Here is a 50936-nt window from a genome sequence, read left to right on the forward strand (position 1 = left end):
GGCTTCAGGGATGCCGGACTTCTGCAGCAGCTTGAGGGCCCCGCCACCGGCGCCGATGAAAACGAAACGCGCCTTCACTGCCGCTTCGCGCCCTGCATTGGCCAGATCCGCCACCACCACGTTCCAACTGCCATCGTCGTTGCGCTTGATATCACGCACTTCTTGACCCAGGTGCAGCTTGACGTTGGGATTGCGGGTCATCGAGGCAAACAGCTGGCGGGTGATCTCACCAAAATTGACATCGGTACCTATGGCCATCCGCGTAGCCGCGACCCGCTGCCCTGGATCACGGCCTTCGATCAGCAGCGCTGCCCACTTGCGGATCTGCTCGTGGTCCTCGGTGATTTCCATGCCGCGAAACAGCGCACTGTGCTGTAGCGCCGCGACGCGCTTGTGCAGGAAGGCGATGTTCTCATCACCCCAGACAAAGCTCATGTGCGGCACATTGTTGATGAACGAAGGCGGGTTGCTCAGCACACCCTGCTCGACCTGATAGGCCCAGAACTGCTTGGACAGCTCGAACTGTTCATTGATCTCGACGGCCTTGCCGATATCGATGCTGCCGTCCTCGGCGAGCCTGGTGTAGTTCAGCTCGCAGAAGGCTGAATGACCGGTGCCGGCGTTGTTCCAGGCGTTGGAGCTTTCCTCGGCGACCTGATCCAGGCGCTCGTAGACGGCGATTTTCCACGCAGGTTCCAGCTCGGCGAGGTAGGTGCCGAGGCTGGCGCTCATGATACCGCCGCCGATCAGCAGGACATCAACGGTCTTTTCTGGGACGGCGGGCTTGGAGCAACCGATGACGCCCAGGCACAGGAGCGTCAGCAGGAACTTCTTCATTGGATCTTTCCGGTTGTAGGTGTTCACGCGGGGGCGATAGCGAAGAACGTGCCAACCGGTTTGCGCCCCTGTTGCGGGGGTCGAAGCGCTGGGGAGATGGCGACAAACCGCCACTCAAGAGCTGGATGCCAGAGCCTGGCTGGCGGGTTTCCCCCGTTTCTTGCGCGAGCTTGAGTATCGCGCACCTAGCCGCAGGAAGGGGTACTCGAACGAGTATCAAGGCTTTTCGTACAGAGCTTGGGACTTGCCGGGGCTGCGCTGCAGCCCCGGTAATCTCGCATTCAAGTGGCCCTTGATCGCACACGCCTGGCAACGCTGCGCGCGGGTGCCAGGACTCAGCGCGCCGGCGCGAGCTTGCCCTTGTCGTCGGAGAAAACAATCTCGACCCGCCGGTTCTGCGCCCTGCCCCGCTCCGAAGCATTGGCCTCCACCGGGTACTGGTCGCCATAACCCTCGACCTGGATACGCTTTTCATCGACCCCCAGGTCGACCAGCATATCGGCTACCGACTGGGCGCGATCGCGCGACAGCTTGAGGTTGTCCTCGGATGCACCGGTGCTATCGGTGTAGCCCTCGATCCGCACCACGCGCCGCGGATTGAGCTGAAGGAACTGCACCAGCTTGAGGACCGTGCGGCTTGCCGAGCTCTTCAGCTCCGCCTGGCCTGTATCGAACAGCACATCGCCCAAGGTCATCACCAGGCCACGATCGGTCTGCTCGGACGCCAGCGCGGCGATCTGCGCCTCGACGAACTTGCCCTGCTGCTGCACGCTGGCCAACTTGGCCTCGCGCAGCGCCAGTTGCAGACGCTGGCGCTCCAGGTCGAGCTTGCTCAGGCGCTCCTGGCTTAGCGCCAGGTTGGCGTGCTCGCGGGCGATCTCGCTGTAGCGCTGGCTCAGGTAGGCGTAGTGGCGCACGTCGCTGCCAGTCCCCACGTAGCCGGCCAGGCGTTCGGCACGCCCCAGGGACTCGCCCGCACGGATCACGTCGCGCGGCGCGCTGCGCAACACATCGGAATCGTCCTTGACCTTCTGGAACGCCGCGCTGGCATCTTCCAACGACGACTCGCTGCGCTGGCTGGCGCAACCCTGCAGGCCGACCAGGCCCAACAGCACCAGCGCGACGGGCATGAGGCGGCTCATGGCTGCACCTCCAATTGCTTGCGCAGGCGCTTGATACGCGACTGCATGACCTGCAACTGCTCCTCGCTTTTCTGATTCAGCACCCGCGCCTCGGCCAGGCGTGCATCCAGCTCAGCCTGCTCGGCACGCATGCGCGCATCACGATAGCGCTCACTGATCATGTTGCTCTTGGCGCGGGCCAGCTTGTCTTCGGCCAGCTTGAATTCCGCCACCTGCTCGGTGGCACCGACAGCCTTGGCCTGTTCCAGGGCCTGCTCGGACAGGCGCAACTGTTCATTAGGTGCCGGATCGTTGGCACAACCGGCCAGGCCAAGCATGGCCAGGGCAAGCATCAGGGGTTGGGTTCTCACGCACTCTTCCTACTGTTTAGGGGCGCCCTGCGACGCCTGCATCTGCGCTTTCCAGCGCTCCACATTGCGCTGCAGCACAGCCTCGCTCGCCCCGGAGATCGGTAATTCTGTCAGCTTTTTCGCCAGTTGTCCGCGCAACCAGCTGTCGTTGCATGCCGAGTTATGCGACACCGCCAGGTACAGACCTGGCCGGTCCACCGGCAAGCCCCTGGCGATCAGGTCGTCGCTCACACCCAGGCTCTGGGCCATGGCCATGCCGGAGTAACGGCCGGCAAGCACATAGTCGACCTGGCCCAGCACCAGTTTCTGGAACGCCTGGGTAAGGTTCTGCGCCGGCGCAAGCTTCAGCTGGGCCTTGGCGAAAACCTCGAAGGCGGGTGTCAGCCGCGCCTTCTCTGACAAGCCGCCGCGGTATTGGGCCAGGTCTGCCGGGCCGTTGAACTCGAGTACCGCGTCGTGGCGAGTCCAGACCAGGTACTCGTTGAGTTGCAAGGCCGGATGGATATAGTCCAGGGCGGTCAACTGAGTGACCTGCATCGGCGTATCGAGCAGCAGGTCGATGCGCCCGCTACGCACCTCGTCGAGCGCCTGCTCGCGCTTGCCGGCGTGCAGCACCTCGATCTTCAGGCCCAACTCGTCGGCCACCTGGCGCAGCAAGTCGACATTGGCCCCGATCAGGTGCTTCGGGTCTTGCGGGTCCTGCCATGAATACGGCGGCGCATCCGGGCTGCCGGTGGCCACCAGGCGTTCGCATTTACCTAGCGCCCATACCGGGCTCGACAGCAGCGCCAAGGCGCAGGCCAGCATCCCCTTGCTCGAACGAAACACCATGCAACCACTCCCCACCTGCGCAACGACAGCCATGAAAAAACCCGGACCGCCAAGGGCGGGCCGGGTTCTTTATAAGTGAAGCAGGCGGATCAGACCAGCTTTTCCAGCTCCGGTACTGCTTCGAACAGGTCGGCGACCAGGCCGTAGTCGGCCACCTGGAAGATCGGCGCCTCTTCGTCCTTGTTGATCGCGACGATCACTTTCGAGTCCTTCATGCCGGCCAGGTGCTGGATCGCGCCGGAGATACCGACGGCAATGTACAGCTGCGGCGCGACGATCTTGCCGGTCTGGCCGACCTGCATGTCGTTCGGCACGAAGCCTGCATCGACCGCGGCGCGCGAGGCACCGACCGCGGCGCCGAGCTTGTCGGCCAGGGCATAGAGGTGCTTGAAGTTGTCACCGTTGCCCATGCCGCGACCGCCAGAAACGACGATCTTGGCGGCGGTCAGTTCCGGACGGTCGGACTTGGCCAGTTCTTCGCCGACGAAGGCCGACTTGCCGGCATCGTGAGCGGCAGCGACAGCTTCGACAGCGGCCGAGCCACCTTCGGCGGCCACGGCGTCAAAGCCGGTGGTGCGCACGGTGATGACCTTGACGGCGGCGTTCGACTGCACGGTAGCGATGGCGTTACCGGCGTAGATCGGACGCTTGAAGGTATCGGCCGATTCCACCGAAATGATCTCGGAGATCTGGTCGACATCCAGCAGCGCGGCAACCCGCGGCAGGATGTTCTTGCCGTTGGTGGTGGCCGGGGCCAGCACGTGGCTGTAACCCTTGGCCAGCTCGACCAGCAGCGGCGCGACGTTTTCCGGCAGGGCATGGGCGTAGGCCGCGTTGTCGGCGACCAGCACCTTGGCAACGCCTGCGATCTTGGCGGCGGACTCGGCGACGCCACCGACGTTCTGGCCTGCGACCAGCACGTGGATATCACCACCGATCTTGGCGGCAGCGGCGACAGTGTTCAGGGTGGCCGGGGCTACGGCACCGTTCTCGTGTTCAGCGACAACCAGGATAGTCATTTAGATTACCTTCGCTTCGTTCTTCAGCTTCTCGACCAGTTCGGCCACCGACTTGACCTTGATACCAGCGCTGCGTGCAGCCGGCGCTTCGACTTTCAGGGTCTTGTTGGTGGAGGCGAGGGATACGCCCAGCGCGTCCGGAGTCAGGGTCTCCAGCGGCTTCTTCTTGGCCTTCATGATGTTCGGCAGCGACGCGTAGCGCGGCTCGTTCAGACGCAGGTCGGTGGTGACGATCGCCGGCAGGTTCAGCGCTACGGTCTGCAGGCCGCCGTCGATTTCACGGGTGACGTTGACCTTGTCGCCAGCGACTTCCACCTTGGAGGCGAAGGTGCCCTGGGCGAAGCCGGTCAGCGCGGCCAGCATCTGGCCGGTCTGGTTGTTGTCGCTGTCGATGGCCTGCTTGCCGAGGATCACCAGCTGCGGCTGTTCCTTGTCGACAACGGCTTTCAACGCCTTGGCCACGGCCAGCGAGTTCAACTCGTCGGCGGCTTCGACCAGGATGGCACGGTCGGCGCCCAGGGCCAGGGCGGTACGCAGTTGCTCCTGCGCCGCGGTCGGGCCGATGCTGACGACGACGATCTCGCTCGCCACGCCCTTCTCTTTAAGGCGCACGGCTTCTTCCACGGCGATTTCGCAGAAGGGGTTCATGGACATCTTGACGTTTGCAAGGTCGACGCCGGAGTTGTCCGCCTTGACGCGAACCTTGACGTTGTAGTCGACCACTCGTTTGACAGCTACAAGAACCTTCATGGATTCCTCGTTACTCTCCGGTGAAAAGAAGATCGCCTGGGGACTGCCCGGCGAATGCGCGTGGGTACAAGGGCACCTCTAAAAACGTGTCGACACCGGCAATGTTCAACTGACCGATCAGTCCTTTTTCGACCCTTGCCGGGCAAAACCCGCGGGTCATTTCCTGTGGTGCCGTGTAAACTCCACTACAACACCTGATTCGGCCCGAAAACCCTGCGCCACGCCTGGTCTTTAGGGGTGCACCTGCGCCCGACGGTCAGCCTACGGCGAACGCGAAAGCGCTCGTATCTTGACCGTAACACCCAATCCGGTCAATACGGCAAATTGGCCAGCCTCCAGCCGCCTACCTGTGATTCTACGGGCCTCCGGCAAATTCAAACAAACGTTTGTATTGGACCCGCCAAGTGGTGTAGATATAATGCGCGGCCAAGACAAAACGGTGTAGTCCGTCACCTGCGAAGCTACAGCACCTGCAATGCCGCGCGTGACCGTGAGCACTCATAAAAGACAAGCAACAGCGATGAGCCTTGAGTAGGAGAGAACCTGTGGAACGCGAATACATGGAATTCGACGTGGTCATCGTCGGCGCAGGCCCGGCGGGCCTGTCCGCCGCCTGCCGCCTGAAGCAGAAGGCCGCCGAAGCCGGTAGCGAGATCAGCGTCTGCGTGGTCGAGAAAGGCTCCGAAGTCGGCGCTCATATTCTCTCCGGCGCGGTGTTCGAACCGCGCGCCCTGAACGAACTGTTCCCCGACTGGAAAGAACTGGGCGCGCCGCTGAACACCGAAGTGAAGCGCGACGACATCTATGTGCTCAAGGATGCCGGCAGCTCGACAAAAGTGCCTGACCTGTTCGTGCCCAAGACCATGCACAACCAGGGCAACTACATCATCTCGCTGGGCAATCTGTGCCGCTGGCTGGCCCAGCAGGCCGAGAACCTCGGCGTCGAGATCTACCCGGGCTTCGCCGCCCAGGAAGCGCTGTTCGACGAAAACGGCGTGGTCCGGGGCATCGTTACCGGCGACCTCGGTGTCGACCGCGAAGGCAACCCGAAGGACGGCCTGTACACCCCGGGCATGGAACTGCGCGCCAAGTACACCCTGTTCGCCGAAGGCTGCCGCGGCCACATCGGCAAGCAACTGATCAAGCGCTTCGACCTGGACAACGAATCCGACGTCCAGCACTACGGCATCGGCCTCAAGGAAATCTGGGAAATCGACCCGGCCAAGCACGAGCAGGGCCTGGTGGTGCACACCGCCGGCTGGCCGCTGGACGTGATGAGCAAGGACAACACCGGCGGCTCGTTCCTCTATCACCTGGAGAACAACCAGGTGGTAGTTGGCCTGATCGTCGACCTGTCCTACTCCAACCCATACTTGTCGCCGTTCGACGAGTTCCAGCGCCTCAAGCACCACCCGGTGATGAGCCAGTACCTCGAAGGCGGCAAGCGCATCAGCTACGGTGCCCGCGCCATCTGCAAAGGCGGCTTCAACTCGCTGCCGAAAATGGTCTTCAATGGCGGCGCGCTGATCGGCTGTGACCTGGGCACCCTGAACTTCGCCAAGATCAAGGGCAGCCACACCGCGATGAAATCCGGCATGCTCGCCGCCGACGCGGTGGCCGATGCCCTGATCGCCGGCAGCGAGGGTGGCGACCAGCTCAATGGTTATGTCAGCGCATTCAAGGCCAGTTGGCTGTACGAAGAACTGTTCGCCAGCCGCAACTTCGGCCCGGCGATGCACAAGTTCGGCCCACTGCTGGGTGCTGCCTTCAACTACGTCGACCAGAACTGGTTCGGCGGCAAGCTGCCGTTCACCCTGCACGACACCAAGCCAGACTACGCCTGCCTGAAGCTCGCCGCCGACTCGCAGAAAATCGAGTACCCGAAACCGGATGGCAAGCTCAGCTTCGACAAGCTCAGCTCGGTATTCCTCTCCAGCACCAACCATGAAGAGGAACAACCCTGCCACCTGAAGCTGACCGACCCGAATATCCCGATCGCCAGCAACCTGCCGCTGTACGACGAACCGGCGCAGCGCTACTGCCCGGCTGGTGTGTACGAGGTAGTCACCCAGGAAGATGGCAGCAAGCGCTTCCAGATAAACGCGCAGAACTGCGTGCACTGCAAGACCTGCGACATCAAGGACCCGGCCCAGAACATCACCTGGGTCACCCCGGAAGGCGCTGGCGGGCCGACTTACCCAAACATGTAAGGCCTGCCCTGGCAGCAATGAAAAGCCCCCTGGCCATCCGGCCCGGGGGCTTTTTCGTCTCAGCCGCTGCGCACTTCCTCGCACAGGTCGGGGGGCGCTCGAGCAGCTTGATCAGCGCGACCGGTGGACAATAGCCACCACCCGGAAGTCTGCCCCACCGCCCGCCAACCGTTATCGGCTCATTTGTCAGCGCACATGATCGACACCGGTTCCATCGCAAAGGCCAAAGGCTCGCGACGCCCGAAATACAGCGCCGTCAGCAGCCCCACGCTGCCCATGATCAGACAAAAACCGACACACACCCACGGGCTCCATGGCATCAGCGCAATCAGCGCCAACGGCGTGGTGCTGGCCCACAGCGCATAGGCCAGGTTGTAAGTGAAGGAAATGCCCGACACACGGATCTCGGCCGGGAACAGCCCGACCATCACCGACGGCACCACCCCCACCACGCCGCAGCAAAGCCCCGCCAGCGCATAGGCCAACCAAGTCATGCCCCACTGCCCGACCAGGCTGGCATACAACACGCCGATACCCAACGGCAACAGCAAGCTGTAGAGCATCAGCGCGCGCCAGGCGCCGACGCGGTCGACCAGCAGCCCGGCCAGCACGCAACCAAGGTTGAGGAAGACGATGCCCACGCTGCTCAGGGCGAAGGTATGCCCGGCTGTCATGCCGAAACGCTGCTGCATCACCGTCGGGGTGATCACCACCAGCACCACCACCGCCGAGGTCAGCACGCAGGTCAGCAACGCCGCCGGGATCAGCGCCCGACGATGCTCGCCCAGCACCCGCCGCAGCGGGAAGCTCACCGGTGGCTCCCGGCGCGCGCGCAAGGCAAGGAACACTGGTGTTTCGCTGAGCCAGCGGCGCAACCAGACACCGATGACGCCGAATACCCCACCCAGCAGGAATGGGTAGCGCCAGGCGTAATCGAGGATTTCCTGGGGGTTGAAGAGCTGCGCCAGCAAGGTAGCGGTCAAGGCACCGAGCAGGTAGCCAAAGGTCAACCCGGCCTGGAGAAAGCCCAGGGCATAGCCGCGCCGTCCCGCCGGCGCGTGCTCGGCGACGAAGGTCCAGGCACTGGGCACCTCGCCGCCGACCGCGGCGCCTTGCAGGATGCGCAGCGCCAGCAGGATCAGCGGCGCGGCATAGCCGATGTCGGCATAGGTCGGCATCACCCCGATCAGCAGGCACGGCAGGGCCATCATCAGGATGCTCAGGCTGAACACCCGCTTGCGCCCCAGGTGGTCGGCGAAATGCGCCATGAGGATGCCGCCCAGTGGCCGCGCCAAGTAGCCGGTGACGAAGATCCCGAAGCTCTGCAGCAGACGCAGCCACTCGGGCATCTCGGGCGGGAAAAACAGCTGGCTGAGGGTCAGGGCGAAAAATACGAAGATGATGAAATCGTAGATTTCCAGGGCGCCGCCCAGCGCCGCCAGACCCAGGGTCCGATGGTCGCCGCGGCTGAACCGGGGCGGGCGGGCGGTATCGATGGCAGTCATGGCAGGTTCCGCAACTTGGCAAAAGGCCAAGAGGATAGCAAAAGCCCGCCGCTAACGGCTCAGGAGCTGCGGCTGAACACCGTCGGCGCCAGGCTGGCGCGCCGTCGCGCATAGCCGGGGCTGGCGGCCAGCCCCGCCGGCAGCGGTAACTGGCCAACCAGCACCGGCAGGTCGATGATCGCCATGAACGACTCCAGCGCCTCGCTGTCGGGGGCGCGCGGCAGGCTGATGCTCACCGCATGGCGATCGTTCGGCGCCACCGCCGGCACCTTGAGGTGCGGCGCGTGGTAGAGCAGTGCGTGCTGGATCTGCGAACTGACCCGACAGAACCGGGCCAGGTCGACGCCGGCATGGCTGGCCAGCTCGATGTTGCCGATCAGCAGGTTGAACGGCTGCAGGGCACTGTGCACCAGGCGCTGCAGGTCGTCGAAACTGTCGACCGGAGCGATCCGGTAGTAACCCAGGCCATTGAGCATCTTCTCCAGCTGCAGGCGCTGCTCGGGATGCTCGTCGGCGATGAGAATGCGCATGGCTTTATTGGGCATCGTACGGGCCTGGGCAGTGAGGTGAGAGAACGAGGCTCCATGACCATACTGCGCCCGTGCGGGCAGCGCCGGGCGAATCGCCCGCGCAGGGTCTTTCTTGATAGTTGTCGTGAAACAACCAGAAATCAAGCTACTCGCTCACGGAATTTTCACATTCCTGCGACCTGCTCATGACTCCCAGTGGCGCATGCGCACCCGGCAGTGTTTCATGGCGTTGACGATGTGCTTTTCCACCAGGCTGCGGGAGATACCCAGGCGCTCGGCGATCTGGCTGTGGGACAAGCCATCGAGCTTGCGCAGCAGGAAACTGTCGCGACAAGGCGCGCTCAACTCGTCCAGGGCCTGCTGCATCAAGGCCAGGCGCTGGTCTTGCTGCATGCCCTGCACTGGCGCCGGGGTGTGCCAGCGCTCATCCTGATCGAGCACTTCCAGCGGCTCGGTCTGGCGCACCAGATGGCGCCGATGGCGGTCGACCACCAGGTTGAGCGCGGTACGGTAGAGGAACGCGCGAGGGTGCTCGATCTGCTCGCCGGCGGTACGCTCCAGCACCCGCAGATAGGCATCATGGGCGACGTCCTCGGCAGCCTGGCGACTGCCGAGGCGGGCGCTGAGAAAGTTCACCAATTCGCGATAGTAATGTTCCACGATGGCACCTGGCGCCTCCCTGCTCGAGCGCGGACCTGGCTGGGAGGCGGGTCTGGATGATGTCAGGGTGCGATCTTACAAATTATAATTATTCTCAGCAACACACCGTTCGCCCCTACCTTGCGCTAAATCATGCCGGCCCGGGTTCGTTTATCGTCAGACCCCAAGCGTGCCGCCCGCGACGCGGCACTCGCCCTTCCCTCTGGCTGGAAGCCCGCATGACACGCACATCCCCCCCCCGCCGCCGGGTACTGCTCGGCACCCTTGGCCTGCTCGGCCTCGGCAGCCTGGTGGCCTGGCAGAGCCTGCCATTGGGCGGTGCACCGGTCAGCACGGTGCCGGTGACCCGCGCCGACATAGAAAGCAGCGTCACCGCCCTGGGCACCCTGCAGCCACGCCGCTACGTCGACGTTGGCGCCCAAGCCTCGGGACAGATCCGCAAGCTGCATGTCGAAGCCGGCGACGAAGTTCGCCAGGGCCAGTTGCTGGTGGAAATCGATCCATCCACCCAACAGGCCAAGCTCGACGCCGGGCGGTTTTCGATCGAGAACCTCAAGGCCCAGCTCGCCGAGCAACGCGCCCAGTATCAACTGGCCCAGCAGCAGCACCGGCGCCAAAGCGACCTGGCCGCGGCCGGCGCCACCCGCCAGGAAGACCTGCAGGCGGCGCAAGCTCAACTCAAGGTGACCCAGGCACGCATCGACATGTACCAGGCGCAGATCCGCCAGGCCCAGGCCAGCCTGCGCAGCGACGAAGCCGAGCTGGGCTACACCCGCATCTATGCGCCGATGAGCGGCACCGTGGTGGCGGTGGACGCCCGCGAAGGCCAGACCCTCAACGCCCAGCAACAGACGCCGCTGATCCTGCGCATCGCCAAGCTCTCGCCGATGACGGTCTGGGCCCAGGTTTCCGAAGCCGATATCGGCAAGGTCAAACCGGGCATGACCGCGTACTTCACCACCCTCGCCGGCGGCAAGCGCCGTTGGACCAGCCGCGTGCGGCAGATCCTGCCGATCCCGCCCAAGCCCCTGGAGCAGGCCAGCCAGGGCAGCGGCAGCCCGGCCAGCGCCAGCGCCGGCACTACCGGCAGCAAAGTGGTGCAGTACACCGTGTTGCTGGATGTCGACAACCCCGACGGCGCCCTGATGGCCGAGATGACCAGCCAGGTGTTCTTTGTCGCCGGCCAGGCCAGCCAGGTACTGAGCGCGCCCTTGGCAGCGCTGGAGGATGGACCAGGTGACGGCCTGCGTCTGGCCCAGGTACTCAACAGCCAAGGCAAGGTAGAGGCGCGCCAGGTGCGCACGGGCCTGGCCGACCGGCTGCGCGTGCAGATCCTCGACGGGCTGAACGAAGGCGAGCGCCTGGTCATTGGCGGCCCCAGCGCCAGCGGAGGTTGACATGAGCACTGCGCTGATCGAGCTGTGTGACATCCGCAAGGTCTATGGCGGCGTCGACTCGCCGCAGGTCGAGGTCTTGCGCGGCATCAGCCTGAGCATCCATCCAGGCGAGTTCGTCGCCATCGTCGGTGCCTCCGGCTCGGGCAAATCGACCCTCATGAACATCCTCGGCTGCCTGGATCGCCCCAGTAGCGGCAGCTACCGCTTCGCCGGCCGCGACGTGGCCGAACTGGACAGCGACGAGCTGGCCTGGCTGCGCCGCGAAGCCTTCGGTTTCGTGTTCCAGGGCTACCACCTGATTCCTTCGGGCTCGGCCCAGGAAAACGTCGAGATGCCGGCCATCTATGCCGGCACGCCCCCTGCCGAACGCCATGCCCGCGCCCACGCCCTGCTTGAGCGCCTGGGCCTGGCCAGCCGCACCGGCAATCGTCCGCACCAGTTGTCCGGCGGCCAGCAACAACGCGTCTCGATCGCCAGGGCCTTGATGAACGGCGGCCACATCATCCTCGCCGACGAACCCACCGGCGCGCTGGATAGCCATAGCGGCGCCGAGGTCATGGCCCTGCTCGACGAGCTGGCCAGCCAGGGCCACGTGATCATCCTCATCACCCACGACCGTGAAGTCGCCGCCCGCGCCCAACGGGTCATCGAAGTCCGCGATGGCCAGGTGGTCAGCGATTCGGCCGCCGAGCAACCGCCCGCGGTCACCCATGCGTCCTTGCAAGCCGATGACCTGCGCCAGCGCCTCGACCGCGGCGCCACCCTCAAGGGCGCCTGGAAAGGCGAACTGCTCGAGGCCCTGCAAGCTGCCTGGCGCGTCATGTGGATCAACCGTTTTCGCACCGCCCTGACCTTGCTCGGTATCGTCATCGGCGTGGCGTCGGTGGTGGTCATGCTGGCCGTGGGTGAAGGCAGCAAGCGCCAGGTGATGGCGCAGATGGCCGCGTTCGGCTCGAATATCCTCTACCTCAACGGCAAGGAGGCCTCCGAGCGCGAGCCTGGCGGTATCGTGACCCTCGACGATGTCGACGCCATTGCCCAACTGCCGCAGGTGCGCCATGTGATGCCGGTGATCGGCGACAAGCTGATGGTGCGCCAGGGCAACAACAGCCTGCAGGTCTATGTCGGCGGCAACAACACCTGGTTTTCCGAGGTGTTCGACTGGCCGGTGGCCGAGGGCAGCTTCTACAGCGCAGCCGACGAAGCCAGCGGTGCCGCCGTGGCGGTGATCGGCTCCAAGGTGCGGGACAAGCTGTTCCCCGACGCCAGCAACCCGCTTGGCCGCTATGTACTGATCGGCAATGTGCCATTCCAGGTGGTCGGCGTGCTGGTGGCCAAGGGCGCAAGTTCGGGCCAGCAGGACGCCGACGAACGCATCGCCGTGCCCTACTCCGCCGCGGCGATCCGCCTGTTCGGCAGTCGCGATCCCGAGTACGTGGCCATCGCCGCCCACGACTCCAGGCACGTGAGCGAGACGGAACAGGCGATCGATCGCCTGCTGCGCCAGCGCCACCAGGGCAAGCACGATTACGAACTGACCAACTCCGCGGCGTTGATCCAGGCCGAGGCCCGCACCCAGAACAGCCTGTCGCTGATGCTCGGCGCAATCGCGGCGATTTCCCTGCTGGTCGGCGGCATCGGCGTGATGAACATCATGCTCATGACCGTGCGCGAACGCACCCGGGAGATCGGCATCCGCATGGCCACCGGCGCACGCCAGCGCGACATCCTGCGGCAGTTCCTCACCGAGGCGGTGATGCTATCAATGGTCGGCGGGGTCACCGGCATCGTCCTGGCCCTGGCCATCGGTGGCGGCCTGCTGCTGGCCAGCATCGCCGTGGCCTTCACCTTGCCCGCCATGCTCGGTGCCTTTGCCTGTGCCGTGATCACCGGGGTGATGTTCGGTTTCATGCCGGCCCGCAAGGCCGCCCGCCTCGACCCGGTCAAGGCCCTTACCAGCGAATAACCCATGACGATTCCAAGCCGCTTCAGCCTATTGACCCTGAGCCTGTGCCTCGCCGCCTGCAACACGCCACCAACGCCGCCGGCGAACATCGAACCGCCGACCACCTGGCAAGGCCCCACCCAGGTGGCGCAGCCTTTCCCCGACCAGCAATGGTGGCGCGCCTTCGCCAGCGGCGAGCTGGACCGCCTGGTCGAACGCGCACGGCACAACAGCCATGATCTGGCCGCCGCCGCCGCCCGCGTGCGCCAGGCGCAAGCCAGCGCGGTCATCGCCGGCGCACCCTTGCTGCCCGAACTGCGCCTCGGCCTGGACGGCAGCCGCCAGCGCTTGCTGCGCGGCGATGGCAACGACCAGCTCGATGCCAGCAACAGCGAGCGCACCAGCACCTCGTTCGGCACACGCTTGAGCGCCAGCTACGAAATCGACTTCTGGGGCGGCTTGCGCGCAGGCCGCGACAGCGCCCTGCGCAGCCTGGCCGCCAGTCGCTTCGATCGCCAGACCGTGGAGCTGACCCTGACCAGCGCCGTCGCCGACAGCTACCTGCAAGGCCTGGCCCTGGAAGAACAGTTACGCATCGCCCGCCTCAACCTCGGCAATGCCCGCGACGTGCTGGCGCTGGTCGAGACACGCGAGCGCTCGGGCGCGGCCACGCGCCTGGAACTGGCGCAGCAACACAGCCTGGTCGCCGCCCAGGAGCGCCAGTTACCGCTGCTGGAACAACGCCGCCAGGACAACCGCGTCACCCTGGCGACTTTGCTCGGCGATCCGGTCCAGGCCTTGCCCGCCAGCCTCGACACTCTCGATGCCCTGCGCTGGCCCAGCATTGGCAGCGGCGTGCCCAGCGACCTGCTCGGGCGACGACCGGACATCGCCGCCGCCGAGGCGCGCTTGGCCGCGGCCAATGCCGACATCCAGGTGGCCCGGGCCGCCATGCTGCCGCGTCTGGTGCTCGGCGCCGACCTGGGCAGTGGCGCGCGGAGCTTCGCCAACCTGCTCGACAGCCCTTACTACACCCTCACCGCCGGGCTCACCGCGCCGATCTTCAACAATGGACGCTTGAGCGCGGCCCGGGACCTCGCCAGTGCCAGACAACAAGAGCTACTCGAAGCCTACCGCGCCAGCATCCTCGCCGGTTTCGCCGATGTCGAGAAGGCGCTCAACGCCATCAGTGGCGTCGAGCGCCAGCGCCAGTGGCAAGACCAGGAAGTCGAGCAGGCGCGCATCGCCTTCGACCTGGCTCAGCAGCGCTATGGTGCCGGCGCCGAGACCTTGCTCAGCGTGCTCGAGACCCAACGCACGCTGTACCAGGCCCAGGACCAACAGGCGCAATTGCGCCTGGCACGGCTGCAAGGCAGCGTGGCGCTGTACAAGGCACTGGGTGGGGGATGGCAGGTGCAATAGGACTGCCTTGCCAACGAACCTCGGCAACGTCGAGGTTCGTTGGCAAGGCTGACATTCAGGTCACGATATTCTTCAGCGACAGGTGCCGCGCATACCAGGGCCGTTGCGGCACCTTGCGCAGCAAGGGTTCGATCTGGTCGCCCTCGCCGAAGGTGATGCGCAACGCCAGCTTCATGGTCTCGACATCCATCTCCACCGACTTGCCCGGACGCATGCCCGGCTGCGTGCTGCAACCGTGGGTATCCGGCCCCAGCCAAGGGTCGTCGACCTCCACCCAGCGACCGGGCGCGAACCACGGCACACCATTGACCTCAAGGCGTCGAACCTGACCAGGATGGTAACGCTCATGGGCGCGAAACCAGTCATCGATACGGTCGTCGATCCACCCGTGGAACCCCCAGAACACAGGGTTGACATGGGATGAGAACGGATCGCCGAGAAAGTCGTTGTCACGCCCGAACCAGCGCGCGGCAAAGTCGGCCGAATCCCGTGCGAACGGCACCGGCGCGCCATTGCCAGGGTCGCGTGGCACCGAGGCCCAGCACATGTGCAACCAGTCGTGCAGGTTCATCTCCAGTTCCGAGCCGAAAGCCCCGAGGGACAGTTTCGACAGGTACAACGGATCCTGGTATTGCGACTCCCAGACCTGGAAGTTGCTGCAGTAGGTCTCGCCGGCCTTGATCGCCCCGACCCACTGCCCATAGGCCTCGTCACCCGGCGCCTGCCAGCCGGGTGGCACCCGGTAGCCGTCGTGGTTGTCGTAGTAACGGGCGAACCCCGGGCGATCGAGTTCCACGCTCGGCCGCGGCAACGGGAAACGCGACCAGGAAGGCAAATCCTGCAAGGTGCGCGCGTACATCAACATGTGCCGGTGCATGAACAGAAAGTCTATACCCGAACCGTTACGGTGCTTGCGCGGCCCCCGGGCATCGCGCTCGCGGTCTCGTGGCCCAGGCTGCCAGCCCAGGCCGCGCAGGGCGTTCTGCTTCACTTCCGGCAACTTGTGCCATTGGTCGCGGGTGGCGTGCCAAAGTTGGTGGAACAAGCGGTGCTCGGCACCGATCACCCAGTCCTGCATCTGCGGGGTATAGGGGATCCGTTCACGCGCTTCGGGGAACAGACGCTTGACCGCTACGAAGCGGCTGTCCTGCAACGGTAGGGTCAAGGGCCGGTCCAGGCGCTGCAGGCGCCCGCTCAAGGTACCGCTGCCGGCGTTGGCGAACTCGCCCCAGACCTCATCGAGGCTGGCCACGCACTCATAGCCCGGCCCGCCGTGCGTGCTCATCAGCCGCCAACGCACCGCGCCCGTGCTGGCACCCACCAGATCGCCGAGCACGCGATAGGCCGGTTCCGCCTCGCCACGCAGGCGTTCACCGGTATCGACGAAACCGCGCAGGCCGCGCCCCTTGGTAGCGATATCGAGGAACAGCTCGACGCCTTCGCCCGGCACACCCTCGAGACCTGCGTCAGCGCCTTCGAAACGGATGTCCCAGACCCCCCGCAGCAGGTCCGCGAGCACCTGGCCGCTGTAGTCGGCCAACTCCACGCTGGCCTCGCCGGGTGTGACGATATCGTCCTCAGGGTCATGGGTCAGTTGCTTGTGCGCGTAATAGGCCGCCGTGCCCGTGGCGCCCGCCACGGCCAACCCGGCGATGAATCCTCGTCGAGAAATTGTCATTGCGCCTCAATCCGTCTCCGCGTGACGCGGCTTCTATCCAAGCTAGGACGTACCAGGCGTGTGGAAATTTACCGCCCAAACTTGGAAACACGGGGCCGCAAGCGGCCCCGAATTATTCAGCCCGCCACGGCGGCGCGCACCGCCTCGGCAAAGCGCCCGGCGACTTCGTCGATCTGCTCGGCGCCGATGATCAGCGGGGGCAGGAAGCGCACCACCGCGCCATGCCGGCCACCCAACTCGAGGATCAGGCCACGGCGCAGACATTCGCGCTGCACCTTAGGCGCCAGGGTACGGCAGGCCGGCGGATGGCCCAGGGCATCGCCGCTACCGGTCGGATCCACCAGCTCGACACCGAGCATCAGCCCCCGGCCACGGATGTCGCCCAGTTGCGGATAGTCCTGTTGCAGGCGCTGCAAATGCCCGCGCAAGCGCTGGCCCATGGCCTCGGCGTGCTCGCACAGGCGGTGCTCGACCAGGTACTTCATCACCGCCGAACCCGTGGCCATGGCCATCTGGTTGCCGCGGAAGGTGCCGGCGTGCGCCCCGGGCGACCAGGTATCCAGCCAGTCGCGGTAGACCGTCACCGCCATCGGCAGGCTACCGCCAATGGCCTTGGACAGGGTTACCACGTCCGGCACGATGCCGGCGTGCTCGAAAGCGAACATCTTGCCGGTACGGGCAAAGCCGCTCTGGATCTCGTCGACGATCAAGGCCACCCCCGCCTGCTCGGTAATCCGGCGCAGGCCGCGCAACCACTCGATATCCGCCGGGATCACGCCGCCTTCGCCCTGCACCACCTCGACGATCACCGCGGCAGGCAGAGCCACGCCCGCCTCCGGATCGTTCAACAGGTTCTCCAGGTAATGCAGGTTGGCACGCACTCCCGCCTCACCGCCCAGGCCGAACGGGCAACGGTAGTCGTAGGGGTAAGGCAGGAACTGCACCCCGCTGGCGAGCAGCGCGCCCAACGGCTTTTTCGGCCCCAGGCTGCCCATCAAGCTGAGCGCCCCCTGGGTCATGCCGTGGTAGCCGCCCTGGAACGCCAGCACCGTGCTGCGCCCGGTGGCGGTGCGCACTAGCTTGAGCGCCGCCTCCACCGCGTCGGTGCCGGTGGGGCCACAGAACTGGATCTTCGCCTCGCGGCGCAATGCCTCGGGCAGCAGGCCGAACAGGTCCTGGACGAACTGGTCCTTGACCGGCGTGGTCAGGTCCAGGGTATGCAGCGGCAGTTCGTCGGCGATCACCTGCTGGATGGCGTCGATCACCACCGGGTGGTTGTGGCCCAGGGCCAGGGTACCGGCGCCGGCCAGGCAATCGATGAACTGGCGACCCTCGACGTCCTCGACATAGATACCCCGGGCACGCTTGAGCGCAAGGGGGATACGCCGCGGGTAGCTGCGGGCGTTGGACTCCTGCTGTTGCTGGCGCAACAGCAGCGCTGATGGCTCGAACTCATACAAGGCGCGCGGCGCGGTGGCCGGCAGCGCCTGGGCAAGGCTGGAAGCGGTCGACATCGGGAAAACCCTCGCAAGCAAGCGAATGTGCCCGCCACGCTTCCTGTCACCGGATGTGGTCGGGTTGTTATCGCTTGGAAAACGCTTTGGCGAGGTGCGGATTTAGCGCTTGGCGTGGGATTTATCGTGGCCATGATGGCCCTGGCGTGGGGCAGGGCCGCTCCCACGCCCTCTATCTGCTTACACCGCCGGGCGGGCCGGAACCTGCAACCACACCCGCAAGCCATCGGCCTGGCTGTCGAAGCGCAAGGTGCCGGCACAACGTTGGACGATGGCCTGGACAATCGCCAGCCCCAAGCCGCAACCACCACTCTGGCCATGGCGCCAGAAGCGTTCGGTCAGGTGTGCAAGATCTTCCTCGGCAATCCCGGGGCCATGGTCGCGAACCATGAAGCCGACCTGCCCGTCCCGCGCCTGCACGGCCAGTTCCACCTCGGCATCACCGCCATGGCGCAAGGCGTTGTCCAGCAGGTTGCGCAAGGCCGCGACCGCCAGCGGTGCCGGCATGCCCAGGTAGACCTGGGTGGCCTCCTCTGGCAGGTGCAGGCGGATACGCCGGTTGTCACCGCCACCGGCATCCTGCACCGCCTGCAAGGCCACCTGTTCGGCGCTGCACTGCACGCCGTCGTCGAACGACAGGCTGCCCTCGACCCGCGCCAGCATCAGCAGTTGTTCAAGGGTGCGGTGCATGCGATCGGTGCCCTGCTCGGCATGCGCCAACGCCTGCTCGCGCACCGCGCCATCGGTCATGCGCGCTACTTGCAGGTGGGTCTTGATCGCCGTCAACGGGCTGCGCAGTTCATGGGCGGCATCGTCGGTCAGGCGCCGTTCGCGCTCGATGGTCTGGGCGATGCGCAGGAACAGCTGGTTCTGGGTGGCGAGCAGCGGCTGCAGCTCGCTGGGCAGGCCCACCACCTGCAACGGCTCGACACTGTCGGCGCGGCGCCGGCGTAGCGCGTCGCGCATGCGGTTGAGCGGTTCCAGGCCCTTGCCCAGGCCGATCCACAGCAACCCCAGGCTGCCGAGCAAGGCCATCAGCACCGGCGCCGAGGCCGCCAGCAGGATCGACTGGTTGAGCGCCTCGCGTTCCTGATGCCGGTCGGCGGTGGTGATGCGCACATCGCCATGGTTGTAGGTGAAGGTACGCCACGAGGCGCCGTCGATGGTCTGGTCGCGAAAGCCGCTGCGCCCGTCATCGATGCTGCCGTCGTGCTTATGGTTGCTGGCGAGGATTTCGCCGCGCAGGGAACTGACCTGACACGCCATGCCGTCCGGCACGCTGAACTGGTCGGCGGCGAAATGCGCATCCTGGCCCTTGGCGGCCAGCGGCTGCGGCAACTGGTCGATCAACCCGGCAACCATCCGCGCCGAGGCGACCAGGCGCTGGTCGAGGGAGAACATCATCTGCTGGCGCAGGTCGCGCAGCATCCAGGCGGCGGCTAGCACCCAGATGACGATGAAGACGCTGCCGAGGATCAGCGACAGGCGTACCCGCAGGCTCATGACGCGCCCTCCTGCGGGGCCAGGGCCGGGCCGAGGCGATAGCCAAGGCCACGCACGGTCTCGACGATGCTGTTGCCGAGCTTGCGCCGCAGGTGATGGATATGCACGTTCAGCGCGTTGCTTTCGACCTCGTCGCCGAAGCCGTACACGCAATCCTTGAGCTGTTCGCTGGAGAGCACCCGCCCGGGGTTCTGCAACAAGGCCTGCAGCAGCGCCTGCTCGCGGCGCGACAGGTCGACAGGCTGGCCGGCCAGGGTCGCCAGGCAACTGCTCGGGTCATAGCTGAGCGGGCCGTGTTCGATGGCGTTCACCGCCCGTCCGGCAACCCGGCGCAACAAGCTGTGCAGGCGCGCGGCCAACTCGCGCAGGTCGAACGGCTTGAGCAGGTAGTCGTCGGCGCCGGCCTGCAGGCCATCGACGCGGTCGGTGACCGCATCGCGGGCGGTGAGCACCAGCACTGGCAGCGTCTCACCCTGCTGGCGCAGGCGGCGCAGCAGCTTCAGGCCGTCTTCGTCGGGCAGGCCGAGGTCGAGGATCATCACGTCGAACTGCGCGGTCTGCAGCATTTGCCGGGCCTGCGAGGCGCTGGCCACCCGATCCATGGTCAGGCCTTGGGCCGAGAGGCCGGCGCAGATGCCGCTGGCGATCAGGTCGTCGTCCTCGCAGAGCAGAACGTGCATGGGGGATCTCCTGGCTGGGCTGGCGGGCATTGCACAGCGTGCTGATTAAGGGGGGATTATGAACCCTCTTGGCGTTGCGGCAATCATTGCCAGGCGTTTGCCGTCAGCGGGTTTAACCTTCAGTTAATAAGCCACGCCCAGCATGGCCCCAACTCAAGCTCTACCAAGGCGTCGACATGCGTGTTTTCCTGCTTTTCCTGGCATTGCTGCTCGCCGGCCCCCTCCAGGCCAACCCCTTCGCCGTCAAACCGGACTTCCTGCCGGTGAACGAAGCCTTCGTCCTGTCCCACGAGCGCCTGGACAACGGCCAGACGCGCCTGTACTTCCAGATCAAGGACGGCTACTACCTTTACCAGAAACGCCTGAAGTTCGACGGTCTGCCCGCCGCACAGCAGCCCGCCCTGCCGGTGGCGGAAAACCACCATGACGAGTTTTTCGGCGACAGCGCGGTCTATCGCCAGCAGCTCGAACTGCTGTTGCCAGCCACCGCCAGCGGCGAACTGCGCCTGGGCTGGCAGGGCTGCGCCGACGCCGGCCTGTGCTATCCGCCGCAAACCACGGCTATCGCCCTCGGCGCCGCCCCGCCCACCGCAGCGGCGACCGACCAGGCCAGCGACCAGGCCCTGGCCAGCAACCTGCAACAGGGTAGCCTGGCCTGGAGCCTGCTGGCCTTCTTCGGCCTGGGCCTGCTGCTGGCCTTCACCCCCTGCTCGCTGCCGATGCTGCCGATCCTCGCCGGGCTGGTCCTGGGCAACGGCGCCAGCGCCCGCCGCGGCTGGTTGCTGGCCGGGGTCTACGTGCTGAGCATGGCGCTGGTCTATGCCGGTCTGGGCGTGATCGCCGCGCTGCTCGGCGCCAGCCTGCAAGCCTGGCTGCAACAGCCCTGGCTGCTAGGCAGCCTGGCTGGTTTGTTCGTGCTCCTGGCCCTGCCGATGTTCGGCGCCTTCGAGCTGCAACTGCCCAGCGCCCTGCGTGACCGCCTCGATCGCGCCGGCCAGGGCACCCGCGGCGGCAATCTGTATGGCGCGGCGCTGCTCGGTGCCTTGTCCGGGTTGCTGCTGGGGCCCTGCATGACCGCGCCACTGGCCGGCGCCCTGCTGTACATCGCCCAGAGCGGCGATGTGCTGCAAGGCGCGCTGGTACTGTTCACCCTGGGCCTGGGCATGGGCGTGCCACTGCTGTTGCTGGTCACCCTGGGCAACCGCTACCTGCCGCGCCCTGGCGCCTGGATGAACCTGGTCAAGGGGCTGTTCGGCTTCGTGTTCCTGGCCATGGCCCTGTATACCGTGCGCAGCCTGCTGCCCGAGGCCCTGGTACTGGCACTGGCCGGCGGCTGGCTGATTGCCCTGGGCTGGGCCGCCTGGCCTGCCCTGCAGCGCCTGCCAGCGCTACGCGCGATACCGCTGCTGGGCGCGCTGTGGGGTGGCTTGCTGCTGGTCGGCGCCGCCGCCGGTGGCAGCGACCTGTGGCAGCCGCTGCAACCCTTCGCCGGCAACGCGGGCGCCGACGCCAAGGCCAGCGACGCCTTCGTCACCGTCGCCAACCCCGCAGACCTGCAACGCGAGCTGGACACCGCCAAGGCCCGTGGGCAATGGGTACTGGTGGACTACTATGCCGACTGGTGCGTGTCGTGCAAGGTCATGGAAAAACAGGTATTCGGTCGCGCCGATGTGCAGGCCAGCCTGGCCAACGTGCACCTGGTTCGCCTGGACGTCACCGCCGATGCGCCGGCTAGCCGCGCGCTGCTGCAACACTACCAGGTACCCGGCCCGCCCAGCCTGATCTGGATCGGCCCGGAAGGTGAAGAACGCCGCGCCCGGCGTATCACCGGGGAAGTCGATGCCGCCGGGTTCCTGCAACATTGGGCACAGACCAGGAGCCAAGGCTGATGCTGACGGTCACCCTCGGGCCACTGACCATGGCCCTGAACCACTTGCTGCTGCTCGCGGCGTTGGGCATCGCCAGCCTGGTCGGCTGGCGCGTGGCCCGGCGCGGCGGCGAAAACCCCGAGTCGGCGCTGTTCAATTTGTTCCTGCTGGGGCTGCTGTTCGCCCGCCTGGGCTTCGTGCTGGCCTATTGGCCGATGTACCGCGACGACCCCTTGCAGATCATCGACATTCGCGATGGTGGGTTCCTGCTCTGGGGCGGGCTGCTGGGCCTGGTCCTGGGCACCCTCTGGCAAGGCTGGCGCCGCCCCGGCCTGCGTCGGTCGCTGGGTTGGGCACTGTTCAGCGGCGCGCTGTTCTGGGGCCTGGCCAGTCTGGCCAGCCATCTCTACAGCAAGGGCACCGAGCTGCCGCAGATGAGCCTGCGCGACAGCCGCGGCCAGGCCGTGGCCCTGCACGACTACCGTGGCAAGCCGCTGGTGATCAATATCTGGGCCACCTGGTGCCCGCCGTGCCGCCGCGAAATGCCGGTACTGCAACAAGCCGAGGACGACTATCCTCACGTGACCTTCCTGTTCGTCAACCAGGGCGAAACCCCGGAGAACGTCAGCACCTTCATGGCCACCACCGGCCTGACCCTGTCCAACGTGCTATTCGACGGCACCGGCGAACTGGCCCGCAAGGTCGGCTCCATGGCCCTGCCCACCACCCTGTTCTACAACGCCGAAGGACGGCTGGTCGGCAGCCACCTGGGCGAGCTGTCGCGGGCCAGCCTGCGCCATGCCCTGGAACCCTTCGAACGCGCCGACGCGCCCGCCACACAAGGAAACTGACATGCGATTGAATGCGCTGCTGCCCCTGACCCTCGCCCTCCTCGCCAGCCCGGCCCTGCAGGCCGAGCAACTGCCCAAGGCGATCCAGCAACTGCAGGCCAAGGGCGCCGTGATCAAAGGCAGCTTCGATGCCCCCGATGGCCTGCGCGGCTATGCCGCCGAGTACCACAACAACGGCATCGCCCTTTACCTCACGCCCGATGGCAAGCACGTGCTGGTGGGCAGCCTGTTCGATGAACAAGGCAAGGACCTGAGCGCCGAGCCCCTGGAAAAACTGGTGTACGCACCGATGAGCAAGGCCGTGTGGGCGAAGATGGAAAACACCGCCTGGATCGCCGACGGCAAGGCTGACGCGCCGCGCGTCGTCTACCTGTTCAGCGACCCCAATTGCCCTTACTGCAACATGTTCTGGCAGCAGGCACGGCCCTGGGTCGAGTCGGGCAAGGTGCAGTTGCGCCACATCATGGTGGGTATCATCCGCGAGGACAGCCCGGGCAAGTCCGCCGCGCTGCTCGCCGCCAAGGACCCGGCCCAGGCCCTGCAAGCGCATGAGAAAGCCGGCAAGGCCAGCACCCTCAAGGCGCTGGACAAGGTGCCGGAGGCAGTGCAGAAAAAGCTCGAGGCGAACATGGCGCTGATGGAAGAGCTGGGGTTGGCGGCAACGCCGGCGATCTTCTATCAGGATGAACAAGGGCAGTTGCAGAGCCAGCAAGGGGCGCCGCGGCCGGAGATGCTGGGCAAGATACTCGGCAAGCGTTAAACCGCAGTTTATCTGAAGGAGCAACGATAGACTTTGGCGAGTACCTCGACATGGCTGTCGTAACCAACCAGCAGATAGTGCTTCAAGCCCAGCGATCCTGATGGGTCGTAGAGTGCTTTGCGTGCGCTGAGCAGTACCGAGTCCATGACCTGGTAGAAACAGGGGTTAGGATGGACACCCGTCTGCCGCCATGTCTGGACCGGTTGATCGCCTAGCCCCAGCACACTGTAGCCCTCGTGATTGACTTCGAAAAAATTCAAGGTGATGCACCGTATCTCAGCCACGCATTCGAAATGGATGTCTACTTCCCGATAGCGTTGGGCATCATAGTCCGCGATTGTCTGTACATCGACGTTGATGACAGCGTCTGCGGTCTCGTCGTAAGCGGCCCGCAGATGCGTGGTGCTGATGACAAAATCCAGTTTTTCCGGGACAAGCCTGATCATCGAAGAGCCTCTAGAGATCATGGACAAGGAGATACGGTCGCCACCAGGCTAGAGCGGTCCTTGTCGCTTCAAATCGTGCCGCGCGGCAAGCCACATCCTCGTTTACCGCCCCCCGGCCTGGTCGGCTATTTAACCGAACCTTGAAATCATCGATCACCGTACACGCGAATGACCTGCCGGGTTGCTACATCCAGTTCCACATGCAGCCCTCCCACCTCGGCAGCTGTCGCCGTCATCCAGTTCTGTGCCGTGACCGCTTCGGCAAAAAAACTGATGGTGTAGTAGCGCACCCCATCGCGCTCATGCACAACATCCTCGAAGCTAAGGTTGAAGTTCTCCTTGTCATATTGGCCCGAGGTGACGAAATCGCTACTGCCAACCGCCTCGATCGCCTTGAACAGGAACGGGGTATATTTTTTGTCGAGTCTGACCAGGCTTGCCATTGCATTCTCCGCCTCAGAGAGGCACCGCATCGCCAGGTCCACTGACCTGGCCAAAGATCTTCAGGAAGCTGCCACTGGGCGTGCCCAGGTAGTTGGTAAACCCAGGGATGTAAGTTGAGGCTGTTACGCATCAAGTGCACGATGCACATTTGCAACGTCGTCTCTGGAAACACGGCACTGAGAGCCTCTGGCATACCGTTGAGGCAATCGGTCACGGCAATCAGCACATCTTCGACACCGTGCGTCTTGAGTTACGCTAGCAAGGCAGGCACCTGCAAGACCGGTCATTCGACAAACTCAAAGCTTTCCTCTGCCAGGCCGTGATCCTTCCTGTACTGTTCATCCCAGTCAAAGTAGCCGTCCGGTTCTTCAGCGCTGACGCCTCTCTGCCAGTATTGCTCTCCATGCGCCAACTCCATGGCCCAGTGATATTCCAACTCATGGGCACGTACAACCGCGGCCATATAGCCACCCAGCGCATTGTTCACTAAAGCTGAAGAGAACAGCAGCGACTCTGCTTCCGACTCTGACCTCCCGGCATAGTGGACCAAAATAGCTTTTATAACTTCCAGCCAAGTATGGAAGTTGAAGACCAGGCGCTCATCCGGCTGCTCTTCATTGATCAATACAATATGATCAACAACCTTGCTCTTATCCATCATAACTGACAACCCTTTACCTTGAAGCGGTCGAACAACGCCGCTGCTTTCTTGGAGAAAATTGCAAACTGGCTTCCCTTGCTGATGGGCTTTGCCTTGCCTCTTTTCACGGCTTGAGGATTCGCCACCATCGGACCACGCACACCATCATGCCCATGCTCGAGCTCCCCTTTACGCCCCTTGGTGACGTACTCCGCCCACTCACCATTGGCGGAGTCAAACACTTTGACATCCAACTTGGCGAGCTCGGCATTGGGAATATCAAACTGTGTGATCGTTGGATGGTTGCGCGCGTTAGCCCATTCCACCGCTTGCGCTTTATCCGTTGTCACATAGAACCCGCCCTTGCCGGCGGGGTTGAAGTCCAGCCCTGGCCGACCTTTTGAAGGGTCGATGGCACCTTGAATATCCCCGGCATGGTAGAAGGTTGTCACCCCCTCTATTGCCGACAAGCCCAACGGGTCAATCCAGGTGAGGGGGTTGGAGGCATACCGATAAAGGTTGGTGCCACCCAGCAACCCAAGGGGATCGGGTTGGGTAAACCGACCGATATCGGGGTCATAGTACCTGAACGTGTTGTAGTGCAGGCCTGTCTCCCGGTCCAGGTACTGCCCCTGCAAACGCAGGTTCTGCTGGCTGGCCTGTGTCGGCGCATGCCATTCCTGGCGGCTGTTGCCCCATACCTGGAAGTCGCTGTGCCAGACGCTGGCGCCACGCTCGTCGGTCAGTTGCTCTGGCAGACCTGCCGAGTTGGTATGGAAGTGCAAGACCTGCTCATTGCCAGCTGCGCCATCCACCCTGGCCAGGGGCTCATGACCGCCGCCGGTATACAAATAGAGGCTCGGTTTGCCGTCCTGCACTTCCTCCAACAATCGCAGGCCTTGCCAAAGGAACAGGGTACGGCTGTGCGGCGCCTCATGTTCGTCACGGTAGACGCGTTTCTCGACGCGCCGGCCTAATCCATCGTAGGTAAACTCGACCCGCTCTCGCAGCGGCCCGCGCTGCTGCCTGACACACACCAGCCGATGCTCGGCATCGTACTCGAAGCGCTGGATCAGACGGCTGCCAATGCGCTTTTCACTGAGCCGACCAAATCGATCATAACGGTAGCGCCGGTCCTGGAACACTTTCACCCGGTCGTGCCGGACTCGCTCGTTGACCTGTCCCCCCTCGAGCAGGTTGCCGGCCGGATCGTAGCCAAAGTGCTCGACCGCTGACCGCTGTGGATCGGGCATCTGTCGTGACGCGGCATGGATACGCCCGGTAGGTCCATAGCCGTAGCCAGCACGCCCCTGGTAACTGCCTCGCCCACCGGCACCGATCTGAAAACGCCCGATCAGGTGCTCCAGGTCCACGTCCAGCCCACTCCCGGAACGTTGGGTCTGAGTCAGTACCTCGCCGACCAGGTTGTCACCAGCATCGTACTGATAGTCCTTTTGCAACAGGGGCAGGCTGCCCAACGTAGCGTCACGGTACTCCACGGCCTTGCGCACCAGGCGCCGAGCGCTGTCGAAGCGGGTCCTGGTCTGCAGCGCGCCTTGGCTGCGCAGTACCTCACCATGCAACGCGTCCCGCTCGAAATCGCTGATCACCCGACCGTCAAGGTTGATCTGGTGCAAATGCCCGCTGCCGTAGCGCAGATAGTTGATCCGGCGTGCGTCGGGCAGCGTCAGGGTTTGCAGGTTGCCCAGGGGATCGTAGGTGTAACCCAGCTGTCCCGCGCCATGACTTTCGCTGAGCAAGCGGCCCATGGCGTCGTAGGTAAACGCCAACTGCTGGCCCTGCCCGCCGCGCGGCGTGAAACAGATCGCCAACAGGTTGTCGGCGGCATCATAGCGGTAGGTCGTTTCGCCATCATCGGTGCGTTTGAGAACCAAGCGGCCTACGGCGTCGTGTTGATGATGATGGACCTGGGCCAGCGCCTCTGGCTCCGCGGAGCTGCCAGGGAACGCGGGCTCCGCTACGCCGCACGGATGCACGGTACGCTGGATGACATTACCCATCGCGTCGTGACGCAGCGTGCAGCCACCACCGTCGAGATTGCGCTGGCTGCTCAGACGATCCAACGCATCCCATTCAAAACGATAGTGCTCGCCGTTTTCATTCTCCAGCTGCTGCAAGCGGCCATAGGCATCCCAGCCCAAGCGCACAGTCCGCCCCAGTGCATCAGTACGCTGCAGCAATCGACCGCTACCGTCGTACTGCCATTGCGTCACGCGCTGTGCTGGGTCGACATGCCGGGCCAACTGCCCCGCCGCATCGATCTGGTAGTGCTCGACCCTGCCGTCAGCCAACTCGCGCTGTAACAAGCGACCACGGCTGTCGAAGCGATAGCGCGTGGTGCCATCCTCGGCGTTGCGCACCTCACTCAGGTGCCCGCGCCAATCGTAGCGATAGTGGGTCTGTTGAGCAGAGCAGTCACGCGCGCAGGTCAGCTGGCCGCGCTCATTCCAATTGAACGAGCGCTGCTTGTCCAGGGCGTCGACGCTGTGCGTAAGCCGCCCTCGATCATCGTAGGCGTAGCGGGTCGGCTGCCCGAGCGGATCGACTTCGCCAATCAGGTTGCCCCGTTGATCGTAGCGGTAGCGCCGCTCCCGCCCGGCGCCATCCGTGATGCGCGTGGGCAAGGCCCAATGCTCGGTATAGACCACGCTTTCACAACGCCCCAACGGGTCGGTAGTGGCAACCACGCGCCCGAGCGCATCGTAGCTATAGGACCACTCGCCACCTTGTGGATCGAGGGTACGCCGCAACAGGCCATCGACGTAGTCGTGCCGCCAGCAATATCCCAGCGCATCGATGTAGGTGTGGACCTCGTTCAGCGCGCCCCAGTGATAGTGTTCCTCACGCCCCAGGCCATCGATGACCTGGGTATGGCCCTGCTCCAGGTCATAAATGAAGCGATAATCCTCGCCGTCGCTGCCCCAGTGCCGCACCACGCGCCACTCGTGGTCTGGCTGCAGCTCCAGCAGCGGCGGCATGGCGTAAGGCGTGCCATCCAAGCTGCACGGTTGACGCGCCGGCGGTGGCGTGAAGCGGGCCCACTCGTAGTACCGCGTAGCCCCCATGGGCAGCGTATGGCTGGCCAGCAACCCTTGGTCGGTATAGATAAAGCGCCGCAACAGTTGCCCCTCACCATCGGCGACGCTCTCCAGTTGCCCCGCCGCGGTGTAGCGATACTGCACCAGGCACTCGCGCTGCTCGACGGCAAAGGCCTGACCGGCCTGCAAGTACAGTCTGTGGATCTCGGCTACCCGACGCGTTTGCCCGTCGGCAAAGCGCAGTTCGATGAAAGTCCGGGACGAACTGTCGCCAAGAAACTGCAATCGGCCTTGCTCGTCGTAGAACAGCTCCAGGCAATTGAGGTTGCGATCACCGACCTTGACCAGGCGCGAGCGCCGGCTGTCCAGCGGATCGGTGTGGAACACCTGGTACAACCCGCTGTTGATGTCCTCGACGATGGTGAAACCGTTGTCCTGATGAAAAAAAGCCAGGCCGTCGAGAATGCTGACGAAGGCACTGCCGACCTGCAAGCGGCCCAGCTCCAGCCTGGATCCCTCATCATCGACGTAGATCCACAACTCGCCACCCTCAGGGTGCGCGACACGCTCCAGGCACACCTCGAAGGGCACGCTCCAGCCCAGGCCAAACAGGCCATCGCTACGCCGGTCATTGCTGTCATAACGCCGCGCCCAAGTGATCGGTACCAGCGCCGCGAGTTTGAAATCCACATCTTCGGGGCCGTCCTGGAATTTGCTGCCCATGGCAGGGGCCACCGGGTTGCCCACCCCGCAGCGACGGCCCTTGAGCATGCCCCGGCGACTGATGAGCATCCCGGCGATCAGGCCGATGATCTTCGCCGCCGCGCTCTTGCCGTCGTGGATGTCACGCACGGTGGTGGTACCACCACCAATGCGCACATTGGGCGAATAGGTCATGCCGATCGGCCCATCGCAGGTGGTCTTGTCGCCGACCCGCGCCGCTGGTTGACCATTGATGAACACCTTGTCCGAGCCCTGGGCGACAAACTGCTCGGGCATCGGCGGATGCTTGCTGCACACCGCCTTGTCCTCGGGCTTGGGAATCGACCCGGGTGCCGCCGGCGTGGTCACCGGCGGGTTGAAGATGCTGTTGATCTCCTGTGCCAGGCCAATCACCGGCATTACCATCGAGGCGCCGACCATGGCGTAGGCACCGATGTTCTCCAGGATCGACGGTTCTTCGCCGGGCTCCGGTTCCGCTACCGGGCCGCCGCTCACCCCGGCGGCTCGCGCCGCGAGGATGCCGTTGATGCGGGTGTTGTGAGAGCCACTGCTGATGGACCCGTAGGGCTCGGGCGGGAACATCGAATTGCCGACCCAGTTGCTGAAGTCGCTGATGTGATCGCCAATGCTCTTGTCTTCACCGGCCGGCAACATGGCGGCAGCACTGACCATGGCACCGGCGATCAGTGGTGTGAGCGCAGCGGCGGCACCACCGGTACCGACCACGGCCACCACCGCGCCGCCGATGGCGGCCCCGACCGCAGCGACGGCTGCCGCATAGACAGCCGCCTCGACCAGGCCACTGACCAGCTCGGCCATCAAGGGAGGGTGGAGAATCAGGTCGCCCATGCGGGCGGCGTGCAGGCTGTCGTCCATGAAACCTGGAAAATCCTTGGCTAGAAGCTGCGCAGGGTAGCACTGGCAAGGGTGCGGCTTACATGCTGGCCAGGCGCCACAATGCTCTGCTCATGACGCCATTGCGCCTGCGTAGGAGCCAGCTTGCCGGCGAACCGGGCAACGCGGTGCCTGGCACCGCCCATGCCGGTGTTCGCCGGCAAGCCGGCTCCTACAGGTTTGCGCCGCACCTGCCCCGTAGGAGCCAGCTTGCTGGCGAACCAGGCAACGCGGTGCCTGGCACCGGCCATGCCGGTGTTCGCCGGCAAGCCGGCTCCTACAGGTTTGCGCCGCACCCTGCCCCCTAGGAGCCAGCCTTGCTGGCGAACCAGGCAACGCGGTGCCTGGCACCGGCCATGCCGGCGCCTACAGGGCCTCCAGCTCCGCCATCAGGTCGCTCAGGCGATCGACCTTGTCCTCGTCCAGCGCACTGTCCTGCAACCCCTGCACGTAGCCGGCCAATTCCTCCACCGTGCTGCACTCGAACATCGCCCGCAGCGGCACATTGAGCTGCAACGCCTTCTGCACCCGCGAGGCGATCTGCGTGGCCAGCAGCGAATGCCCGCCCAACTCGAAGAAGTTGTCGCGCACCCCTACCCGTTCGGCCTTGAGCACATCGGCCCAGATGCCGGCGAGGGTTTCCTCGAGCGCGTCGCGCGGCGCCAGGTAGGCCTGGCTGTGCTGGCCACCGATGTCGATGGCCGGCAGCGCCTTGCGGTCGAGCTTGCCGTTGGCGTTGTGCGGCAGGCTGTCGAACCAGCCCCAGTGCAGCGGCACCATGTACTCCGGCAGTTCGGCGCGCAGGCGTTGCTTTAGCTGGTCGAGCAGGTCGGCATCGGCGGCGACGCCCTGGTGGGCCACCAGGTAACCGACCAGGTGCTTGCCATTGACGCCCTCCTGCACACCTACCGCGGCATCGCGCAATTGCGGCTGCTCATGCAGGCGCGCCTCGATCTCGCCCAGCTCGATGCGATAACCACGGATCTTCACCTGGTGGTCGATGCGCCCCACGTATTCCAACACCCCATCCGGTCGTCGGCGGGCCAGGTCGCCAGTGCGATACAGCCGCTCACCCGGTGCGCCGTAAGGATGCGGGATGAACGCCTGGGCAGTACGCAGCGGATCACCCACATAGCCACGGCCGACGCCGGTACCGGCGACACACAGCTCGCCCACCGCACCCAGCGGCACCAAAGTCTGGTCCTCGCCAAGCAGGTACAGGCGGTTGTTGTCGGTCGGCGTGCCAATCGGCAGGTAGCTGCCTTGGGTCGAGGCGGCATCGACGCGGAAGAACGCCACATCGTCCGAGCATTCCGCCGGGCCGTAGGCGTTGACCAGGCCAATGTCCGGGTAGCGCTGCAGCCACTGGGCAGCCAGTTCCGGTGGCATCGCCTCGCCGGTGGGCAGCATCCAGCGCAGGCCGTCGAGGGCCTGGTGGTCGCTGGCGAGCATGCCCTGGATCAGCGACGGCACGCTTTCGAGCACAGTGATACCGGTGTCCTCGACATGCGCCAGCAGGCCCTGCGGATCGTGGGCGATGGCGTTGGGCACGATCTGCACCGTGGCGCCGAACAGCGGCGCCGCGAGGAACTGCCACACCGAAATGTCGAAGCTCTGCGAGGCGGTCTGGGCGATCACGTCCTGCTCGTCCAGCGCCAGGTACGGCACCTTGCTCAGTTGGTTGTTGAGCATGCCGCGCTGCTCGACCATCACGCCCTTGGGCAGGCCGGTGGAGCCGGAGGTGTAGATCACATAGGCGAGGTTGTCCGGGGCGCTGTGGATACCAGGGTTGTCGCTGGCCACGTTGCTCGCCTGCACCTCTTCCCACACCAGCAACTTCGGCCGCACCACGCCAGCCACTTCATCGAGCAACTGGCGCGCCTGCTCGGCGCAGGCGGCGCTGCACACCAGCACCGGCGTGCGGCTGAGCTCGACGATGCGTTGCAGGCGCGCCGCCGGCAGGCCCGGGTCCAACGGCAGGTAGCCGGCGCCGGCCTTGAAGCTGCCGACGATCATGCCCAGCAGCGCCAGGCCACGCTCGGCCAGCAACGCCACCGGCTGGTCGATGGCCACGCCCGCCGCGACCAGGGCATGCCCCAGGCGGTTGGCCGCGACGTTCAGCCCGGCGTAGTCGTAGGACGCCTCCAGGCAACGGGCGACAGTGCGTTGCGGATGCGCGGCGACCCGCGCCTCGAACAGCTCGACGTAGCTCTGCTCCAAGGCATAGGGGTGCGCGCTGCGGTTGCAGTCCTCGAGCAGGAAGCGTTGCTCCTCGGCGCCGAGCAATGGCAGCGCGTCCACCTCGCCGTCGAAGCCCGCGACCAGCGCCAGCAGCAGGCGCTTGAACTCGGCCAGCAGGCGCTCGACGGTAGGGAAGTCGAAATAGCGCTGGTCGAACGACAGGTGCAGGCCCAGGTCATCCCCTGGGTAACACACCGCGGTCAGCGGGAAGTTGGTGTGGGTCCGGCCCGAGTCGGAACTGGCGTTCAAATGCTGGGCATGGTCGAGTACCGCGGTTTCCACCGGGGCGTTCTCGAACACGAACAGGCTGTCGAACAGCGGCTGGCCCTTGGGCAGCTCGCTGCACTCCTGGATCGCCACCAGCGGCAGGTATTCGTACTCACGCAGCTGCATGTTGCGCTCGAGCAAGCCTTGCAACCACTGGCGCACGCTGCGCCGCTCACCCGGCCGGGGCAGTTGCACGCGCAAGGCGATGCTGTTGATGAACAGGCCAACCGTGCGTTGCATCTGCGGCAGGCTCACCGGACGCCCGGCCACGGTGACGCCGAACACCACGTCGCGTTCGCCGCTGTAGCGCGCCAGGGTCAGGGCCCAGGCCGCCTGGGCGAAGGTATTGACGGTGAGCTGATGGGCCTGGGCCAACTCGCGCAGCCGCGCGCCTTCACTGACCTCGAGGCGGGTGTAGCAATCACCCACGATCATGCCGTCGCCGGCGTGGTCATGGCGCAGTGGTCGGTCGCTGGGGATTGCCGTGGCGCGCTCGAAACCGGCCAGGTTGGCCTGCCACCATTGGCGCGCCTCGGCCAGGTCCTGGCGTTGCAGCCAACCGATGTAGTCGCGGTAGCGCGGCGGCACCGGCAACGTCGCCTGGCGGCCTTCACCCAGGGCCTGATACAGCTCGAAGAAGTCGTTCATCAGCAGCGAGCGGCACCAGGCATCGATGAGGATGTGATGGTTGCTCATCATGAACCAGTAGCGTGCCTCGTCCACCCGCACCAGGCGCAGGTGGAACGGCGCCTCGCGCAGCAGCTCGAAGCCAGCCTCGCGCTCCTGTTTGTGCAGGGTTTGCAGGCGCAGCTCCTGGGCGGCTTCGTCGAGGCCGCGCCAGTCCTGGTAGTCCACCGCCAACTTGCCTGGCTTGTGGATGATCTGCAGCATCGCCTCGCCGGCGTTCCAGCTGAACGAGGCGCGCAAGGCCTCATGCCGCGCCACCACGGCCTGCCAGGCCAGGGTGAAGCGTTCGGGGTCCAGGGCACTGTTGATCCGGTAGCGGTCCTGCATGTAGTACAGGCCAGTGCCCGGCTCCAGCAAGGTGTGCAACAACAGGCCTTCCTGCATCGGCGTCAGCGGGTAGACATCCTCGATCTCGGCGGCCGGCACCGGCAGCGCGTCGATCTGCTCCTGGGTAAGTTGCGCCAGCGGGAAGTCCGACGGCGTGAAGCTGCCGTTGCCCTCGGCCAGGCAGTGCGCGACCAGGGCCAACAGCTCCTGGCGATAGGCATCGGCCAACTCGGCGATGGTCGACGCTTCGAAGCGCTCGGCGCTGAACGTCCAGCGCAGCTGCAAGGCACCGCCATACACCTGGCCGTCGACGCTGAGCCAGTTCGCCAGCGCAGCATCCAGGTCGTGGGCCTGCCCCGCCGGGGCATCCAGCGGCTGAAACAACGCCGCGGCGTCGAATTGCTGGTCGAACTGGCCGAGGTAGTTGAAGGTGATGCGCGCCTGGGGCAAGGCCGCCATGCGCTCGCGCACAGCCTGGTCGGCCAGGTAGCGCAGCACGCCATAACCCAGGCCCTTGTGCGGTACCTGGCGCAACTGCTCCTTGATGCCCTTGATCGACGCCGCCCGCGCCGCTTCGTCTTCACCTTGGGCGGGGCTCAGGCTCAGCGGATAGGCATTGGTGAACCAACCCACGCTGCGGGTCAGGTCCATATCCTCGAACAGCCCATCGCGGCCATGACCTTCGAGCTGCACCAGCACCTGGTCAGTACCGACCCAACGGCACAGGGTGCGCGCCAGGGCGGTCAGCAGCAGGTCATTGACCTGGGTGTGATAGGCCGCCGGGGCCTGTTGCAGCAACTGTCGGGTCTGCTCGCAATCCAGTTCGATCGCCAGGCTCTGGGCATGGCGCTGCAAATTGCCGCCCTGAGGATGGTCGCAGGGCAGCTCGAGGCGCGCGTCGCCCAATTGGCTTTCCCACCAGCTCAGCTCGTCGCGCAGCGAGTCGCTACCGGCATAGCTGGCCAGGCGCGCCGCCCAGTCGCCCATGGCGTGGGTCTTGGCCGCCAGCGCTTGACCGCGGTACAGCGCCTGCAGGTCTTCCAGCAGCACGCGCCAGGACACACCGTCGACCACCAGGTGATGGATCGCCAGCAACAGGCGTTGCCCGCCCTGGGCGTCGGTCACCAGCAAGGCGCGCAACAGCGGCCCCTGGTCAAGGTCGAGGCTGCGCTGCACATCGGTATACAGTGCCTGGCAGTCCGCGAAATCGCTGACCGTGGCGGTCCATAGCAGGGGCTGGGCGACCAGCTGAGCGTAGTCGCCCTGCCAGCGGCCATTGGCCTGGCTAAACCGTAGGCGCAGGCTGTCGTGGTGCGCCACCAACGCGCCAAGCGCCTGTTCCAGCAGCTCGGCCTGCAACGGCTGGCGTGCCTCCAGCAGCACCGCCTGGTTCCAGTGCTGCGGTTGCGCCACCTCGCTGTCGAAGAACCAGTGCTGGATCGGCGTCAGGCCGGTGCGTCCCTGGCGTGCTCCTTGTTCTATGTCGCTGGGCGCCGCGCTGCGGGTCACCACCGCCGCCAGGGTCTGGATGGTCTGGTGCTGGAACAGGTCGCGCGGGGTGAATTGCAGGCCCAGCTGGCGGGCACGGCTGACCACCTGGATCGACAGGATCGAGTCGCCGCCCAGTTCGAAGAAGTTGTCCTGCACGCCGATGCGCGAAACGTTGAGTACCTCGTGCCAGACCTGCGCCAGCTGGCTTTCCAGCTCGTTGGCCGGGGCCTGGTAGTGCTGACGCGCCTGTTCCAGGTCTGGGGCCGGCAACGCCCGGCGGTCGAGCTTGCCATTGCCCATCAGCGGCAGGCGCTCGAGCAGTACCAGGTGGGCCGGCACCATGTAGTCCGGCAGTTGCAGGCGGGCATCGGCCTTGACCGCTTCGCGCAGCAGGGCCTGGGCCTCGCTGTCGCCAGTCGCCTGCCGGCACACCAGATAACCTACCAGTTGCTTGCCGCCTGGCAGGTCGAGGGCCAGGACCACGGCTTCGTCGACATCCGCGTGCGCTTGCAGGCTGCTCTCGATTTCACCGAGCTCGATACGGTAGCCACGGATCTTCACCTGCTGGTCGGCGCGGCCGATGTACTCCACCAGCCCGTCGGCGCGCAGCCGCACCAGGTCGCCGGTGCGGTACAGGCGCCCACCGTCAGGGCTGAACGGGTCGGCGACGAAGCGCTCGGCGCTGAGCCCCGGGCGGTCATGGTAGCCCTGGGCCAGGCCGGCGCCACCGATGTACAACTCACCGATACCGCCCTGCGCCAGCAAGGCCAGGTCCTCGTCGAGGATATAGGCGCTACGGGCACCGATCACCCGGCCAATCGGCACGCTGCCGGCGTCGATGGGTAGCGTTTCAGGCGCCAGGCAAGCCAACGGCATGACCACCGTTTCGGTCGGGCCATAGGCATTGAAGAACTGCTGCGGCGTGAACGCCTGGCGAATGCGCTGCAGGTGTTCGCCGGTCAAGGCTTCGCCGCCGGTGATCACCAGCCGCACGGGCAGTTGTTCGCCTTGCATGGCCAGGTGTTGGGCCAGCTGGCTGCCGTAGCTTGGGGTGAATCCGAGAATGCTGACCTGCTGGGAGCGCACCAGTTGGCATATTTCCTCGGCGTCCCATTGACCCTGGGCGCGCAGCACCACACGGGCGCCACACAGCAAGGGGGTCAGCAGCCGCTCGCTGGCGGCGTCGAAATTGATCGAATAGAAGTGCAGTTCGCAGTCGTCGCTGCGCATGCCAAATTCGGCGATCACCGCCTGGCAGTGCATGGCGATCTCGCCATGGCTGACCACCACGCCCTTGGGCTTGCCGGTGGAACCGGAGGTGTAGATCAGGTAGGCCTGATGCTGCGCCAGGTTGAGGTTGTCCAGCGGCGCGTCGCTGTAGGCCGACAGGCTAGCGGCATCGTCCTCCAGGCACCAGCTGGCCACGCCCTCGGGCAATGGCGCCAGGCGCTCGAGCAGTTCACGCTGGCCGAGCAACAGGCCCAGGCGGCTGTCCTCGATCATGTAGCGCAGGCGGTCGAGTGGGTATTCCGGGTCCAACGGCACATAGGCGCCACCGGCCTTGAGGATCGCCAGCAGGCCGACCACCATTTCCAGCGAGCGCTCCAGCGCCAGGCCGACGCGCACCTGCGGACCGACCCCGCGCTCGCGCAGGGCGCGGGCCAGGCGGTTGGCCTGCTGGTCCAGCTCGGCGTAGCTCAGGTGCTGGCCGGCGAAGGTCAATGCCAGGGCTGCGGGAGTGCGTTCGGCCTGGGCGGCGAACAGGCCGTGCAGGGTCTGGTCGAGGGTGAAATCCTGGGCGCCCTGGAGCTGGCCGATCAGGCGCTGCTGCTCGGCCGCGCCGAGCATCGGCAGTTCGCACAGGCGCTGGGCCGGGTTGTCGAGCAAGGCCACCAGCAGCTGCTGCCAGTGCTCGGCCATGCGCGCGATACGCGGCTCGTCGAACAGGTCGCGGCTGTAGGTGAAGCAGCAGCCCAGGCGGCCGTCGAGGTCGGTGACCTCCAGGTACAGGTCGAACTTGGTGGCGCTGGCGTCGTTGACCAGGTAGTCGACCTGCATGCCGGCCAGCTCGCGGCTTTGCTGGAACGCCCAGCGCTGTACGTTGCACATCACCTGGAACAGCGGGTTATAGGCACTCGAGCGCGGCGGCTGCAAGGCTTCGACCAATTGATCGAACGGCAGGTCCTGGTGCGACTGGCCTTCGATGATGGCCTGGCGCACCTGCTCGAGCAGCGCTTGGCCGCTCATCTGCCCGTCCAGCTCGCAGCGCAGCACCTGAGTGTTGAGGAAGGCGCCGATCAGCCCCTCGCTCTCCGGGCGGATGCGATTGGCCACTGGCGCGCCGATGCGCAGGTCGCGCTGACCGCTATAGCGGTGCAGCAGCGCGGCCAGGGTGGCGGTCATGGTCATGAACAGGGTCAGGCCCTGCTGGCTGTTGAAGGCATGCACGCGCTGGACCAGCGCCGGGTCCAGATCGAAGCGGTACAGCGCGCCACGGTGGCTCTGCACCGCCGGGCGCGGCCGGTCGGCCGGCAGTGCCAGCACCGGGTGCTCAGCGCCCAGGCGCGCCTGCCAGTAGGCCAGTTGCCGGGCGCCCTCGCCGCCTTCGAGCCACTGGCGCTGCCACACGCTGTAGTCCAGGTACTGCACCGCCAGCGGCGCCAACGGCGACTCGCGCTCATCGACGAAAGCCTCGTACAGCTCGCCCAGTTCGCGGGCGAAGATATCCATGGCCCAGCCTTCGGTGACGATATGGTGCAGGGTCAGCACGAAGTAGTGCTCGCGCTCGCCGGCCTTGACCAGGCAGGCACGCAGCAGCGGCCCGCGCTCCAGGTCGAACGGCTGGTGCGCCTGGTCGTCGGCCAGCTGCTGCAGGCGCTGCTCGCGCGCCTCGGCGTCGATGCCGCTGAAGTCGTGCCATGCCAGTTGCAGGTTGCTGTCGTCGGCCACGCACTGGTAGGGCTTGCCGTCGATGCTGGGGAAGGTGGTGCGCAGGGTTTCGTGGCGCACGATCAGCGCTTGCAGGGCGCGCTCGAAGGCGTCCACGTGCAGCGCGCCGCGCAGGCGGGCCATGCCACCGACGTTGTAGGCCGGGCTGTCCGGCTCCATCTGCCAGAGGAACCACATGCGCTGCTGCGAGTAGGACAGCGGAACCGCCTGGCGGCGGTCGACCCGGGCGATGGCGCCTTGCTGGTTACGCGCGCCACTGTCCTGCAGGCGGGCGATCTCGGCACAGAACGCGCCCAGTTCGCTGGCCTCGAACAAGGCCTTGAGCGGCAGCTCGACATCCAGCGCCTGGCGGGTACGCGAGACGATCTGGGTGGCCAGCAACGAGTGACCGCCCAGGGCGAAGAAATCATCCTGCAGGCCAATGCGCGGCAGGTTCAGCACCTCGCGCCAGATCGCCGCGACCTGCTGTTGCAGCGCCGACTGCGGCTCGACATGTTCGCGCTGCTGCCATACCGGGGCCGGCAGCGCCTTGCGCTCGACCTTGCCGCTTGGCCCCAGGGGCATCTGTGCCAGGTGGATCAGTTGCGCTGGCACCATGTAGGCCGGCAGGTGCTCGGCCAGGGTGGCGAGCAAGGCGGCGGTCTGTTCGACTCCGCTGTAGTAGCCCACCAACTGTGCAGCCACGGCATCCTTGTGGATCAGCACCAACGCCTGCTCGACGCCTGCCTGGGACAGCAGCACGGCTTGGACCTCTTCAGGCTCGACACGGAAGCCACGCACCTTCACCTGCTGGTCAAGGCGCCCGAGGTAATCCAGCGCGGCGCTGCCCACCTGCCAGCGGGCTCGGTCGCCGCTGCGGTACAGCCGTGCGCCATCACCGTCGGGCTGGGGCACGAAACGTTCGGCGGTCAGGCCGGCACGGCCAAGGTAACCACGGGCCAGGCCCGCGCCGCCCAGGCACAGCTCGCCCGGCACACCCGGCGCGGTCAGTTCGAATTCATCGTCCAGCACCCGGCACAGCACATTGCCCAACGGCCGGCCGATCGGCGAGCGCTCGCCGTCGCTGGCCTGGCAGTGCCAGTGGGTGACGTTGATCGCGGTCTCGGTCGGCCCATAGCGGTTGTGCAGTTGCACTTGGGGCAGCAGTTGCAGCACACGGTCGCGCAGCGCCGCGGACAACGCCTCGCCGCCGGAGAACAAGCGGCGCAGGCTGCTGCAACCGGCGGCCAGCGGTTCCTGTACGAACACCTGGAGCAACGGCGGCACGAAGTGCAGCGTGGTCACCCCATGCTGCTGGACCAACTGCGCGATACGCTGCGGATCGCGGTGCTCGCCAGGGCCGGCCAGCACCAGCTTGCAGCCGCTGAGCAGTGGCCAGAAGCACTCCCACACCGACACGTCGAAGCTGATCGGCGCCTTCTGCATCAGCACGTCGCTGGCGTCCAGCGCGTAGGCCTGCTGCATCCAGTGCAGGCGCTCGACCAGGGCGGCATGGGTGTTGCCCACGCCCTTGGGCTGGCCGGTGGAACCGGAGGTGTAGATCACATAGGCCAGGTTGTCGCCATGCAAGCGCAGGCCCGGAGCCTGGCTCGGCCAGCTGTCCAGGTGCAACTGGTCGAGGGCGATGGCGCTGACGCCGTCGACCTGGGGCAGCGTGTCGAGCAGGTCGCTGTGGCTGAGCAGCAGGCCGGCCTTGCAGTCGGCGAGCATGTAGGCCAGGCGCTCGGCCGGGTAGTCGGTGTCGAGCGGCACGTAGGCGCCGCCGGCCTTGAGGATCGCCAGCAAACCGACCAGCAGCTGTGGCGAGCGCTCCAGGGCGATGGCCACGCAGGTATCGGGGCCGACGCCCTTGTCGCGCAGGTAGTGCGCCAGGCGGTTGGCCTGCTGGTGCAGCTCGGCATAGTCGAGCTGGCCGCCGTCCCAGACCAACGCGGTGCGCTCGGGGGTCTGCCGGGCCTGCTCGTTGAGCTGCTCGACGACCAGCCCGGGCGCGCTGGCCATCGGGGCTTGGCCCCAACTCAGCAGTTGCGCACGGCTCTGCTCATCCAGCAGTTGCACTTCGCCAAGGGCGAGGTCCGGCACGGCGCAGACTTGCTCCAGCAACGCCAGCAGATGGCCGGCCAGGCGCTGGACGGTGGCGGGTTCGAATAACCCGACGGCGTAGTCGAAAGCCAGCGTCAGGCGGCCCTGGTGGTCTTCCTCGCTGTGCAGTTGCAGGTCGATCTTGGCTTCGCGACTGTGCCACGGCAGTTCCTCGGCCAGCAGGCCGGGCAGCCGACGCAGGGCCGACAGGTCGCGTTGCTGGTGGTTGAACATGACCTGGAACAGCCCTTGCTCGCGGGCCTGCGGCAGCGCTTCGAGCAACTGCTCGAACGGCAGGTCCTGATGCGCCTGGGCCTCCAGGGTCGCCTGGCGCACCTGGCCCAGCAGTTGGGCAAATGGCAGGCGGCCATCGAGCTCGGCGCGCAGCACCTGAGTGTTGATGAAGAAACCGACCATGCCTTGGGTTTCCTGGCGCGGGCGGTTGGCGTTGGGCACGCCGACGCGGATATCGCCCTGGCCGCTGTAGCGGTGCAGCAGCGCTTGCCAGCCGGCAAGCAGGACCATGAACAGGCTGGCCTGCTGGTCACGGGCCAGGTCCTTGAGGGCAGCGCCAAGCTTGGTCGGCACCTTGACGCTCAGACGCGCGGCACGCCGATCGCGCAGGCTGGCCCGCGGCTGGTCGGTGCACAGGTCGAGCACCGCCAGCTCGCCGTCGAGCTTGGCTTGCCAGTACGCCAGTTGGCGGGCGCTTTCGCCGTCGGCCAGCCACTGGCGCTGCCAGTTGCCGTAGTCGGCGTAGCCCAGAGGCAGTTCGGCCAGGCTCACCGGCTGGCCTTGGGCGGCGTACAGGCGGGCGAACTCGTCGAGCAGGATATTCAGCGACCAGCCGTCGGCAACGATATGGTGCAGGGTTACCCACAACTGGTGCTGCTCGTCGTCGAGGCGCGCCAGGGTCACCCGCAGCAGCGGCCCTTGGCGCAGGTCGAAGGGCTGTTGCGCTTCCTGCTCGCGGCGCGCCGCCACTTCGTCGGCCTCGAGGCCCTCCAGGTCCAGGCGCTGCACGCTGAGCGGCAGGCTCGGCAGGATGCGTTGCAGGGCCTGGCCATCGACCTCGTCGAAGACTGTGCGCAGGGATTCGTGGCGCGCCACCAAGGCCTGGAAGCTAGCCTGCAGGGCGTCCTCATCGAGCTCACCACGCAGGTGCAGGCCAGCCGGAATGTTGTAGGCGGCCGATTGCGGCTCAAGCTGCCACAGCAACCACAACCGATTCTGCGCCAGCGACTGGGCCAACGCCTGGTCACGGCCCTGGCGGTCGATGCGCCCGACGACGCTGTTGCCACCCGCGAGAATGGCCGCCACCGCGGCGCTGTAGTCGGCCAGGGTCGGCGCTTCGAACAGGGTTCGCAAACTCAGCTGGATACCGAGCTCATCACTCAACCGCGCGCTCACCTGGGTGGCGACGATGGAGTTGCCACCCAACAGCAGGAAATGATCATCCGCCGCGACCGCTTCCACGCCCAGCAGCTCACGCCAGATAGCGGCGATACGCGCTTGCAAGTCGTCGCCGGTGGTATTGGCGTTCGCTTGCGCCGGCGCAGACGGGAAACGCGCGTAGCAATCGAGGCTGCCGTCGTCCATGCGCAGGCGGCATGCCGAACGTTGCAGCTTGCCGCTGGAAGTCTTGGGCAAGGCTCCCGGATTGAGCAGCAGCACCACTGCCGGCGCCTGACGACAGGCATCGGCGATTACCCGGCGCAGCGTGTTGATCAACTCATCGGGTTGACGGGCTTTCTGCACGTTGCGGCTGACCTCCACCGCCACGCCGATGCCCTCCTCGCCCTGGTCGTCGACGGCGAACACCGCCACCCGCCCCTTGCGCAGGTCGCCGACCTCGCGCTCCAGGGTCTTTTCCAGGTCTTGTGGGTAGAGGTTCTGGCCGCGGACGATCAGCATGTCCTTGAGCCGGCCGGTGACGAACACTTCGCCGTCACGCATGAAGCCCAGGTCGCCGGTGCGCAGCCAGGTCTGGCCATCGCGCTCGACGAAGGTGCGGGCGCTAGCCTCGGGGTTGCGCCAGTAGCCCAGGGCGATGCTCGGGCCGGCCGCCCAGATTTCACCAACCTGGTTATCGCCCAGCGCCTCCAGGCGCTGCGGCTCGACAATGCGCACCGCGTGGCCCGGCTGCGGATAACCGCAACTCATCAGCACGCTGCCCTGGCCCGCTTCGGCGCGGTTGGCGGCGAATGCCTCGGCGTCCAGCTCCAGGGCGCCGATGCCTTGGCCACGGCGGCTGCCGCTGACGAACAGGGTGGCCTCGGCCAGGCCGTAGCTGGCGAAGAAGCTGCTGGGCTCGAAGCCACAGGCGGCGAACTTCGCGGCAAAGGTCTCGAGGCTGTCCTGGCGAATCGGCTCGGAGCCGGAATAGGCCACGCGCCAACGGCTCAGGTCGAGTCCGGCCAGGGCCGATTCGCTGACCCGCTCGCTGCACAGGCGGTAGGCGAAGTCAGGGCCACCGCTGATGGTGCCGCCATATTCGCTGATAGCCTGCAACCAGCGCAGTGGCCGGGCAAGGAAGTAGCCCGGCGACATCAGCACGCATGGCACGCCGCTGAAGATCGGCTGCAACAGGCCGCCGATCAGGCCCATGTCGTGGTACAGCGGCAGCCAGCTGACGATCACGTCATCGGGGTTGAGGTCGATGCCGAAACCGTGGCGGATCAGTTGCTCGTTGGCCACCAGGTTGCCGTGGCTGACCTGCACGCCCTTGGGCAACGCGGTGGAGCCAGAGGTGTATTGCAGGAAGGCGATGTCATGCCCCGCCAGCGACGGCTCGCGCCATTGCGCGGCGAGCTGCGGGTCCAGGCGGTCCACCGCCAGCAGGGTCGGGCCGTTATCCGCGGCCAGGGCATCAAGGCCCTGCAAACTGTCACACAACGCCTCTACGGTCAGCAGCAGGCGCGGCTCGGCGTCGGCGATGATCGACAGCAGGCGCTCCTGGTGGTGCTGGCGCGAGGATTCCGGCGGGTAGGCCGGCACGGCGATCACCCCGGCGTACAGGCAGCCGAAGAACGCCGCGACATAGTCCGGCCCGCTGGGGAACAGCAGCACGGCGCGCTCGCCAAAGCCGGCACGGGCCTGCAAGGCCGCGGCAATGGCGCGAGCGCGCTGGTCGAGGTCCCGGTAGCTGAGCACTGCCTGTTCACCGGGCGCGTCGGCGAGAAAGCGCAAGGCAATCCGCTCCGGGGTCTGGGCGGCGCGTTGCGCCAGGGCCTGGACCAGCGAGTGCGGGAGTTCGAAGGCGTCCGTCATGGAATGTTCCTGCCAGTGTCTGGGTGAGTCGTGCCTGGCTGGCCCCGCGCATGACAGGCGGGCAGCGCTCGGCAGCCGGATGTACACAGGGGAACGGATAAACCAGGGCAGAAATTAGCCCCGGGACAGGCCGACGCAAGCGGCAAGGTTGACGTGCTTCACAGTGTCAACGCTTAGAACTGAAATCAATCGAAACTCATTAACTTTCGTATTTGACAATCATTATCATTACGAATAGCTTGTCGCACGTCGTAGGAAGCATCCCTTCGGGCTGTGCTCCCTTTCCCCTCCGAGACAAGGTGATTTCCATGGCGGAACAACTATCCACAAGTAAGTGCGATTCACCGTTACTCCAGGCGTTCGTCGACAACCGCAATATCCTGGTCAAGATCGCGGCACGCATCACCGGCTGCCGCTCACGCGCCGAGGATGTGGTGCAGGACGCGTTCTTCCGGCTCAGTGCCGCCCCGCAGATCACGTCATCGTTCAAGGCCCAGCTCAGCTACCTGTTCCAGATCGTGCGCAACCTGGCCATCGATCACTACCGCAAGCAGGCCATGGAGCTGAAGTACTCCGGCAGTGAAGAGGAGGGCCTGAACGTGGTCATCCAGAACGCCTCGCCCGAAGCCACCCACATCAACCTCGCCACCCTCGAACACATTGCCGCCTCGCTCAACGAACTGCCCGCGCGCACCCGCTATGCCTTCGAGATGTACCGGCTGCACGGCGTGCCGCAAAAGGACATCGCCAAGGAGCTCGGGGTCTCGCCGACGCTGGTCAATTTCATGATTCGCGATGCGCTGATCCACTGCCGCAAAAGCAGCCGCCTGGGCTGACTGCACAGTTCGCCGCCAAGCCGGCTCCTACACAGTTCCCACCACGACCCCGTAGGAGCCAGCCTTGCTGGCACAGCAGGCAACGCCGAGTCCTACAGGGCAGCGCGTCTCACGCCAAGGTACAGCGATCGAAGAACCGCTCACGCCCCAGGATCATCAGCGCCGCACGCTTGTGCGGGAAATCGAATTCCTTCTCGCAGTGGAAGCACTGGTCGTGCATGTAGCCGATCATCTTGCCGTTGTCGGCGCGCGGTTCGGCCACCACCCGCTGGGTGCGCGGGTCGTCGAGGAACAGGTAGTGGACCAGCGCCGACAGCCAGCTAGCCACCTTGTGCGGCCCGCGGTGTGCCTCTTCCCCCACCAGCATATGGACGCCACGGTCGTAGTCGTCGGCCGGGTAGAACGGCGCGATACGGTCTTCCTTGGCCCAGTAGGCCTCGAAATAGGCAAAGGGCTCATCGTCGAAGCAGCCGACCAGGGTCAGGGTATGCGGGTCCTGCTCGAGCTTGCCGAGGTATTCGCGGTGCTGCGCCAGCGTGCCGCCCTCCTGCCAGAACTGCGCAACCCGCGGGTTGTTCTGCCAACGATTGAAACGCTCCAGATCCTGTTCGATCTCCAGGGTGCGCAACGACACCCAGGCCCCCAGGCGTGCGTCGAACCGCCGGTACACCTCGCCGCGCGGCTTGGGCGCACGGCGTGGGTGACGCTTGCCTTGGCTGATCTGCATCTGCTGCGGGTAGACATCGGCCCGCGACTCACCCAGCCACGGCTGAGGCAATTGCCAGAACAACGCGCGCTCGCACAGGTACTGCCCCGGCGCCTCACCCGGCACCAACAAGCCGCTGGCCAGGGCCTGCGACTGCACATCAGACAAGTGCCAGACCAGGCGCTGACATCCTGGATCACGGGACAGCAACCAGTAACAGGCCGCCCACAACGCCTGTTCAGGGCGCTCAGGGCAAAGCTGCTCGAGGTGCACATGCAGCGCCTCTTCCGGCGCCAGGCGCACGCCGATCAACGGCCGCCCTTCCAGGGCGAGACTCAGGCGGCAATCGCCCTCGTCGGCATGCAGGGTGCGCCACCGGGGTGCGCAAAGGGGGGGCGTAGCGGCATCGAACGGCATGATCATGGCTCACGGTAAGTGAAAGAAGGCTCACTCCTGTGAACGTGACCCGCCCCAGGCAATTTAGTCGCGCGGGGCTGCGACAGTGATCTTGTAGGGCTGGAAGATACGCAGCAGCTCGCCGTTCTCGCGCAGGCCCCGCAGCAGCCCGGCGAACGCCTCGGGGCTGATCGGTGCGTCGGGGCGCAGCAACGCGTAGTGATGGTAGACCTGGTCGACCCGCTCCGAAGCCATCAATGCGCTGCCGGGATTGCGCTTGAGAAAGTCGATCAGGTACGAACGGGTTACCAGGGCGACATCGGCACGCCCGCGCTCGACCATGTTCAGGTTGCTGTCGTGGGAGTAGGTCAGGGTCGCCCGGTAGCGCTTCTTCAAGTAGCCCGGATCCGGGTTGAAATCGGCAAAGGCATAGTGATAGCCGTTGAACAGCGCCAGACGCTTGCCGTCGAGGTCATCGAAATAACGCTGGTCACGCTCGGCCTGCTGGCGGCTGACGAAGATCTCGGCATCCTCAAGGCCCATGTCCACGGCCTTGTGCGCGATGCCCTGCCACCCCCACTGTGGGTTCTCGAAGATCGCCATGTCGGTGCGGCCCTGCTGGAAATCACCGAAGCGCCTGGGGATCGAGGTTGGCACCAGGACGAAACGGTACTGCCCCTGCATCCGGTTCAGCGCCTCCACCAACTGCGGCAACAGGCCAGTATCGGCCCCCTGCTCCGGGCGCACCGTGTAAGGCGGGAAGTGCGCCGCGCCGACCTTCACCTCACGGGCCTCGTCGGCCCGCGCCGCAGCTGTCAGCAACAAGGTGGCGAACAGCAGCAAGATGGACGACAGCTTGAGGCTGGGCAAAGGGATCAAGTCAGGACACTCATCACGGGTTGGGACCTTAATGCGCCTAAGCTAGGCGTTTTCCCTGACCGGCACAACCGCTGGATATGCCAAAGTGCCAGGGGATGCCGTGCGCGCCGACTTTGGCTACGCTCTACTGGCCCGCGCGCCGGCGCCCCGTTTTCGGACAAACCCTGGGGCCTTGCAGTTGGTCTTTTGTGCATTGATAGGGAGCCTGGCATGGGCCATTGGTTGGTGATCGACCTGGAAGCCACCACCGACGAAGGTGGCTGGCCGGTCACGGATATGGAAGTCATCGAGATCGGCGCGAGCCTGGTCACCCGCGACGGCCGCGAGGTCGAGCATTTCCAGCGTTTCGTGCGGCCCAGGCGGCGACCGCAACTGACCCCGTTCTGTCGCGAGCTGACCCACATTCGCCAGGCCGACGTCGACGGCGCCGCGCCGTTCGCCGAGGTCTGGCGGCAGTTCGAGCGCTGGCTGGAGCATCACCAGGGACAGTTGCAGGCCTGGGTCAGTTGGGGCGACTACGACCGCAAGCAGTTGCTGCAAGAATGGCAGTTGCACCAGGTGCAAAGCCTGCTGGCGCAGTTGCCGCACATCAACCTCAAACAGCGCTTCGCCAAGGCCCGCCAGTTGCAACGACCGGCGGGGTTGAATGGCGCCCTGCAACTGGCCGGGCTGCAGTTTTCCGGGCGCCAGCATCGGGCCCTGGAGGATGCGCGCAACACCGCCCGCCTGCTGCCCTTGAGCCTACCGGCGGGGGATGCCTGAAACAGATGACGCCGCAGCGGGCCTTGGGCATACTGGCCAGCCCATTTTTCAGCCCTTTTCAGGAGCCGCCCCATGTTCAAGGTCAATGAGTACTTCGATGGCACCGTCAAGTCGATCGCCTTCGAAGGCCATGAAGGTCCGGCTACCGTCGGCGTCATGGCACCGGGTGAGTACGAGTTCGGCACCGCCAAGCGTGAGATCATGCACGTGGTCTCCGGTGCCCTGACGGTCAAGCTGCCGGGCAGCGACAACTGGGAGAAATTCGCCGCCGGCAGCCAGTTCAACGTGCCGGCCGACAGCAAGTTCCAGCTCAAGGTCGCCGTCGATACCGCCTACCTGTGCGAGTACCGCGACTAAGCGCCAGCCTCTGGCGCGGAGCAAGCCCGCTTCCACGTGGGCTTGCTCCGCGACTTCAATTGCGCAAGAACCCCGCCACCGTCTCCGCCGCCGTCTGCAGATGCTGCTCATGGCTGAACCCGGAAACCTTCAACGGCTTCAAGTCATGATCCGCCGCCGCCAGCCAGTGCAACTCGATCGCCGGCGCTAGTTCATACCCCGCCACCGCCTCACGATTGCCCAGGGCATCGCGCTCGCCCTGCACGATCAGCGTGCGCGTGCGCAGCCCCGCCAGGTGCTCTACCCGGGGTTTTTCCGGCTTGCCCACCGCGTAGAACGGATAGCCCAGGCACACCAGCGCATCCGCGCCAAGCGCGTCGGCCAGCAAACTGGCCATGCGCCCGCCCATGGACTTGCCGCCAACGGCCAATTTACCTGCGACCAAAGGTCGCACCTGTTCGTATACAGTCCGCCAGGTTTCCAGCAACACCTTCTGCGGATTGGGCGGCCGTTTACCGCCGCTGACACGCCGCTCGGCCATGTACGGAAACTCGAAGCGCACCACCCCTACCCCTTGCCCCGCCAGCCTTTGCGCCATGTCCTCCATGAAGCCACTGTCCATTGGCGCACCGGCGCCATGGGCCAGGATCAGGCAAGCGCAAACGCCGCGATCCCCCGGGATTTTCGGCGGATCGCAGCGCAAGCCTGGGACATTTGCGATCTTCGCCCATTGATCCCCGTCAATACCGGCACTTTGCCCATTAATCATGCTTGCCTCGCTGTTTAGCCTGCCTATAACCGTGGATGGGAACCCATACATGAACACAACCAGCAGTACCGCCTACAACTATCAGGTGGTCCGCCAATTCGCCATCATGACGGTGGTGTGGGGCATCGTCGGGATGGGGCTCGGCGTCTTCATTGCCGCCCAGCTCGCCTGGCCCGCCTTCAACCTTGACCTGCCGTGGACCAGCTTCGGCCGCCTGCGACCCTTGCACACCAACGCGGTGATCTTCGCCTTCGGCGGCTGTGCCCTGTTCGCCACCTCCTATTATTCGGTGCAACGCACCTGCCAGACCACCCTGTTCGCGCCACGCCTGGCCGCGTTCACCTTCTGGGGCTGGCAACTGGTGATCCTGCTGGCGGCGATCAGCCTGCCACTGGGCTACACCAGCACCAAGGAATACGCCGAACTGGAATGGCCGATCGACATCCTGATCACCATCGTCTGGGTCGCCTATGCCGTGGTGTTCTTCGGCACGCTGATGAAGCGCAACACCAAGCACATCTACGTGGGCAACTGGTTCTTCGGCGCCTTCATCCTGACCGTGGCGATCCTGCATATCGTCAACAACCTGGAAGTGCCGGTCAGCCTGACCAAGTCCTACTCGCTGTACGCGGGCGCCACCGATGCCATGGTGCAGTGGTGGTACGGCCATAACGCCGTGGGCTTCTTCCTCACCGCCGGTTTCCTGGGGATGATGTACTACTACGTGCCCAAGCAGGCTGAACGCCCGGTGTATTCGTATCGCCTGTCGATCGTCCACTTCTGGGCGCTGATCACCCTGTACATCTGGGCCGGCCCCCACCACCTGCACTACACCGCCCTGCCCGACTGGGCGCAGTCGCTGGGCATGATCATGTCGCTGATCCTCCTGGCACCAAGCTGGGGCGGCATGATCAACGGCATGATGACCCTCTCGGGCGCCTGGCATAAGCTGCGCAGCGACCCGATCCTGCGCTTCCTGGTCGTCTCCCTGGCGTTCTACGGCATGTCCACCTTCGAAGGCCCGATGATGGCCATCAAGACGGTCAACGCCCTGTCCCACTACACCGACTGGACCATCGGCCACGTCCACGCCGGCGCGCTCGGTTGGGTGGCGATGATCTCCATCGGCGCGCTGTACCACACCATTCCGAAAGTGTTCGGCAAGGAGCGCATGTACAGCCTCGGCCTGATCAACGCGCACTTCTGGTTGGCCACCATCGGCACCGTGCTGTACATCGCCTCGATGTGGGTCAACGGCATCGCCCAGGGCCTGATGTGGCGCGCGGTCAACAGCGACGGCACGCTGACCTACTCGTTCGTCGAAACCCTGGTGGCCAGCCACCCAGGCTTCGTCGTGCGCTTCGTCGGCGGCGTGATCTTCCTCAGCGGCATGTTCCTGATGGCCTGGAACACCTGGCGCACCGTGCGTGCCCCGGCTGCCGAGCAAGCCACCGCCAACGCCCAGCTGGCTTGAGGAGTAGAGCCTGATGAAACACGAAGTCGTTGAGAAAAACATAGGCCTGATGGCCCTGCTGATGGTGTTCGCCGTCAGCATCGGCGGCCTTACGCAAATCGTCCCGCTGTTCTTCCAGGACGTCACCAACAAGCCGGTCGAAGGCATGAAGCCCTACACCGCCCTGCAACTGGAAGGCCGCGACATCTACATCCGCGAAGGCTGCGTGGGCTGCCACTCGCAGATGGTCCGGCCGTTCCGCGCCGAGACCGAGCGCTACGGCCACTACTCGGTGGCCGGCGAGAGCGTGTGGGACCACCCGTTCCTGTGGGGCTCCAAGCGCACCGGGCCGGACCTGGCCCGCGTCGGCGGCCGCTACTCGGACGACTGGCACCGCGCGCACCTGTACAACCCGCGCAACGTGGTGCCGGAGTCGAAGATGCCGTCTTACCCGTGGCTGGTGTCCTCGCAGGTCGATAACAGCCACACCGACGTCAAGATGCGCGTTCTGCGCAGCCTGGGCGTGCCGTACACCGACGACGACATCGCCGGCGCCAAGGACGCGGTCAAGGGCAAGACCGAGATGGACGCGCTGGTCGCCTACCTGCAGGTGCTCGGCACCGCGATCAAGAACAAGAGGTGAGTGCGATGGACCTAGACATCGGCATGATCCGCGGCCTGGGCACCCTGGTGGTGATGATTGCCTTCATCGGCTTGTCACTGTGGGTGTTCAACCGCCGCCGCGACCGAGATTTCGCCGAAGCGCGCCTACTGCCCTTCGTCGACGACCGCCTGCCCCCTGCCGGGCAGGAACCTGCCATGAGGAGTAACGGGCAATGACCACCTTCTGGAGTACGTATATCAGCGTACTGACCATCGGCAGCCTGATCGGCCTGACCTGGCTGCTGCTCAGCACCCGCAAGGGCCAGAGCAGCGACACCACCGACCAGACCATGGGCCACAGCTTCGACGGCATCGAGGAGTACGACAACCCGCTGCCCAAATGGTGGTTCTGGCTGTTCGTCGGCACCCTGGTGTTCTCGGTCGGCTACCTGATCCTCTACCCGGGCCTGGGCAACTGGAAAGGCATCCTGCCCGGCTACGAGAACGGCTGGACCCAGGTGGACGAATGGCAGAAAGAGATGGACAAGGCCGACGCCAAGTTCGGACCGATCTTCGCCAAGTACGCCGCCATGCCAGTGGAGGAAGTGGCCAAGGACCCGCAAGCGCTGAAAATGGGCAGCCGGCTGTTCGCCTCCAACTGCTCGGTGTGCCACGGCTCCGACGCCAAGGGTTCCTACGGCTTCCCCAACCTGACCGACAGCGACTGGCGCTGGGGCGGTGACGCCCAGACCATCAAGGCCACCATCATGAACGGCCGCCACGGGGTCATGCCGGGCTGGTCCACGGTGATCGGCGAACAGGGCGTGGCCGATGTGGCGGCCTTCGTGCTGACCAACCTCGACGGCCGCCAGCTGCCGGCGGACGCCAAGGCCGACCCGGCCAAGGGCAAGGAGATCTTCGCCAGCAACTGCGTGGCCTGCCACGGTCCTGAAGGCAAGGGCACCCCGGCCATGGGCGCGCCCAACCTGACCCACCCGCAGGCGTTCATCTACGGCTCGAGCTTCGCCCAACTGCAGCAGACCATCCGTTACGGCCGTCAGGGCCAGATGCCGGCCCAGGCCGACATCCAGGGCAATGACAAGGTCCACCTGCTGGCGGCCTATGTGTATAGCCTGTCGCAGGATCAAGCCGCGGAAACCGTAACCGCCAAGTAACACCCGCTTCGCCGGCAAGCCGGCTCCTATGGGCCCAGCGCCCTTCAGG

The 50936-nt window shown here is 65.5% G+C and carries 36 protein-coding genes and 1 pseudogene (1 of these 37 only partly in view); 14 read left to right on the forward strand and 23 right to left on the reverse strand.

All coding sequences use genetic code 11. The features are described 5' to 3' along the window. The 6 genes from mqo to E3U47_RS12635 all read right to left on the reverse strand — a co-directional run. Nucleotides 1-837: the 5' portion of a malate dehydrogenase (quinone) gene (mqo, locus tag E3U47_RS12610; protein ID WP_134691766.1), read on the reverse strand. The gene continues 738 nt to the left of window position 1, outside the view; 837 of the gene's 1575 nt are visible here — the first part of the coding sequence; it begins with the start codon at nt 835-837; its stop codon lies beyond the left edge, outside the window. A 335-nt stretch (nt 838-1172) separates the two neighbouring features. Next, on the reverse strand, nt 1173-1979 hold the full coding sequence (locus tag E3U47_RS12615; RefSeq protein ID WP_134691767.1) for an OmpA family protein: 807 nt from the start codon (nt 1977-1979) through the stop codon (nt 1173-1175). Then, entirely contained in the window at nt 1976-2329 is a 354-nt protein-coding gene (locus E3U47_RS12620; protein ID WP_134691768.1) for a DUF4398 domain-containing protein, read from the reverse strand. Before E3U47_RS12620 ends, E3U47_RS12615 begins: the two co-directional genes overlap by 4 nt. Before the next feature lie 9 nt (nt 2330-2338). Then, entirely contained in the window at nt 2339-3160 is an 822-nt protein-coding gene (locus tag E3U47_RS12625) for an ABC transporter substrate-binding protein (RefSeq protein WP_134691769.1), read from the reverse strand. A gap of 89 nt (nt 3161-3249) precedes the next feature. Continuing rightward, the gene (locus tag E3U47_RS12630) at nt 3250-4179 is read right to left on the reverse strand and encodes an electron transfer flavoprotein subunit alpha/FixB family protein (protein WP_134691770.1); all 930 of its coding nucleotides are present in this window, start codon (nt 4177-4179) and stop codon (nt 3250-3252) included. Then, on the reverse strand, nt 4180-4929 hold the full coding sequence (locus E3U47_RS12635; RefSeq protein WP_134691771.1) for an electron transfer flavoprotein subunit beta/FixA family protein: 750 nt from the start codon (nt 4927-4929) through the stop codon (nt 4180-4182). A 545-nt stretch (nt 4930-5474) separates the two neighbouring features. On the opposite strand from E3U47_RS12635, the gene E3U47_RS12640 reads away from it, so the two are divergent. Further along, nucleotides 5475-7139, forward strand: a complete 1665-nt coding sequence (locus tag E3U47_RS12640) for an electron transfer flavoprotein-ubiquinone oxidoreductase (RefSeq protein WP_134691772.1) — start codon at nt 5475-5477, stop codon at nt 7137-7139. Nucleotides 7140-7318: 179 nt separating this feature from the next. Here E3U47_RS12640 and E3U47_RS12645 read toward each other — a convergent pair whose 3' ends face one another. The 3 genes from E3U47_RS12645 to E3U47_RS12655 all read right to left on the reverse strand — a co-directional run bounded on the left by E3U47_RS12645 (nt 7319) and on the right by E3U47_RS12655 (nt 9900). After that, nucleotides 7319-8644 carry an MFS transporter gene (locus E3U47_RS12645; RefSeq protein ID WP_134691773.1) on the reverse strand — a complete coding sequence of 442 codons (1326 nt, stop codon included), beginning with the start codon at nt 8642-8644 and terminating at the stop codon, nt 7319-7321. A 59-nt stretch (nt 8645-8703) separates the two neighbouring features. After that, nucleotides 8704-9189, reverse strand: coding sequence for a histidine kinase (locus E3U47_RS12650; protein ID WP_134691774.1), 486 nt, complete (start codon nt 9187-9189; stop codon nt 8704-8706). A gap of 168 nt (nt 9190-9357) precedes the next feature. After that, on the reverse strand, nt 9358-9900 hold the full coding sequence (locus E3U47_RS12655) for a sigma-70 family RNA polymerase sigma factor (RefSeq protein WP_256660269.1): 543 nt from the start codon (nt 9898-9900) through the stop codon (nt 9358-9360). A 152-nt stretch (nt 9901-10052) separates the two neighbouring features. Between E3U47_RS12655 and E3U47_RS12660 the strand changes: the two genes are divergently transcribed. From E3U47_RS12660 to E3U47_RS12670, 3 genes are read left to right on the forward strand one after another with little or no spacing between them, the layout of a single operon-like run. After that, nucleotides 10053-11231, forward strand: coding sequence for an efflux RND transporter periplasmic adaptor subunit (locus E3U47_RS12660; protein ID WP_134691776.1), 1179 nt, complete (start codon nt 10053-10055; stop codon nt 11229-11231). 1 nt (nt 11232) lies between these two features. After that, the gene (locus tag E3U47_RS12665; RefSeq protein WP_134691777.1) at nt 11233-13197 is read left to right on the forward strand and encodes a MacB family efflux pump subunit; all 1965 of its coding nucleotides are present in this window, start codon (nt 11233-11235) and stop codon (nt 13195-13197) included. 3 nt (nt 13198-13200) lie between these two features. Further along, the gene (locus tag E3U47_RS12670; RefSeq protein ID WP_134691778.1) at nt 13201-14598 is read left to right on the forward strand and encodes an efflux transporter outer membrane subunit; all 1398 of its coding nucleotides are present in this window, start codon (nt 13201-13203) and stop codon (nt 14596-14598) included. A gap of 55 nt (nt 14599-14653) precedes the next feature. Here E3U47_RS12670 and E3U47_RS12675 read toward each other — a convergent pair whose 3' ends face one another. From E3U47_RS12675 to E3U47_RS12690, 4 genes are all read right to left on the reverse strand, one after another. Then, nucleotides 14654-16276, reverse strand: a complete 1623-nt coding sequence (locus E3U47_RS12675; RefSeq protein WP_134691779.1) for a twin-arginine translocation signal domain-containing protein — start codon at nt 16274-16276, stop codon at nt 14654-14656. Nucleotides 16277-16392: 116 nt separating this feature from the next. Beyond that, entirely contained in the window at nt 16393-17790 is a 1398-nt protein-coding gene (locus E3U47_RS12680) for an aspartate aminotransferase family protein (protein ID WP_134691780.1), read from the reverse strand. Between the two features lie 180 nt (nt 17791-17970). Further along, complete coding sequence (locus tag E3U47_RS12685; RefSeq protein ID WP_134691781.1) at nt 17971-19293, reverse strand: ATP-binding protein; 1323 nt, start codon at nt 19291-19293, stop codon at nt 17971-17973. Further along, a complete protein-coding gene (locus E3U47_RS12690) occupies nt 19290-19973 on the reverse strand; it encodes a response regulator transcription factor (protein WP_134691782.1) in 684 nt (227 codons plus the stop codon). Before E3U47_RS12690 ends, E3U47_RS12685 begins: the two co-directional genes overlap by 4 nt. A 176-nt stretch (nt 19974-20149) precedes the next feature. Between E3U47_RS12690 and dsbD the strand changes: the two genes are divergently transcribed. The 3 genes from dsbD to dsbG are packed head-to-tail and all read left to right on the forward strand — an operon-like array spanning nt 20150 to nt 23452. Beyond that, nucleotides 20150-21862: a protein-disulfide reductase DsbD gene (dsbD, locus tag E3U47_RS12695; protein ID WP_134691783.1), complete on the forward strand. Its 1713-nt coding sequence runs from the start codon at nt 20150-20152 to the stop codon at nt 21860-21862. Further along, nucleotides 21862-22692, forward strand: coding sequence for a TlpA disulfide reductase family protein (locus E3U47_RS12700; RefSeq protein ID WP_134691784.1), 831 nt, complete (start codon nt 21862-21864; stop codon nt 22690-22692). The genes dsbD and E3U47_RS12700 overlap by 1 nt, the downstream gene beginning before the upstream one ends. 1 nt (nt 22693) lies before the next feature. Beyond that, entirely contained in the window at nt 22694-23452 is a 759-nt protein-coding gene (dsbG, locus tag E3U47_RS12705; RefSeq protein ID WP_134691785.1) for a thiol:disulfide interchange protein DsbG, read from the forward strand. A gap of 8 nt (nt 23453-23460) precedes the next feature. Here the strand turns inward: dsbG and E3U47_RS12710 are convergent, their stop codons facing one another. From E3U47_RS12710 to E3U47_RS12740, 7 genes and pseudogenes are all read right to left on the reverse strand, one after another. Continuing rightward, nucleotides 23461-23898, reverse strand: a complete 438-nt coding sequence (locus tag E3U47_RS12710; RefSeq protein WP_134691786.1) for a hypothetical protein — start codon at nt 23896-23898, stop codon at nt 23461-23463. Between the two features lie 146 nt (nt 23899-24044). Next, nucleotides 24045-24341, reverse strand: a complete 297-nt coding sequence (locus E3U47_RS12715; protein ID WP_134691787.1) for a hypothetical protein — start codon at nt 24339-24341, stop codon at nt 24045-24047. Between the two features lie 101 nt (nt 24342-24442). Further along, nucleotides 24443-24592: pseudogene (locus tag E3U47_RS12720) on the reverse strand (transposase); the annotation flags it as partial. A 33-nt stretch (nt 24593-24625) separates the two neighbouring features. After that, on the reverse strand, nt 24626-25003 hold the full coding sequence (locus E3U47_RS12725; protein WP_134691788.1) for a hypothetical protein: 378 nt from the start codon (nt 25001-25003) through the stop codon (nt 24626-24628). Further along, entirely contained in the window at nt 25000-29640 is a 4641-nt protein-coding gene (locus E3U47_RS12730) for an RHS repeat-associated core domain-containing protein (protein WP_134691789.1), read from the reverse strand. Before E3U47_RS12730 ends, E3U47_RS12725 begins: the two co-directional genes overlap by 4 nt. A gap of 20 nt (nt 29641-29660) precedes the next feature. Continuing rightward, complete coding sequence (locus tag E3U47_RS25220) at nt 29661-29927, reverse strand: hypothetical protein (protein ID WP_256660267.1); 267 nt, start codon at nt 29925-29927, stop codon at nt 29661-29663. Between the two features lie 97 nt (nt 29928-30024). Then, the gene (locus E3U47_RS12740; RefSeq protein ID WP_134691790.1) at nt 30025-42972 is read right to left on the reverse strand and encodes a non-ribosomal peptide synthetase; all 12948 of its coding nucleotides are present in this window, start codon (nt 42970-42972) and stop codon (nt 30025-30027) included. Between the two features lie 308 nt (nt 42973-43280). Between E3U47_RS12740 and E3U47_RS12745 the strand changes: the two genes are divergently transcribed. Next, nucleotides 43281-43808 carry an RNA polymerase factor sigma-70 gene (locus E3U47_RS12745; protein ID WP_134691791.1) on the forward strand — a complete coding sequence of 176 codons (528 nt, stop codon included), beginning with the start codon at nt 43281-43283 and terminating at the stop codon, nt 43806-43808. A gap of 109 nt (nt 43809-43917) precedes the next feature. Here E3U47_RS12745 and E3U47_RS12750 read toward each other — a convergent pair whose 3' ends face one another. After that, on the reverse strand, nt 43918-44931 hold the full coding sequence (locus E3U47_RS12750; RefSeq protein WP_134691792.1) for a GNAT family N-acetyltransferase: 1014 nt from the start codon (nt 44929-44931) through the stop codon (nt 43918-43920). 63 nt (nt 44932-44994) lie between these two features. Continuing rightward, nucleotides 44995-45789, reverse strand: coding sequence for an ABC transporter substrate-binding protein (locus tag E3U47_RS12755; protein WP_134691793.1), 795 nt, complete (start codon nt 45787-45789; stop codon nt 44995-44997). A 210-nt stretch (nt 45790-45999) separates the two neighbouring features. Between E3U47_RS12755 and E3U47_RS12760 the strand changes: the two genes are divergently transcribed. After that, complete coding sequence (locus E3U47_RS12760) at nt 46000-46551, forward strand: exonuclease domain-containing protein (protein ID WP_134691794.1); 552 nt, start codon at nt 46000-46002, stop codon at nt 46549-46551. 72 nt (nt 46552-46623) lie between these two features. Then, nucleotides 46624-46908: a pyrimidine/purine nucleoside phosphorylase gene (locus E3U47_RS12765; RefSeq protein WP_134691795.1), complete on the forward strand. Its 285-nt coding sequence runs from the start codon at nt 46624-46626 to the stop codon at nt 46906-46908. A 55-nt stretch (nt 46909-46963) separates the two neighbouring features. On the opposite strand, the gene E3U47_RS12770 is transcribed toward E3U47_RS12765, so the two are convergent. Then, a complete protein-coding gene (locus E3U47_RS12770; protein WP_134691796.1) occupies nt 46964-47656 on the reverse strand; it encodes an alpha/beta family hydrolase in 693 nt (230 codons plus the stop codon). Between the two features lie 49 nt (nt 47657-47705). Here E3U47_RS12770 and ccoN point away from each other — a divergent pair, with 49 nt between their 5' ends. From ccoN to ccoP, 4 genes are read left to right on the forward strand one after another with little or no spacing between them, the layout of a single operon-like run. Further along, complete coding sequence (gene ccoN / locus E3U47_RS12775; RefSeq protein WP_050706570.1) at nt 47706-49130, forward strand: cytochrome-c oxidase, cbb3-type subunit I; 1425 nt, start codon at nt 47706-47708, stop codon at nt 49128-49130. Nucleotides 49131-49143: 13 nt separating this feature from the next. After that, a complete protein-coding gene (ccoO, locus tag E3U47_RS12780; RefSeq protein WP_038705714.1) occupies nt 49144-49752 on the forward strand; it encodes a cytochrome-c oxidase, cbb3-type subunit II in 609 nt (202 codons plus the stop codon). A 5-nt stretch (nt 49753-49757) separates the two neighbouring features. After that, nucleotides 49758-49949, forward strand: coding sequence for a cbb3-type cytochrome c oxidase subunit 3 (locus E3U47_RS12785; RefSeq protein ID WP_134691797.1), 192 nt, complete (start codon nt 49758-49760; stop codon nt 49947-49949). Further along, nucleotides 49946-50887, forward strand: a complete 942-nt coding sequence (gene ccoP, locus E3U47_RS12790) for a cytochrome-c oxidase, cbb3-type subunit III (RefSeq protein WP_134691798.1) — start codon at nt 49946-49948, stop codon at nt 50885-50887. The genes E3U47_RS12785 and ccoP overlap by 4 nt, the downstream gene beginning before the upstream one ends. Nucleotides 50888-50936 lie beyond the last annotated feature (49 nt).

This window comes from Pseudomonas sp. RIT623 (assembly GCF_004519305.1).
Classification (GTDB): domain Bacteria; phylum Pseudomonadota; class Gammaproteobacteria; order Pseudomonadales; family Pseudomonadaceae; genus Aquipseudomonas.

Bases quoted from the DNA above. Each gene is read 5' to 3' on its own strand.
- E3U47_RS12740 (WP_134691790.1), bottom strand. From the start codon at position 42,972: ATGACGGACGCCTTCGAACTCCCGCACTCGCTGGTCCAGGCCCTGGCG.
- E3U47_RS12675 (WP_134691779.1), bottom strand. From the start codon at position 16,276: ATGACAATTTCTCGACGAGGATTCATCGCCGGGTTGGCCGTGGCGGGC.
- E3U47_RS12625 (WP_134691769.1), bottom strand. From the start codon at position 3,160: ATGGTGTTTCGTTCGAGCAAGGGGATGCTGGCCTGCGCCTTGGCGCTG.
- E3U47_RS12710 (WP_134691786.1), bottom strand. From the start codon at position 23,898: ATGATCAGGCTTGTCCCGGAAAAACTGGATTTTGTCATCAGCACCACG.
- E3U47_RS12650 (WP_134691774.1), bottom strand. From the start codon at position 9,189: ATGCCCAATAAAGCCATGCGCATTCTCATCGCCGACGAGCATCCCGAG.
- E3U47_RS12750 (WP_134691792.1), bottom strand. From the start codon at position 44,931: ATGCCGTTCGATGCCGCTACGCCCCCCCTTTGCGCACCCCGGTGGCGC.
- ccoN (WP_050706570.1), top strand. From the start codon at position 47,706: ATGAACACAACCAGCAGTACCGCCTACAACTATCAGGTGGTCCGCCAA.
- E3U47_RS12680 (WP_134691780.1), bottom strand. From the start codon at position 17,790: ATGTCGACCGCTTCCAGCCTTGCCCAGGCGCTGCCGGCCACCGCGCCG.
- E3U47_RS12645 (WP_134691773.1), bottom strand. From the start codon at position 8,644: ATGACTGCCATCGATACCGCCCGCCCGCCCCGGTTCAGCCGCGGCGAC.
- dsbD (WP_134691783.1), top strand. From the start codon at position 20,150: ATGCGTGTTTTCCTGCTTTTCCTGGCATTGCTGCTCGCCGGCCCCCTC.
- E3U47_RS12630 (WP_134691770.1), bottom strand. From the start codon at position 4,179: ATGACTATCCTGGTTGTCGCTGAACACGAGAACGGTGCCGTAGCCCCG.
- E3U47_RS12760 (WP_134691794.1), top strand. From the start codon at position 46,000: ATGGGCCATTGGTTGGTGATCGACCTGGAAGCCACCACCGACGAAGGT.
- E3U47_RS12665 (WP_134691777.1), top strand. From the start codon at position 11,233: ATGAGCACTGCGCTGATCGAGCTGTGTGACATCCGCAAGGTCTATGGC.
- E3U47_RS12685 (WP_134691781.1), bottom strand. From the start codon at position 19,293: ATGAGCCTGCGGGTACGCCTGTCGCTGATCCTCGGCAGCGTCTTCATC.
- dsbG (WP_134691785.1), top strand. From the start codon at position 22,694: ATGCGATTGAATGCGCTGCTGCCCCTGACCCTCGCCCTCCTCGCCAGC.
- E3U47_RS12615 (WP_134691767.1), bottom strand. From the start codon at position 1,979: ATGAGCCGCCTCATGCCCGTCGCGCTGGTGCTGTTGGGCCTGGTCGGC.
- E3U47_RS12730 (WP_134691789.1), bottom strand. From the start codon at position 29,640: ATGGACGACAGCCTGCACGCCGCCCGCATGGGCGACCTGATTCTCCAC.
- E3U47_RS12725 (WP_134691788.1), bottom strand. From the start codon at position 25,003: ATGATGGATAAGAGCAAGGTTGTTGATCATATTGTATTGATCAATGAA.
- E3U47_RS12765 (WP_134691795.1), top strand. From the start codon at position 46,624: ATGTTCAAGGTCAATGAGTACTTCGATGGCACCGTCAAGTCGATCGCC.
- E3U47_RS12660 (WP_134691776.1), top strand. From the start codon at position 10,053: ATGACACGCACATCCCCCCCCCGCCGCCGGGTACTGCTCGGCACCCTT.
- E3U47_RS12635 (WP_134691771.1), bottom strand. From the start codon at position 4,929: ATGAAGGTTCTTGTAGCTGTCAAACGAGTGGTCGACTACAACGTCAAG.
- E3U47_RS12745 (WP_134691791.1), top strand. From the start codon at position 43,281: ATGGCGGAACAACTATCCACAAGTAAGTGCGATTCACCGTTACTCCAG.
- ccoO (WP_038705714.1), top strand. From the start codon at position 49,144: ATGAAACACGAAGTCGTTGAGAAAAACATAGGCCTGATGGCCCTGCTG.
- E3U47_RS12715 (WP_134691787.1), bottom strand. From the start codon at position 24,341: ATGGCAAGCCTGGTCAGACTCGACAAAAAATATACCCCGTTCCTGTTC.
- E3U47_RS12785 (WP_134691797.1), top strand. From the start codon at position 49,758: ATGGACCTAGACATCGGCATGATCCGCGGCCTGGGCACCCTGGTGGTG.
- E3U47_RS12770 (WP_134691796.1), bottom strand. From the start codon at position 47,656: ATGATTAATGGGCAAAGTGCCGGTATTGACGGGGATCAATGGGCGAAG.
- E3U47_RS12700 (WP_134691784.1), top strand. From the start codon at position 21,862: ATGCTGACGGTCACCCTCGGGCCACTGACCATGGCCCTGAACCACTTG.
- ccoP (WP_134691798.1), top strand. From the start codon at position 49,946: ATGACCACCTTCTGGAGTACGTATATCAGCGTACTGACCATCGGCAGC.
- E3U47_RS12670 (WP_134691778.1), top strand. From the start codon at position 13,201: ATGACGATTCCAAGCCGCTTCAGCCTATTGACCCTGAGCCTGTGCCTC.
- E3U47_RS12690 (WP_134691782.1), bottom strand. From the start codon at position 19,973: ATGCACGTTCTGCTCTGCGAGGACGACGACCTGATCGCCAGCGGCATC.